At 62.1% G+C, this 54,156-nt stretch carries 60 protein-coding genes (2 of these 60 running past the window's edge); 33 read left to right on the forward strand and 27 right to left on the reverse strand.

Annotation, left to right across the window (positions count from 1 at the left end):
* Window positions 1-95, reverse strand: the start of a protein-coding gene (gene ilvD / locus J7I86_RS04655) for a dihydroxy-acid dehydratase (RefSeq protein WP_214816122.1). The gene continues 1,768 nt to the left of window position 1, outside the view; the window shows 95 of its 1,863 coding nt (coding positions 1-95); its start codon is at window positions 93-95; the stop codon falls past the left edge of the window.
* An 86-nt stretch (window positions 96-181) separates the two neighbouring features.
* Between ilvD and J7I86_RS04660 the strand changes: the two genes are divergently transcribed.
* On the forward strand, window positions 182-1,009 hold the full coding sequence (locus J7I86_RS04660) for a helix-turn-helix transcriptional regulator (RefSeq protein WP_214816125.1): 828 nt from the start codon (window positions 182-184) through the stop codon (window positions 1,007-1,009).
* Window positions 1,010-1,021: 12 nt separating this feature from the next.
* Here J7I86_RS04660 and J7I86_RS04665 read toward each other — a convergent pair whose 3' ends face one another.
* On the reverse strand, window positions 1,022-1,972 hold the full coding sequence (locus J7I86_RS04665) for a cation diffusion facilitator family transporter (protein ID WP_214816128.1): 951 nt from the start codon (window positions 1,970-1,972) through the stop codon (window positions 1,022-1,024).
* Between the two features lie 145 nt (window positions 1,973-2,117).
* Here J7I86_RS04665 and J7I86_RS04670 point away from each other — a divergent pair, with 145 nt between their 5' ends.
* The 3 genes from J7I86_RS04670 (at window position 2,118) to mptB (ending at window position 5,415) form a co-directional block, all read left to right on the forward strand.
* Entirely contained in the window at window positions 2,118-2,609 is a 492-nt protein-coding gene (locus J7I86_RS04670) for a PaaI family thioesterase (RefSeq protein ID WP_309476664.1), read from the forward strand.
* 121 nt (window positions 2,610-2,730) lie between these two features.
* On the forward strand, window positions 2,731-3,621 hold the full coding sequence (locus J7I86_RS04675; protein WP_214816132.1) for an SGNH/GDSL hydrolase family protein: 891 nt from the start codon (window positions 2,731-2,733) through the stop codon (window positions 3,619-3,621).
* Between the two features lie 186 nt (window positions 3,622-3,807).
* Window positions 3,808-5,415: a polyprenol phosphomannose-dependent alpha 1,6 mannosyltransferase MptB gene (mptB, locus tag J7I86_RS04680; RefSeq protein ID WP_214816135.1), complete on the forward strand. Its 1,608-nt coding sequence runs from the start codon at window positions 3,808-3,810 to the stop codon at window positions 5,413-5,415.
* A 14-nt stretch (window positions 5,416-5,429) separates the two neighbouring features.
* On the opposite strand, the gene J7I86_RS04685 is transcribed toward mptB, so the two are convergent.
* The 3 genes from J7I86_RS04685 to J7I86_RS04695 all read right to left on the reverse strand — a co-directional run bounded on the left by J7I86_RS04685 (window position 5,430) and on the right by J7I86_RS04695 (window position 9,247).
* Window positions 5,430-6,590 (reverse strand): glycosyltransferase 87 family protein, encoded by a 1,161-nt coding sequence (locus J7I86_RS04685; RefSeq protein WP_309476665.1) that lies wholly within the window; start codon window positions 6,588-6,590, stop codon window positions 5,430-5,432.
* A gap of 136 nt (window positions 6,591-6,726) precedes the next feature.
* On the reverse strand, window positions 6,727-8,031 hold the full coding sequence (locus tag J7I86_RS04690) for a glycosyltransferase family 87 protein (protein WP_214816138.1): 1,305 nt from the start codon (window positions 8,029-8,031) through the stop codon (window positions 6,727-6,729).
* A 115-nt stretch (window positions 8,032-8,146) separates the two neighbouring features.
* A complete protein-coding gene (locus J7I86_RS04695) occupies window positions 8,147-9,247 on the reverse strand; it encodes an EAL domain-containing protein (protein WP_214816141.1) in 1,101 nt (366 codons plus the stop codon).
* Window positions 9,248-9,431: 184 nt separating this feature from the next.
* On the opposite strand from J7I86_RS04695, the gene J7I86_RS04700 reads away from it, so the two are divergent.
* A complete protein-coding gene (locus J7I86_RS04700) occupies window positions 9,432-10,241 on the forward strand; it encodes a CPBP family intramembrane glutamic endopeptidase (RefSeq protein ID WP_214816145.1) in 810 nt (269 codons plus the stop codon).
* 25 nt (window positions 10,242-10,266) lie between these two features.
* On the opposite strand, the gene J7I86_RS04705 is transcribed toward J7I86_RS04700, so the two are convergent.
* Window positions 10,267-10,854, reverse strand: coding sequence for a MarR family winged helix-turn-helix transcriptional regulator (locus tag J7I86_RS04705; protein ID WP_214816147.1), 588 nt, complete (start codon window positions 10,852-10,854; stop codon window positions 10,267-10,269).
* A 102-nt stretch (window positions 10,855-10,956) separates the two neighbouring features.
* Between J7I86_RS04705 and idi the strand changes: the two genes are divergently transcribed.
* The 6 genes from idi to J7I86_RS04735 are packed head-to-tail and all read left to right on the forward strand — an operon-like array spanning window position 10,957 to window position 16,738.
* Window positions 10,957-11,511 (forward strand): isopentenyl-diphosphate Delta-isomerase, encoded by a 555-nt coding sequence (idi, locus tag J7I86_RS04710; protein WP_214816150.1) that lies wholly within the window; start codon window positions 10,957-10,959, stop codon window positions 11,509-11,511.
* Window positions 11,508-12,632, forward strand: a complete 1,125-nt coding sequence (locus J7I86_RS04715) for a polyprenyl synthetase family protein (protein ID WP_214816153.1) — start codon at window positions 11,508-11,510, stop codon at window positions 12,630-12,632. The genes idi and J7I86_RS04715 overlap by 4 nt, the downstream gene beginning before the upstream one ends.
* Complete coding sequence (locus tag J7I86_RS04720; RefSeq protein ID WP_214816156.1) at window positions 12,629-13,534, forward strand: squalene/phytoene synthase family protein; 906 nt, start codon at window positions 12,629-12,631, stop codon at window positions 13,532-13,534. Before J7I86_RS04715 ends, J7I86_RS04720 begins: the two co-directional genes overlap by 4 nt.
* On the forward strand, window positions 13,531-15,183 hold the full coding sequence (gene crtI, locus J7I86_RS04725; protein ID WP_214816159.1) for a phytoene desaturase family protein: 1,653 nt from the start codon (window positions 13,531-13,533) through the stop codon (window positions 15,181-15,183). Before J7I86_RS04720 ends, crtI begins: the two co-directional genes overlap by 4 nt.
* A complete protein-coding gene (locus J7I86_RS04730; RefSeq protein ID WP_214816162.1) occupies window positions 15,183-15,533 on the forward strand; it encodes a lycopene cyclase domain-containing protein in 351 nt (116 codons plus the stop codon). Before crtI ends, J7I86_RS04730 begins: the two co-directional genes overlap by 1 nt.
* Complete coding sequence (locus tag J7I86_RS04735) at window positions 15,530-16,738, forward strand: prenyltransferase (RefSeq protein ID WP_214816164.1); 1,209 nt, start codon at window positions 15,530-15,532, stop codon at window positions 16,736-16,738. The genes J7I86_RS04730 and J7I86_RS04735 overlap by 4 nt, the downstream gene beginning before the upstream one ends.
* On the opposite strand, the gene J7I86_RS04740 is transcribed toward J7I86_RS04735, so the two are convergent.
* Window positions 16,733-17,290 (reverse strand): MarR family winged helix-turn-helix transcriptional regulator, encoded by a 558-nt coding sequence (locus J7I86_RS04740; protein WP_214816167.1) that lies wholly within the window; start codon window positions 17,288-17,290, stop codon window positions 16,733-16,735. The two genes, J7I86_RS04735 and J7I86_RS04740, sit on opposite strands and share 6 nt — an antisense overlap.
* 134 nt (window positions 17,291-17,424) lie before the next feature.
* On the opposite strand from J7I86_RS04740, the gene J7I86_RS22625 reads away from it, so the two are divergent.
* From J7I86_RS22625 to J7I86_RS04750, 3 genes are all read left to right on the forward strand, one after another.
* Window positions 17,425-17,586, forward strand: coding sequence for a hypothetical protein (locus J7I86_RS22625; RefSeq protein WP_286179294.1), 162 nt, complete (start codon window positions 17,425-17,427; stop codon window positions 17,584-17,586).
* Window positions 17,587-17,592: 6 nt separating this feature from the next.
* Entirely contained in the window at window positions 17,593-18,192 is a 600-nt protein-coding gene (locus tag J7I86_RS04745; RefSeq protein WP_286179295.1) for a tryptophan-rich sensory protein, read from the forward strand.
* 274 nt (window positions 18,193-18,466) lie between these two features.
* On the forward strand, window positions 18,467-20,026 hold the full coding sequence (locus J7I86_RS04750; protein WP_214816170.1) for an HNH endonuclease: 1,560 nt from the start codon (window positions 18,467-18,469) through the stop codon (window positions 20,024-20,026).
* A gap of 142 nt (window positions 20,027-20,168) precedes the next feature.
* On the opposite strand, the gene J7I86_RS04755 is transcribed toward J7I86_RS04750, so the two are convergent.
* The 5 genes from J7I86_RS04755 to J7I86_RS04775 all read right to left on the reverse strand — a co-directional run bounded on the left by J7I86_RS04755 (window position 20,169) and on the right by J7I86_RS04775 (window position 24,373).
* Window positions 20,169-20,633, reverse strand: a complete 465-nt coding sequence (locus tag J7I86_RS04755; RefSeq protein WP_214816173.1) for a DUF4383 domain-containing protein — start codon at window positions 20,631-20,633, stop codon at window positions 20,169-20,171.
* A 190-nt stretch (window positions 20,634-20,823) separates the two neighbouring features.
* A complete protein-coding gene (locus tag J7I86_RS04760) occupies window positions 20,824-21,159 on the reverse strand; it encodes a hypothetical protein (RefSeq protein WP_214816176.1) in 336 nt (111 codons plus the stop codon).
* Window positions 21,160-21,226: 67 nt separating this feature from the next.
* Window positions 21,227-22,360: a hypothetical protein gene (locus J7I86_RS04765; RefSeq protein WP_214816179.1), complete on the reverse strand. Its 1,134-nt coding sequence runs from the start codon at window positions 22,358-22,360 to the stop codon at window positions 21,227-21,229.
* Window positions 22,361-22,553: 193 nt separating this feature from the next.
* Window positions 22,554-23,555, reverse strand: a complete 1,002-nt coding sequence (locus tag J7I86_RS04770; RefSeq protein WP_214816182.1) for a LysM peptidoglycan-binding domain-containing protein — start codon at window positions 23,553-23,555, stop codon at window positions 22,554-22,556.
* Window positions 23,556-23,617: 62 nt separating this feature from the next.
* A complete protein-coding gene (locus tag J7I86_RS04775; protein ID WP_214816185.1) occupies window positions 23,618-24,373 on the reverse strand; it encodes a class I SAM-dependent methyltransferase in 756 nt (251 codons plus the stop codon).
* A 62-nt stretch (window positions 24,374-24,435) separates the two neighbouring features.
* Here J7I86_RS04775 and J7I86_RS04780 point away from each other — a divergent pair, with 62 nt between their 5' ends.
* From J7I86_RS04780 to J7I86_RS04795, 4 genes are all read left to right on the forward strand, one after another.
* Window positions 24,436-24,906: a MarR family winged helix-turn-helix transcriptional regulator gene (locus J7I86_RS04780; RefSeq protein ID WP_214816188.1), complete on the forward strand. Its 471-nt coding sequence runs from the start codon at window positions 24,436-24,438 to the stop codon at window positions 24,904-24,906.
* A gap of 88 nt (window positions 24,907-24,994) precedes the next feature.
* Window positions 24,995-26,473 carry an MFS transporter gene (locus tag J7I86_RS04785; protein ID WP_214816191.1) on the forward strand — a complete coding sequence of 493 codons (1,479 nt, stop codon included), beginning with the start codon at window positions 24,995-24,997 and terminating at the stop codon, window positions 26,471-26,473.
* Window positions 26,474-26,653: 180 nt separating this feature from the next.
* The gene (locus tag J7I86_RS04790; RefSeq protein ID WP_214816194.1) at window positions 26,654-27,040 is read left to right on the forward strand and encodes a hypothetical protein; all 387 of its coding nucleotides are present in this window, start codon (window positions 26,654-26,656) and stop codon (window positions 27,038-27,040) included.
* Window positions 27,041-27,232: a hypothetical protein gene (locus tag J7I86_RS04795; RefSeq protein WP_214816198.1), complete on the forward strand. Its 192-nt coding sequence runs from the start codon at window positions 27,041-27,043 to the stop codon at window positions 27,230-27,232. It abuts the gene before it with no gap.
* A gap of 28 nt (window positions 27,233-27,260) precedes the next feature.
* Here the strand turns inward: J7I86_RS04795 and J7I86_RS04800 are convergent, their stop codons facing one another.
* Genes J7I86_RS04800 through J7I86_RS04810 form a run of 3 tightly spaced genes read right to left on the reverse strand, consistent with a single transcriptional unit; the run spans window position 27,261 to window position 28,985 of the window.
* Window positions 27,261-27,980 carry a transporter substrate-binding domain-containing protein gene (locus J7I86_RS04800; protein ID WP_286179297.1) on the reverse strand — a complete coding sequence of 240 codons (720 nt, stop codon included), beginning with the start codon at window positions 27,978-27,980 and terminating at the stop codon, window positions 27,261-27,263.
* 10 nt (window positions 27,981-27,990) lie between these two features.
* Complete coding sequence (locus J7I86_RS04805; RefSeq protein ID WP_214816201.1) at window positions 27,991-28,521, reverse strand: alpha-hydroxy acid oxidase; 531 nt, start codon at window positions 28,519-28,521, stop codon at window positions 27,991-27,993.
* Window positions 28,431-28,985 carry a hypothetical protein gene (locus tag J7I86_RS04810; RefSeq protein ID WP_214816204.1) on the reverse strand — a complete coding sequence of 185 codons (555 nt, stop codon included), beginning with the start codon at window positions 28,983-28,985 and terminating at the stop codon, window positions 28,431-28,433. The genes J7I86_RS04805 and J7I86_RS04810 overlap by 91 nt, the downstream gene beginning before the upstream one ends.
* On the opposite strand from J7I86_RS04810, the gene J7I86_RS04815 reads away from it, so the two are divergent.
* Window positions 28,960-29,964, forward strand: a complete 1,005-nt coding sequence (locus J7I86_RS04815) for a helix-turn-helix domain-containing protein (protein WP_214816207.1) — start codon at window positions 28,960-28,962, stop codon at window positions 29,962-29,964. The two genes, J7I86_RS04810 and J7I86_RS04815, sit on opposite strands and share 26 nt — an antisense overlap.
* A 28-nt stretch (window positions 29,965-29,992) precedes the next feature.
* On the opposite strand, the gene J7I86_RS04820 is transcribed toward J7I86_RS04815, so the two are convergent.
* The 3 genes from J7I86_RS04820 to J7I86_RS04830 form a co-directional block, all read right to left on the reverse strand.
* Window positions 29,993-32,347: a glycoside hydrolase family 65 protein gene (locus tag J7I86_RS04820; protein WP_214816210.1), complete on the reverse strand. Its 2,355-nt coding sequence runs from the start codon at window positions 32,345-32,347 to the stop codon at window positions 29,993-29,995.
* A 30-nt stretch (window positions 32,348-32,377) separates the two neighbouring features.
* Entirely contained in the window at window positions 32,378-33,109 is a 732-nt protein-coding gene (locus J7I86_RS04825; protein WP_214816211.1) for an HAD family phosphatase, read from the reverse strand.
* 549 nt (window positions 33,110-33,658) lie between these two features.
* The gene (locus tag J7I86_RS04830; protein ID WP_214816214.1) at window positions 33,659-34,282 is read right to left on the reverse strand and encodes an alpha/beta hydrolase; all 624 of its coding nucleotides are present in this window, start codon (window positions 34,280-34,282) and stop codon (window positions 33,659-33,661) included.
* Between the two features lie 45 nt (window positions 34,283-34,327).
* Between J7I86_RS04830 and J7I86_RS04835 the strand changes: the two genes are divergently transcribed.
* Both J7I86_RS04835 and J7I86_RS04840 read left to right on the forward strand, forming a co-directional pair.
* Window positions 34,328-34,789: a helix-turn-helix transcriptional regulator gene (locus J7I86_RS04835; protein ID WP_214816217.1), complete on the forward strand. Its 462-nt coding sequence runs from the start codon at window positions 34,328-34,330 to the stop codon at window positions 34,787-34,789.
* Window positions 34,790-34,808: 19 nt separating this feature from the next.
* Window positions 34,809-35,210 (forward strand): VOC family protein, encoded by a 402-nt coding sequence (locus J7I86_RS04840; protein WP_214816221.1) that lies wholly within the window; start codon window positions 34,809-34,811, stop codon window positions 35,208-35,210.
* A gap of 99 nt (window positions 35,211-35,309) precedes the next feature.
* Here J7I86_RS04840 and J7I86_RS04845 read toward each other — a convergent pair whose 3' ends face one another.
* The 3 genes from J7I86_RS04845 to J7I86_RS04855 form a co-directional block, all read right to left on the reverse strand.
* The gene (locus J7I86_RS04845) at window positions 35,310-36,455 is read right to left on the reverse strand and encodes a glutamate--cysteine ligase (protein WP_214816224.1); all 1,146 of its coding nucleotides are present in this window, start codon (window positions 36,453-36,455) and stop codon (window positions 35,310-35,312) included.
* Window positions 36,456-36,508: 53 nt separating this feature from the next.
* Complete coding sequence (locus J7I86_RS04850) at window positions 36,509-36,967, reverse strand: hypothetical protein (RefSeq protein WP_214816227.1); 459 nt, start codon at window positions 36,965-36,967, stop codon at window positions 36,509-36,511.
* Window positions 36,968-37,187: 220 nt separating this feature from the next.
* A complete protein-coding gene (locus J7I86_RS04855; protein ID WP_214816229.1) occupies window positions 37,188-37,961 on the reverse strand; it encodes a GAF and ANTAR domain-containing protein in 774 nt (257 codons plus the stop codon).
* Between the two features lie 323 nt (window positions 37,962-38,284).
* Between J7I86_RS04855 and J7I86_RS04860 the strand changes: the two genes are divergently transcribed.
* From J7I86_RS04860 to J7I86_RS04880, 5 genes are all read left to right on the forward strand, one after another.
* A complete protein-coding gene (locus tag J7I86_RS04860; RefSeq protein ID WP_286179301.1) occupies window positions 38,285-38,569 on the forward strand; it encodes a hypothetical protein in 285 nt (94 codons plus the stop codon).
* Window positions 38,570-39,269: 700 nt separating this feature from the next.
* Window positions 39,270-40,061: a DeoR/GlpR family DNA-binding transcription regulator gene (locus J7I86_RS04865; protein WP_214816235.1), complete on the forward strand. Its 792-nt coding sequence runs from the start codon at window positions 39,270-39,272 to the stop codon at window positions 40,059-40,061.
* Complete coding sequence (locus J7I86_RS04870) at window positions 40,058-41,050, forward strand: 1-phosphofructokinase family hexose kinase (RefSeq protein WP_214816238.1); 993 nt, start codon at window positions 40,058-40,060, stop codon at window positions 41,048-41,050. Before J7I86_RS04865 ends, J7I86_RS04870 begins: the two co-directional genes overlap by 4 nt.
* Complete coding sequence (locus J7I86_RS04875) at window positions 41,047-43,080, forward strand: fructose-specific PTS transporter subunit EIIC (protein WP_214816241.1); 2,034 nt, start codon at window positions 41,047-41,049, stop codon at window positions 43,078-43,080. The genes J7I86_RS04870 and J7I86_RS04875 overlap by 4 nt, the downstream gene beginning before the upstream one ends.
* 68 nt (window positions 43,081-43,148) lie before the next feature.
* Window positions 43,149-43,424 (forward strand): HPr family phosphocarrier protein, encoded by a 276-nt coding sequence (locus J7I86_RS04880; RefSeq protein ID WP_214816244.1) that lies wholly within the window; start codon window positions 43,149-43,151, stop codon window positions 43,422-43,424.
* Between the two features lie 110 nt (window positions 43,425-43,534).
* Here J7I86_RS04880 and J7I86_RS04885 read toward each other — a convergent pair whose 3' ends face one another.
* Window positions 43,535-44,491: a DNA topoisomerase IB gene (locus J7I86_RS04885; protein ID WP_214816247.1), complete on the reverse strand. Its 957-nt coding sequence runs from the start codon at window positions 44,489-44,491 to the stop codon at window positions 43,535-43,537.
* Between the two features lie 44 nt (window positions 44,492-44,535).
* Window positions 44,536-45,015 carry a Dps family protein gene (locus tag J7I86_RS04890; RefSeq protein WP_214816250.1) on the reverse strand — a complete coding sequence of 160 codons (480 nt, stop codon included), beginning with the start codon at window positions 45,013-45,015 and terminating at the stop codon, window positions 44,536-44,538.
* Between the two features lie 309 nt (window positions 45,016-45,324).
* Here J7I86_RS04890 and J7I86_RS04895 point away from each other — a divergent pair, with 309 nt between their 5' ends.
* Entirely contained in the window at window positions 45,325-45,495 is a 171-nt protein-coding gene (locus J7I86_RS04895) for a DUF4175 domain-containing protein (RefSeq protein ID WP_143711595.1), read from the forward strand.
* 111 nt (window positions 45,496-45,606) lie between these two features.
* Here the strand turns inward: J7I86_RS04895 and J7I86_RS04900 are convergent, their stop codons facing one another.
* On the reverse strand, window positions 45,607-45,828 hold the full coding sequence (locus J7I86_RS04900) for a hypothetical protein (RefSeq protein ID WP_214816253.1): 222 nt from the start codon (window positions 45,826-45,828) through the stop codon (window positions 45,607-45,609).
* A gap of 130 nt (window positions 45,829-45,958) precedes the next feature.
* On the opposite strand from J7I86_RS04900, the gene J7I86_RS04905 reads away from it, so the two are divergent.
* The 3 genes from J7I86_RS04905 to J7I86_RS04915 are packed head-to-tail and all read left to right on the forward strand — an operon-like array spanning window position 45,959 to window position 47,481.
* Window positions 45,959-46,483, forward strand: coding sequence for a DUF6328 family protein (locus J7I86_RS04905; protein WP_214816256.1), 525 nt, complete (start codon window positions 45,959-45,961; stop codon window positions 46,481-46,483).
* Between the two features lie 5 nt (window positions 46,484-46,488).
* Window positions 46,489-47,196, forward strand: coding sequence for a DUF6766 family protein (locus J7I86_RS04910; protein WP_214816259.1), 708 nt, complete (start codon window positions 46,489-46,491; stop codon window positions 47,194-47,196).
* Window positions 47,197-47,214: 18 nt separating this feature from the next.
* On the forward strand, window positions 47,215-47,481 hold the full coding sequence (locus tag J7I86_RS04915) for a Rho termination factor (RefSeq protein WP_214816262.1): 267 nt from the start codon (window positions 47,215-47,217) through the stop codon (window positions 47,479-47,481).
* An 83-nt stretch (window positions 47,482-47,564) separates the two neighbouring features.
* Here the strand turns inward: J7I86_RS04915 and J7I86_RS04920 are convergent, their stop codons facing one another.
* On the reverse strand, window positions 47,565-48,431 hold the full coding sequence (locus tag J7I86_RS04920; protein WP_214816267.1) for a Ku protein: 867 nt from the start codon (window positions 48,429-48,431) through the stop codon (window positions 47,565-47,567).
* A gap of 38 nt (window positions 48,432-48,469) precedes the next feature.
* Between J7I86_RS04920 and J7I86_RS04925 the strand changes: the two genes are divergently transcribed.
* Window positions 48,470-51,013, forward strand: coding sequence for an ATP-dependent DNA ligase (locus tag J7I86_RS04925; RefSeq protein WP_214816270.1), 2,544 nt, complete (start codon window positions 48,470-48,472; stop codon window positions 51,011-51,013).
* A gap of 107 nt (window positions 51,014-51,120) precedes the next feature.
* Here the strand turns inward: J7I86_RS04925 and J7I86_RS04930 are convergent, their stop codons facing one another.
* Entirely contained in the window at window positions 51,121-51,381 is a 261-nt protein-coding gene (locus tag J7I86_RS04930; protein WP_214816273.1) for a hypothetical protein, read from the reverse strand.
* 67 nt (window positions 51,382-51,448) lie between these two features.
* Window positions 51,449-51,649, reverse strand: coding sequence for a hypothetical protein (locus J7I86_RS04935; protein WP_062071080.1), 201 nt, complete (start codon window positions 51,647-51,649; stop codon window positions 51,449-51,451).
* 183 nt (window positions 51,650-51,832) lie between these two features.
* Here J7I86_RS04935 and J7I86_RS04940 point away from each other — a divergent pair, with 183 nt between their 5' ends.
* Together J7I86_RS04940 and J7I86_RS04945 are read left to right on the forward strand one after the other, a co-directional pair.
* A complete protein-coding gene (locus J7I86_RS04940; protein WP_214816276.1) occupies window positions 51,833-52,750 on the forward strand; it encodes a putative protein N(5)-glutamine methyltransferase in 918 nt (305 codons plus the stop codon).
* Window positions 52,751-53,013: 263 nt separating this feature from the next.
* A protein-coding gene (locus J7I86_RS04945) for an MFS transporter (protein ID WP_214816279.1) crosses the window boundary here: on the forward strand, window positions 53,014-54,156 show its 5' portion. Its footprint extends 492 nt past the window's final position; only the first 1,143 of its 1,635 coding nucleotides appear in the window; its start codon is at window positions 53,014-53,016; the stop codon falls past the right edge of the window.

The raw sequence follows: 54,156 nt of genomic DNA on the forward strand, positions 1-54,156 counted from the left end.
ATGTCAGTGTTGGCAACACCGGAGGCACGCAGCAGTGCGCGGGCTCCGGCCATGTTGCGGCCGTGGGTAACTGTTCTGGAGCGAAGTGCAGGCATGAATACCATCCTGCTGTTGTTCTACGCCCGGCGGAAGACGGCGCTGCTACTAGTAGTGAAAGTACCAGAGTAATAGTGTTGAGTCCGTGAAAGATGAGAGACGCAAGGAACTGGGACTCTTCCTCAGGACCCGCCGAAACCAAGCCCTTCGCTCCGACTACGGCCTGCCGCCAGTGGGACGTTCCCGCGAGCGCGGCCTTCGGCGGGAAGAGATCGCGTTCCTCTCAGGGGTCAGCGTTACGTGGTACACGTGGCTTGAGCAGGGCCGGGACATCAGTCCGTCCCGGCAAGTGCTTGAGGCCGTGGCCCGCACGCTGCATCTTTCGGACACTGGGCTGAGTTACGTGCTTTCTCTGGGCGGCTATTCATCTGCCTTACCCAAAGGGCCCGTCGCGGCCGATGCTCCCGCTCATGTGCAGCGGCTTTTGGACGCTCTGGACCCCAACCCCTCCTACGCTTTGTCCCCGGATTGGGGCATTGCCGGGTGGAACCGCGCCTATGAGGCGCTATATCCGAACATCGGAACGTTCGACGCCGCCGACAGGAACCTTTTGTGGCTGGTCTTCACGGACCCCTTCATCCGCGACCTTCTCCCTGACTGGGACGTCACCAGCAAACGCTTCCTGGCCGAGTTCAGGGCCGAAACGGGGCAGCGCTTGGGCGACCCCGATGTGGAGTACCAAGTGGAGCGGCTCAAGGAGGCGAGCCCCGAATTCCAGGAAAGCTGGGACAGGTACGACATCCTTGGCTTTGAGTCCCGCGAGCGCCAGTTCCACCACCCCGCAGTTGGCGTGCTGCAGATGGAACACCACCAGGTCTCGCCCTCGGACAGGCCGGACCTGCACCTTGTGGTCTACACCCCGGCGCCGGGGAGTGACGCCGGGGAACAGATGCAACGGTTGATGGGAGCCTAGGGCGGGTTCCGGCTATGGAGACAAGGCGGTTTCGTCCGCAGTGGCCAGTGTCAGCACGGCCTCTTCCACGGTCTGGTGGTCTTCGAGTTCGCGCTCGATCCTGCGCAAAGCCACGGCGACTTCGTGTTCCGGGTGATCGCCCTGCAGGTCCACTGCCGCCACAAGGTACAGCTTGCGGGGACCCACAAATTCCAGATGGAGATAGGTCAGCCGGGCGATGTCCCGATGTTCCAGGAGCCGCCGCGCCATGGACCGTTCAATGTCCGGCGTGACACCTTGACCCACAAGGAACCGGCGGTTGCGGTCGATCAGCACCACGGCAACTATCGCCAACAAAACACCAACGATGATTGAGCCCACGGCATCCGGCAGTGGTGATCCGGTGACCTGATGCAGGAACACGCCCAGGAAGGCCACCACCAGGCCAATCAATGCGGCAGCATCCTCGGCAAAGACGGCGCGCAGGGTGGGGTCGGAGCCCACCAAGACCTGCTCCAAGGTCCGGCGTTCCAGCTCCCGGGCCGCTTTACGGGTCTGACGGAAGGCCTGGATGAAGGAGAAGCCCTCCAAGACAAAAGCCAGCGACAGCACTACATACGCGATGGCGAAGTCCGATGCTGGCTCCGGTTCAATAATCTCCTGGATGCCGTGCATGATGGACACCACTGCCCCTGCGGTGAAGAGTCCGAACGCGGCGAACATCGACCATACATATGCTTCGCGGCCGTACCCCATGGGATGGTTCTTGTCCCGGGGGCGTTGCGAGCGACGCTCCGCAATGAAGAGGAACACCTGGTTGCCGGTGTCAGCCCAAGAGTGCGCCGCTTCTGCGGTCATCGAGGCGGAACCTGTCAAGGCGGCTGCCACCGACTTGGCCGCGGCCACCAGTGCGTTCGCCACGAACGCGATGATGACAGTCAGCAGGGTGGAGCCGGAATCTGTTCGCTTCTGGGATGCTGCCATAGGGAAACCGTACCCAACCGTTGCCGGCAAGTGTCCCGGCGTCGGGTATTTACGTGGTGACTACGCCGCAATCCCAGCCAACTACACTCTGATGCAGGGCATCGGCTCCATCGGTCACGCAACCCACCTATCGAAGGGTGTACCAGTGACAGAGCGTCAACGAGTCATCACCTGGCAGGATCCGGCAGATGGCGTGGCTGCCATGCCCGGCATGAGCGGGCTGGAATACCTGCGGTCCATGATGGGCAATACCCTGCCTCCGCCGCTCATGAATGAGCTGTTGAACATGACGCTGGTGGAGGTGGACCAGGGAACAGCAACGTTCACCTGTCAACCGGATGAATCCCACTACAACCCCTTGGGGACTGTGCACGGCGGCCTCGTATGCACGCTGCTCGACTCAGCTTTGGGTTGCGCCGTCCAGACCACGCTCCCGCAGGGCGTTGGCTACACGTCGATTGAAATCAAAGTGAACTACCTTCGTCCCGTCCACGCAGGCTCCGGTCCGCTGAAGTGCGTAGGGGTCGTAACGAAACCCGGCAATCGCGTCGCCTTTGCGGAAGGCACTGTGACGGATGCGAGTGGAAAGGTGGTAGCGACCGCCAGCGGTTCGTTGCTGGTCCTTCCTATCGTCTAGTCCTCCAAAGCACGGTACGTGAAGTTCAGTGCCATGCTCGCCGCCCGTGGGGTTGTTGCGCTGAGTTGTTTCGGCGAGGCCGCCCATGGCGCAGCAGGCCTCATAAGCGCACTATGGGGAGATGAACGCCCACTACTATGCGGATGGCTCGGCCGGGGGCGGTTCCGGTAGCTTCAAGACTGGACTGCACCCGTGGAGCCGTTATGTGGCGTTGGGCGATTCTTTCACGGAAGGTTTGGGTGATCCTGAACCGCGGAGCCCCGGCGGCCTCCGTGGTTGGGCGGACCGGGTCGCGGAGGAGCTGAGCGCCGGTCACGATGATTTCGCCTACGCCAATCTGGCGATCAGTGGCAGGCTTCTTCACCAAATACTCGACGAGCAGGTGGGTCCGGCTGTTGAGCTGCAACCTGATCTGATCACCCTCAACGCGGGCGGTAACGACCTGCTCTTCCACAGGAGCGATCCGGACAAACTTGCCCTCGAGTTGGATACAGGGGTGGAAAAACTCGCGGCAACCGGTGCAACCATCCTGCTTTTTACGGGGCCGGACTTCGGTGCCACCCCTGTGCTGAGCCTGGCCCGCGGCAAGGTGGCCATCTTCAACGAGGACATGCGCGTCATTGCCGCCAGGCATGATGCGCTGATCGCCGATCTCTGGGCACTGCGCCAGCTCACGGACCACCGCATGTGGAATGCAGACCGGCTGCACTTTTCCCCGCTGGGTCAGCACACTATTGCCATCATGGTGCTCGATGCCCTCAGTGTGCCACATACCCTGGAACCATTGGCCCCAAAAGCCCTGCCCGAGCGCAACTGGCGTGAGGCACGGGCGGACGACATGGTCTGGGCCCGGGAGCATTTGTTCCCGTGGGTGGTTCGTCGCCTTACCCAGCGAAACGCGGACGACGGCCGGCACCCCAAACGGCCGGAGCCCGGTCCGGTGTTCGGAGCCGGTATGCCTCCAGGGGCATATATAGCTCCCGGCCTTGGGAGTGGCCCGTATCAGTCATGAAACCCGAGGAATATCACGCGGCATGGCCCTCCATGATTATGGAGTCCGTCACCCTTTGCCGCGCCTGTGGTGGTGTTGGCTGGATCGACGCTAAAATTTCACTTGCCGCAAGTACAAGCTCTTCGGCTTCAATCCGCGTTTCATTTCTTCGGAGCGCCATACCGTGAGTGGGGGGACCGAGCAGTCATGACGGCAGGCAGTACCCCCAGTCCACTTCCAGAGATTTCAACCGGAGCCAGCCAGCTTTCCTCTACTGCCACCAAGGCCCCGAAACCAGCAACACCGGCAACAAAACCCGTAACCTATCCCGCCATTTTGCAGGGGTTCCTCGGTTCCCTGTTCATGTTTGCAGGGTCCATTGGCATCGGCTGGATCGCCAACGGATCCCCCATGATCCGCCACCCCATAGTCATTGCCCTGCGCACTGAGGGCTGGGGCGTTACGGTCTCCGCCGTCCTGCTGACGGTAGGTGCCATGGTGCTGGTTCGCTCCTGGCTGCGGCTTGGCCAACGGATGGGGAGTTGGGACGGGAGCTCCCTCAAGCCAATCGTGACTGCGATCGCGGTCTGGTCCCTTCCCTTGCTGTTCGCCGTGCCCGTGTATTCGCGTGATGTCTACGCATATATAGGCCAAGGCCGGCTGATGATGGAAGGCCAGGACCCTTACGACGTCGGCATCTCGGCTTTAAACAACTGGTTCGCCTTGGGCGCGGACCCGGCGTGGGCGGAAGCCCGAACTCCGTACGGGCCGTACTTCCTGTGGATGGCCCACGCCGTAGTTGCCATCACGGGTGCCCAGCCGGACGTATCAGTCCTGCTGTTCCGGCTGCTCGCCGCAGGCGGGGTTCTGTTGTGCGTTATTTACGTACCCAAGCTCGCGGAGCTTCACGGCATCAACGGTGCCCGGGCGCTCTGGATTGCGGTTGCTAATCCACTCTTCCTCATCAGCTTCGTGGCCAGCGCCCACAACGACGCCATCATGGTGGGCTTCGCCGTGGCAGGAACTTACTTCGCCGCCACCAAGCGGCCGCTGCTGGGCATCCTGCTGGTCACACTTTCCATCGGGATCAAACCGGCCACCATTTTGTTGCTGCCCTTCATCGGCCTCATGTGGGCAGGTGCCGGCGCTTCCTGGCCGCGTAAGTTCGGAATCTGGGCAGCAACGGCAAGCATTAGCTTCGCTGTCCTGGTGATCAGCGGCATCCCTTACGGCTTGGGCCTGGGCTGGGCGTGGGCTATCACGGACCCCACCCCCGGTTTCACGGGCTACTCCCCGTCGGGTTTCATTGGCCAGCAGATCGAGTTCCTCGGCAACGCCTTGGGGCTTCCCGGCAACGCGATGGCGGACATTCTGCGAGCCGCCATGAAGTGGGGCGCAGTGGCCTTGGTCCTGGTGCTGATGTTCCGCGGAGACCATTCTCGCGTGGTGCGCAGGATGGCACTTGCTTTCGCGGCGATCGTGCTGCTCTCCCCCATCATTCAGCCTTGGTACATCCTGTGGTTCGTGCCCTTCCTGGCCGTCACGGGGATAAGGGACGACTGGCAGATGAGGTGCCTTTACGTGGGCGTGACCTTCTTCGTGGTGTTCGGAGCGCAGGACCAGCTCTCAGTGTGGTCCTTCGTGGAGGTCTCCGTGGATCTGTCCTCGTTGGCCTTCGCCATAGCGCTGCTGTTCGCGTTCTACCTGGTGTTCCTGGACATTCACACCCGCAGGCTGCTGGTTCAAGGCAAGCTATCGCGCTGGGTGGGGCAGACTGACCGTCGCCTGCTCCACCGCCCTCCGACGATCCGCTAGAGCGGCTTGGGACGCTAGAGCGCCTTCGGGACCACCGGGGCGTCGTCGCGGTTTACGCGTCGACCCAGTTCGACGGTCCGCTGCACCGACCACCACAGCAGTACCACCAGCAGGACATTCCGGGTGGTAAGCACCGCGGCCATGACCGGATGGGCGTGGATGAGCGGGGTGTAGAACAGTGGATAAATCACGAACGTGGTCATGGCGATGGCCATCAGCAAGGCGGCCGGGACCTTCCAACGGTTCCAGTCGTGCGTCAGGCCGGCAATGATCACAGGGGCCAGCCAGATGATGAACTGCGGCGAGCCCACCTTGTTGAACACGATGAAGGCCGTAGTCATCATCAATGCGCCCTCGAGGAACAGTTCCTCGCGCTCCGCTCCACGCCTGAGTGCACGGATCAGGAGGATGGCTGCCGCGATCGCGGCGACTATCAGCAGCGGCTGCATCAGGAACGCGGCAACCTCGGCGCCGGGTCCGTAAACCTCTGTGGAGTTGATGGCCGTGTTGTCCGCCATTCTGGAGCCGGCAATGTTGAAGACACTGAGCCAAACCCAAGGCGTGGAGAACGTGGCTTCAAGTTGCATGCCACGCTCACCCTGGTTGATCAGGAAGTCCAGGATGTGGCTGAAGCCACCAGCCAGATACGTTCCAAGGCCAACGACGGCGGTGACGCCCGCCCCGGCTGCGACCATCTGCAGCCTGTTCTTCGAAGCGATGATCATGGGTGCCAGCACAGCTGCCGGCCACACTTTGATCCACGTCGCGATGCTCAACAGAACTGAGGCAACAACGGGCCTTTGGGCCGCGCAGATCAACGCGATCAACACGATGGGGGCTGTGATGCCCTCAACGCGGGCAAAGCTGAGATATCCCATGAACACCGTGAAGAACAGCCACCACCATGCGGGCGCAATCCCGGTGACCCGCCGGGGGCCGCGCGTCAGGTACCAGAGGCCCAGCGCATTGAGGGCGGTGATCCCCAGGGTCCACATCAGCAGGTAGAGATCCGGGCCGGCGATCCCTGCCAGGAAAATGGGAATCTGGGCCAGCACGGGATAAACCCAGGGACTGATTTTTCCGCTGAGGTTCTCCGGGTTGTAACCCTCCATGGCCCACTGACGGTACTGCTCGGTGTCGCTGAAGGTGTTGCCGCTGAGGAAGAAGGACGCCATCCAGCACAGGAAGTAGAAGTGGACCGCGGCGAATCCCCACCACACGCTGGAGGGGCGCGCAAACCACGCTACGACGGCAGAGGGCAGGACCCGGCTGCGGATACGGACCAGCCGGTCAAAGAACGTCGCGGAAATCTTAGTGCTCCTTGCCCGCAGGTGCAGTGACCACGGATGGCTTACGGCCCAGCGAGTACAAGCGGCGCGCTGACCAGAAGAAGAGGACCACCAGCAATACGTTACGGATAGTCAGGACCAGGGCCATCCAAGGATTGTTGTGGCTCAACGCATCGTAGAAGAGCGGATAGATGAAGTAGGTGGCAACCGCGATCACTATCAGCATGGTGGCCGGAACGCGCCACTCTTTCCAATTGTGCGCAAGCCCCACAGCCACGGCAGGAGCGAGCCACACCATGAACTGCGGTGAACCCACCTTGTTGAAGACGATGAAGGCGGTAACCAGGGTGAGTGCTCCCGAAAGGAGAAGTTCAGTGCAGTCCACACCTCCGTTGAGCTTCCCTTGGTGCAGTGCCCAGAAGGCCAAACCGGCGACGGCGGCCGCGGCCAGCAGCAACAGAGGCTGCATCAGCACGGACATGACTGCCGTACCGGGTCCATCAACCTGCATGGAATTGATGTCGGTGTTCATGTACATGCGGGAATCCCCTACGCCGAGGACCGACAACCACAGCCATGGCGTGGTGAAGGTCGCTTCGAGCTGCATGCCACGGTCTCCCTGTTGTGTCAGGAAGTTCAGCAACTTGGGTACGGCACCGACTGCCGCGGCCAGCCCAACTACAACCGCCGTCGTCGCAATTCCTGCCGCCACAACATGCAGGCGTTTCCTGACCACCGCGAACAGGGCCAGCAGGACGGCTGCGGGCCAGACCTTCACCCAGGTGGCGACGCTCAGGAGGATCGATGCCACAAAGGGCCGCGTGGCGCCGTAGACAAGGGCCACAAGGACAATGGGGGCAGTCAGCCCGTCAACGCGGGCGAACCCCAACCAGCCCATGAGGAAGACGAAGACCAGCCACCACCAGGCAGCCGGAATTGCTTCCTGCCGGCGGCCGCGGTCAGTAAGTTTGAGCACCGCCCAACCGTTCAGCAGCGTAGTGAGCAGGACCCACAGGAAGAAGAAAGGGCCGGGGCCGGCAACTGCTGCCAAGCCCATGGGAATCAGCGCCAGGATGGGGTACACCCAGGGGCTGGGTCCACCGCTTAGGTTGGCGTCGTTGAATCCTGCGAGCGCCCATTCGCGGTAGATGAAGGTGTCGCTGAAGGCCTCCCCGCGCGACGAAAGCACGGCGGCGAAAACCAGGAATACCAGGTGAATCACCACGAAGCCCCACAAAAGGCCTCGCGGAGAGTTGATGCGTGCCGCCAACCTCGCTGGGATTGTTTTATCGCGAATATCCGCGAGCATACTGAAAAAACTGTCCATCAACGAAGAACTTCCTGGCTAGGTGGGTTCCTGCCTCAGCAGTCCCCGATTTTCTTGGGACCGAAAAACCCCCGCATGCTACTTTACGCGAGTCACCCAAATGCCGGGCAGTCGGCTAGCCTGCAGGCTGTGCCTCCGTCTGCGCACGGATACTCCATGCGGACCAATCCAGGGGGCGAACGGAAGGGCGCCCCAAGAGGTACCCCTGGGCCGCCGTAACCTTCAAGGCGGTGACTTCGTTAAGTTCGGCAGCTGTTTCGATGCCTTCAGCGATGATGTCCGCGCCGATTTCCCGCGCGAGCTCCACCATGGCCATGGCTCGGGTCTTTTGCCCGTCGTTGCTTTCAATTCCTTCAATCAAGTGTCTATCCAGCTTGATAATGTCCGGCCGCAGCTGCTCAATCCGTTCCATGGAAACCAAAGCGGCTCCGGAGGCGCTGATGGCCAGGCGCAATCCCAAGGCGCGCAGAGGACCCAGCCCGTCGTTGCCGGTTTGAGCTCCGACGGCGTCCAAGCTGCCGGTGAGTTCAACAATGATTCTGTCCGGGGCGAGCGCCGCCGCAGCCAACAGGTTCCGCACGCGGGGGTCCCTGGACGTTGCGGGAGTGAGGTTCAGCGCAACGGACATCCGTTCCGGAACGTCATTGGCTGCGGTGAGGGCGCAATGCAGCGCGGCAATTTCAAGTTCCGTGCCCAAACCGGCTGCCGCGGCCTCGTTGAACCACACGTCGGCTCCGGCGCCGTCTTCACCCACGAACCTGGTCAACGCCTCCACGCCCACCACCTCGCCGCCGGGCAGCGCATGAACGGGCTGGAAAGCCGTCAGCAGGAGCTTGTCTGCAAGGATGGACTGGATGCCTTCGCGGACTTCGTGGCTGACGGGGACGGATACGGTCCGGGCTATGTCCGAAGACTCCAGATGCAGGCTGGCAGCTTCACGCTGGACCGGGACCTTGACGGTTGAGCCCGGTGTTTTGCGGGTCTCCAGCAAGTGCTCCAACAGAGCACGCTCCGGATCGTCGGGGCGTGCATCAAGCAGCGCGCGAAGGTTGTTCCTGACGCCTTCGCTCCGGGCATCGCTGTCGGCAAGGATGGATTCGATGATGTCCAGCACTTGTTCGCGCATGGTCATGTCTTCGCCGGCCGGTGACTCCGCAGCGTCACCCTTCGGTGAGCTGCCACTTTCCGGTGTAGAAGAGCCCGAGTCTTGAGCCATAGTTATTCCTTTGTGTGTCCCCCACTGGCAAAGCCAGCCATGACGGAGCCGACGCGTAAAACGTGTGGGCCCTGTCACGAATCTTACAGAGGAATCGGCGCAGTTGAGACACTGCGATGACTTTCTCACGAGGGAAAACGTGTTGCCGGACGGTAAGCCCTGACATGCTGGAGGGGTGACACCCATGGCAAGGGAATTACCCCGGACCGTACTGACGTGGAAGCTGCTGCCGGCGGCCCTGCTTTCCCTGTCCGGCGTGCCGCTCTATGCGTTGGGCAACGGGCTGCTCGGCTATGGCCTGCTGGTGGCGAGCGTGGCGACCGCAGCGTTCATCGACCACCGACTAATGCGGCATCTCGCCTTGATCGCAGCAGGCATGACCATCTTCAGCCTGGTACCCCTCAACGCCGACCTCAGCACAGAGCATATGGCGCTCATGGGCGGCGCCTTGGCCTTGGCCGTGCTGGTGCCCTGGCTGGTGTCACGGTTCGCGTACCGCGAAGACATCATCAAGTTCCCGGTGAATACGGGCCGTAAGTGGCCCCTGGCGGCCAAGCTCTATCTCATCGGTGTTGTTGCACTCGGGTACTTCATCCTGCCGGTGTACCTGATCAGGACGGGCGTCTACCAAAACTGGCCGGATGCTTCGGATCCCGAGATCTTCTGGCGGCTCTTCCTGGGCGTCAACGCAGTGGGAATTTGGGACGAACTTTTCTTCATCTGCACCACGTTCACCCTGCTGCGCCAACATTTTCCGGACTGGCTGGCCAACCTCCTGCAGGCGGTGGTCTTCTCCTCGTTCCTATGGGAGATCGGCTACCAGTCGTGGGGTCCGCTGCTGACATTCCCCTTCGCCCTGCTTCAGGGCTACACGTTCAAGCTCACCAAGTCCTTCACGTACGTGGTGTCCGTGCACCTGCTCTTCGACTTCGTGCTGTTCCTCGCGCTGGTTCATGCGCACAACCGGGACTGGCTGCCAATCTTCCTGTACTAGCCCGCGTTCTGCGCTAAACCGACGCCTACGTCCCGGAACCCGCCCATGCTTCATCAGAAACTTCAATTTCCCGCGCCATGTCATCCAGGAAGCGCATGACCGTTTCCCGCTCGGAGGGGGTGAGGCGTGCTGCCGCGAGGAACCGTTTGGCTTGTTGGCGGCCGACGGTCTTCATGGCGGCTGCGTGCGTTTCGGGAGTGATGGCGATGGCGAGCGCGCGGCGATCGGAAGGGTGGGCGTGTCGTGTGACGTGGCCCGCACGTTCCAGCCGGTCGAGCAGCTTGGTGGTTGACGCCGTCGAGATGTGCAGCCGGGAGGCTATTGCCCCCGGGGTGGCAATGACCCCGTGGTTAGCGCAGACAATCAGGTAGTGCAGAGCCCGCATGTCTGATTGGTTGAGCTTCATGTACCTGAGTGAGGCGTCGGAGAGGCGTTCTTCTGCCTCGCGCAGCCTTGCCAGGGCTGCCATGAGCTCGCTTATTTGCTCTACGTCCGCCGCGGTAAGGCCGGAGCGATCCACCAGTTCCTCATGGGGATCGTTGGCGTCCAGATGATAGATGCCGCCAGAAACCGGAGTACCGGCTTCTTCTGGTATCTCTTCAGATCTGGACATGTTTGGTATGTTACACCTAACTTCCTACATGGTAGCCTTTCTTCTAGCCTGTCTAGCAATATTTGGGTTTCGGCAGAATCAAGGTGTGGAGGTAGGCGCAAGATGAACGCGACAGAGATGGTGGTCCTCCTTGATGACGCCGGAACGCCCATTGGGCAAGCCCCCAAAGCGGGAGTGCACACACTGGACACCCCCCTCCACCTCGCATTTTCCTGCTACCTGCTCAACGACGCCGGGGAAGTTCTCCTGACCCGCCGTTCACCCGAGAAAAAGACGTGGCCCGGCGTGTGGACCAACAGCTTCTGCGGCCACCCCGGCCCCGGTGAGGAATTCGAGGATGCCGTCGTACGGCGGGCACAGTTTGAACTGGGGGTCGATGCCATCCGGATCGAACTAGTCCTCCCCCACTTCCGTTACAGGGCGGTAGACCCCACCGGGATCGTAGAAAATGAAGTTTGCCCCGTCTACGTAGCGCGCATCACCGGAGTCTTGAAGCCCAACCCCGCAGAAGTTGCGGACTGGGCCTGGATCTCACCCGCGTTGCTCGCCGAGGCCCTTGAGCACACACCCTCCGCGTTCAGCCCATGGCTTGGGCTGCAATTCCCGGAGCTACGTGACGCGGGCGCTTTGCCGCTCCAAGCCGGGGCGGAAGCATGACCATCACCTCAAGCACCGTCCGCAGCCGGACAGATCTCTGCACCGCGATCGAAGACGAGCTCAGCGGGCTGATCGGCAAGAGGGCCAGTGCAGCGACCACCTATGGCCCGGACTTCGCCAGGCTCTGGGCGCTCGCCGGGCAAAACGTCCTCGGCGGCAAGTTCGTTCGGCCCCTCCTGCTCATGGAAACATACGACGCCCTGCAGCAGACCCACGAGGATCAGCAGGCCCATCAGGCTCACCATGGGAACAGCTCCACGGAAACACGCCAACGCGAAACCGCCATCAGCATCGCCGCTGCGATCGAGCTCCTGCACTACGCCTTCCTCCTGCATGATGACGTGATCGACGGCGACCTCGTCCGCCGCCGGCACCCCAACCTGATCGGTTCCCTCCTCGCGGAAGCGGGCGAAAACTCCCGCGCCGGGAGCGGCCTTCACTGGGCCCAGACCGGGGGAATACTGATGGGCGACATGCTCCTCGCGGCCACACACCAGTCCTTTGCCCGGGCAGATCTCCCCCACGAGCTTCGCCTGCGGCTGCTGGACCTCTTGGAACACACCATCAACGAGACCGTAGCGGGCGAGCAACTGGATGTTGGCCTGGGCGATGGCGTCATTGCCCCGGATCTCCAAACCATCCTGGTGATGTGTGGCTACAAGACGGCCACGTACACCTTTGAACTCCCCCTGCGCGCCGCCGCTACGCTGGCAGGCGCCGACTTCGCCGTCGAGAATGCGCTCGCAACAGCCGGCAGGCATCTTGGCCTCGCTTTTCAACTCCAGGACGACCTCCTGTCCACCTTCGGGGATCCTCGCCGCCACGGCAAGGATCCCTTTTCCGACCTCCGCGAGGGCAAGGAAACGGCCATCATCGCCCATGCACGGACCACCATCGCATGGCCGGACATCGAGCCCTTCTTCGGCAAGCCTGAGCTGAGCGTCGGAGACGGCGAGCATGTCCGCCGGTACCTCACCGACTGCGGGGCGGAGGCATTTGTCCAAGGCCTCATCGAGGAACAACTGCAGGCAGTCAACAATCAACTGACCGGCACCATCCCGGCAAGCGTGCGCAACGTGATGCTCGATTTCGCGGGACAGCTGGAGGGACGGCAGTCATGAGCGTCGCCACGGATACCTCGTTTACGCATTTCACGCGCACGGCCGAGCGTGCCGCCAACCAGGTCATTTCCGCGTACTCCACCTCGTTCGGCCTGGCCTGCCGGTTGCTGGGTTCCCGGCACCGCCAGCACGTCCGCAACATCTATGCCCTGGTGCGGGTGGCCGACGAACTCGTTGACGGCGTGACGGCGGAAGCCGGCCTGAGCTACCAGGAGCAGTGCAACGCCCTGACCCACTTCATTGACGAGACACACCGGGCCGTGCAACTCGGCTACAGCAGCGACCTCATCATCCACGCCTTCGCTCAGACAGCCCGCACCGCAAGGATCGATCACTCGCTCATTGATCCGTTCTTTGACTCCATGCGCATGGACCTGGGCGAGCACAGCGCAGCTCCGGCAGCTCCGCTGCGCTTCGACGCGGACGCCCACGAAGGTTACGTCCATGGTTCCGCTGAGGTGGTGGGGCTGATGTGCCTGCGGGTCTTTATGCGGGACGAGAAGATGGACGACGTCGACACCACGGCTTTGGAGTACGGCGCCGGCAGGTTGGGCGCTGCTTTCCAGAACATCAACTTCCTGAGGGACCTGGCCGATGACACCACCCGCCTGGGCCGCAGCTACCTGGGCACCTCGGACCATCTTGAGGATCAGGACCGCATGGAGTGGGTCGGCACCATCCGTGCGCAACTGGACGATGCCAACGCCGTCATTCCCCTGCTGCCGCCCGACGCCCGCGCTGCCGTCCGGAGCGCCTCGGCACTGTTCCAGGCACTGACGGACAGGATTGAACAGACCACGGTGGACGAGCTCTACCGCTCCCGTGTCCGTGTTCCGGATGCGGTAAAAGCCGGACTCGCGGCCCGCGCTGTCGCCTCAACCTGGATGGAGCTGCACCGATGACCCGGACAGTAGTGATCGGCGGTGGCATCGCTGGGCTTGCCACCGCCGCACTCCTCGCACACGAAGGGCACGAGGTCCAACTCCTCGAACAGCGGGATCAAGTGGGTGGCCGCGCCGGCAGCCTCGAACGGGGCGGCTTCCGATGGGACACCGGCCCCTCCTGGTACCTGATGCCCGGCGTGTTCGATCACTTCTTTGAGCTGCTCGGCACCAGCACCGCTGAACAGCTGGATCTACGCACGCTCAGTCCTGCGTACCGCCTCTTCAGCGAACCAAACCACGACGGCGTACGGCCGGACCCGCTGACAATCCCCCTTGGCAGTAACCATGTTTTGGATACCTTCGAACGAGTTGAGCCCGGCAGCGCCAAGGAACTCCAGTCCTACCTGGCCTCGGCACAGCACACTACGGAGATGGCTGAACGGTTCTTCCTCTACAACCCGTTCACCAAACTGCAGGCGCTGCTCCAACCGGAGGTTATGCGCAGCCTGCCCAAGCTCGCCCAGCTGCTCCTGACGCCACTGGACAAGTACGTTTCCCAGCGGTTTCAGCATCCAGTGCTTCGACAAGTGCTGAGCTATCCGGCGGTCTTTCTGGGGACCAGCCCCTCTGCTGCTCCGGCGATGTACCACCTGATGAGTGCTTTGGATCTGGGCGATGGCGTGCAATACCCGATGGGCGGTTTTTGGGCACTCGTTGAACGCCTGGAAGCCTTGGCCCTCGACGCCGGAGTCAGGATCCACACTGGGGCCGAAGCCCTCAAGATCACCACCCGTGAAGCGGCGCACCCCAAGAAACCGGGGCGCTTTGACGGCCTGAACCTCACCGCCCGGTTTACCGGCAAAGACAGCCGGGAAGTCACCGGCGTCAAGTGGCGCGACAACTCCGGGGCTGAGCACTACAGCGTTGCCGATCAGGTGGTCTCCGGCGCCGACCTGCATCACACGGAAACTCAACTACTCGGCGTCCGGGACCGGAGCTACAACAAGAAGTACTGGCAGAGCCGTACCAGTGGGCCCGGCGCAGTCCTGGTGATGTTGGGAGTGAAGGGTTCGCTACCGGACCTTCCCCACCACTCCTTGTTCTTCACCCGCGATTGGGAGGACAACTTCGCCTCGATCTTCGGTGACGATCCAAGCATCCCGGATCCTGCCTCCATCTACGTCTGCAAACCCAGCGCCACCGACCCTGGCGTCGCACCCCAGGGCCATGAAAATCTCTTTGTCCTGGTCCCCATCCCCGCCGATCCCGCGCTGGGAGCAGGTGGACCCGACGGCAGCGGCGATGCCCTGATCGAACGGACGGCCGACGCCGCCATTGACCAGATCGCCCAGTGGGCCAGCATCCCGGATCTCCGCGAACGCGTGGTGGCCCGGCACACCATCGGTCCGGCCGACTTCGCGCGCGACTACAACTCGTGGCGCGGCGGCATGCTGGGACCGGCACACACCCTGAAGCAAAGCGCCATGTTCCGGGCCCAAAATGCTTCCAAGCGGGTTCGCGGCCTGTACTACGCAGGCGCCACCACAGCTCCCGGCGTTGGCGTGCCCATGTGCCTCATCAGCGCCGAACTGGTCCTGAAGCGGATCCGCGGCGATCACAGTACCGGCCCTACCACTGCGAGGCCTGTAACTAGCAGGATTGGCTAATGGGTGTTCTCTACTTGGCCTCGCTGCTCCTGGGCATCAGCTGCATGCTCCTGCTCGATCACCGTTTTCGCCTGTTCTTCTGGCGGGACGCCAAAGCGGCGGCAATCGTGACCGCCGTCGGGGTTTTGTTCCTGCTCGGGTGGGACCTGGCCGGAATCGGGCTGGGGATCTTCCTGCGCGGCGAAGGAACCATCGCCACGGGGCTGCTGCTCGCACCCGAACTGCCCCTTGAGGAACCCGTGTTCCTGCTCTTCCTGGTGCTCTGCACCATGGTCCTCTACACGGGCGCGCGGCGGATGCTTGACCTCGTCCCGGCCAAACGCAGCGAAAAAGAGCGTGAGACCGTATGACCTACCTGTGGCTCGCGCTCGCCTTCATCGCCGCGGCAGTGGTCGCGGGCGTCATCTTTGCCCGCCAAGGCGCCCGTCCCGGCGAAGCCCGCAAACACTGGAAAGCCGTTGGTCTCGCTTTCGCCGCCCTGGCTGTCCTTACGGCTGTGTTCGACTCCGTGATGATCGGCATGGAGCTGTTCCACTACGACGCCTCACACATTCTTGGCCTCAAAATTGCCCTGGCACCTATCGAGGACTTCGCTTACCCGCTGGCAGGCGCCGTGGCACTGCCCGGACTGTGGATGTGGTTGACGCGCAAGCCTAACGGTTCCAGTTCCCGCTCCCGCCCGAACCTCAAAGGGCTCGTCCCCCAGGCTTTGCTCGCCTCGCGACCGGTCAGCTGGGTCAATACCGCCTACCCGTTTGCAGCGGCCATGCTCCTCACCACCCGGGACATCGACTGGGTATTGATCTTATGCACCTTCTACTTTCTGATCCCTTACAACCTGGCCATGTACGGCATCAATGATGTCTTTGACTATGAGTCGGACCTCAAGAATCCGCGCAAGGGCGGCATTGAAGGCGCGCTGCTTCAGCCACGTCTCCACCGGCCCATGCTGTGGCTCGCGGCGATCACCAACATTCCGTTCCTCCTGGTGTTGGCGTTCGCGGGAGGGCCGGCTGCATGGATCAGCCTGGCCGTGAGCGCCTTCGCCGTGGTGGCATACTCCGTCGCAGGACTCCGCTTCAAGGAACGCCCGGTCTTGGACTCGCTGACGTCCAGTACGCACTTCGTCAGTCCCGCCGTCGTGGGCTTGGCGCTGGCCGGCGCCAACGTGACGTCCGGGCTGCTGATCCTCCTGGCCTCATTCTTCCTGTGGGGCATGGCCGCGCACGCCTTCGGCGCCGTCCAGGACATCGAACCCGACCGTCAGGCCGGCATCGGCTCCATAGCAACTGTCATCGGTGCCCGCCGCACGGTGAGGCTCGCCGTCGGACTCTGGCTTGTTGCGGGCCTTGCGATGCTGGCCGCACCGTGGCCCGGGCCGCTCGCGGCGATCATCGCCGTCCCGTACATCGTCAATTGTGCCCCGTACTGGAACGTGGCGGATACGACGGCGGCGCGCACCAACGTGGCATGGCGGCTGTTCATCTGGCTCAACTACGGTTCGGGATTTTTGGTGACGCTCATTTTCATCCTGCAGTGGAGCCTCACGTCATGAGGCTGCGGGATCCCGAGGGTCTTCAGACTTTGCCGGGTTTGCAGGGGCTTCAGACTCTTCATCGATGGTGTCCAGTGCTTCGCGCATGTGCTGCAGGAATTCCACCACCACGCGGGAATCTTCGGGGCTCAATGCGCAGGCCGCGTCCAGCATCCGGCGGTGCATCCCGCCCAAAGTGTGCCGGACTTCCTGGTCCGAGCCCGGTGTTGCCTTCAGAATCAATGCCCGGCGATCAGTGGGGTGGGGTTCGCGCCGAATATGGCCGGACTCAACCAACCGGTCGATCAGGGTTGTCATGGACGCTGAGGTTATACCGAGTTTGTCGCCCAGATCCTTCGGCTTCATCACTTTGCCGTCGGCCTCGGCTTCGAACAAATAGCGCAGCGCCAGAAGGTCCTTTTCGCCCATGCCCATGGACGAACGCGTCCTCCGCCGCATCGCCTGCTCGGAGGCGCGGTAATCCCGCAAAGCGTTCAGCACGTCAATGGCTATGGCCTTCTGACCAGGGTCTTTGCCGTACCAATAACCCTGTGCGTGGCCTTGCGCGTCCATCCGGCATTCCTTCGATAAGCGTAAAGCTCGTTTCACTAGCAATTTGATAGTAAGTCACGTACACCCTGAATGCATGACCCCGCACATCCCACAAGGAAAGAGGCTCAGCAGATGAAAACCCAAAGCCCGGATCTATGCGGCAGATCGCAGTCACCGTGAGCTTGGTGGTCTGCATTGTCGGTTCGATGATCGGCGTCGGAGTCTTTGGCGGGACGCCCATCGCGCAGGCTGCCGGCGGCGCCTTGGCCGCAGACTCAACCCTTCTGGCGCCAGCCACACCAGCCTTCTCCATATAATCGGTGGTGTACACCGGGCTCGCCGCTTTCACGGTGTGGCAGTGGCTGCCGTCCCAGCGGACCAATCCGCGGCAGCGGTCGCTCGGCTGGATCGTTGCCGTGTCCATGATCCTCAATGCGGCGTGGATCCTTTCCGTGCAGGCGGGCTTTCTTCTTGTCAGTGTGGTGGTGATCCTTGCTCTGCTGGTGACGCTTGTGCTGGCGTTCCTCCGCTACAGCCAGAGCCGCGCAGGTTCCTGGGTGGAGGCTGTTGTTGTTGATGGGACTTTAGGGTTGTACCTGGGCTGGACCAGCGTGGCAGTGTGCGCCAACATCGCAGCCGCGTTGAAGGCTGCAGGTTTTGAGGGCTTCGGCTTGCGACCCGAAATTTGGTCAGTGGGCGTCCTGGTAGTGGTAGCCGTTGTGGGCATTGCCTTGGCCATCAAGGGTCACGGCCGGCTCGCCCTCGCAGCCGCCATCGCATGGGGCCTTGCGTGGATCACCGTCGGGCGCAGCGCCGACGCATCTGAGTCATTCCCGACGGCGATCGCAGCGGCTGTTGCTGCAGCCTTGGTCCTCGGTGCCGCGATCACAGTACGGACAAGGACAGTGCTGGAGCGGCGCTAGCGTTTGTCCCGCCTATCCTTCCCGCACTTGTTCGCTTCCCGCCCCGCCCTTCCCGCACTCGTTCGCTTCCCGCCCCGCCCTTCCCGCACTCGTTCGCTTCCCGCCCCGCCCTTCCCGCACTCGTACGATTCCCACCCCGCCCAACGGTGTGTCACCCGAACGAGGGCGGGAATGACGGGCATCTTGGCTGCGTGCTGCATTCAGCTTTGGATGCTTTTCCACATAAGCCGGTTGCCGCCTTATGGTGTGCCCTGCTCGCTGGAAGAGTGGGGGTATGGAGCAAATTCGGGCGGGCGAAGCGATTGATACGATCGCGCTCCTTCCCGCGTCACGAGGGCAGTTATTGGACTCCGCGACCCGGGTTTCGGATCTCATCTCTCTCGCGAGCGCGGTCCGTCTGGGCACTGAAAGCGGTGAGTTGATTGATCAAATCCGTGGTCTGGAAGACCTGAAGTCGGCCATATCCGCTTTGCACGCCCGCGCTGCGGTGGCTTTTGATCTTGCCCAGCGTGCCGAGCAAGCCGAGGCTGGTGTTCCTGCGTCCGAGCGTGGCCAGGGGGTGGGTGCGCAGGTGGCGTTGGCGCGGCGGGAATCCCCGAACCGTGGGTCCCGGCTCCTTGGTTTGGCGAAGGCCCTGGTGATGGAGATGCCACGGACTTTGGCTGCGTTACAGTCCGGGCAGTTGAATGAATGGCGGGCCACGTTGCTGGTGAAGGAGACCGCGTGCCTGTCTGTTGAGGACCGGTGTGCGGTGGATGAGGAGCTCGCCCCCGATACTGGGACCTTCGACGGGAAGGGCGATAAGGCGATCGTTGCGGCGGCGAAAGCTGCCGCGTACCGTCGTGATCCGCGGTCGGTGGCCGGGCGTGCCAGCCGCGCCGCCGCGGAACGGACAGTGAGCCTGCGTCCGGCACCGGATACCATGACGTACCTGACCGCGCTGTTGCCGGTCGCCCAGGGGGTGGCGGTGTATGCCGCGCTGACGCGGGCGGCTGATTCGGCCCGTTCCAGCGGTGACGCCGGTTCGGGCAGTGCTTCCGATTCGGGTAGTGCTGTCCCGACTCGCGGCCAGATCATGGCCGACACCCTCGTCGAACGTGTCACCGGCACCCCGGGCGGGATCTCGGGGATTAACCTAAACCTGGTCATGACCGACCGCACCCTCTTCCAAGGCGACAGCGAACCAGCCCGGCTCCAAGGCTACGGAATCGTCCCCGCCGAATGGGCCAGAGCACTGCTGACCGAGGAGGATGGGAATCCTAAGGAGCAGCGGGGCCAGGACAAGCCATTGGCCGAGCGCAACGAGTTCCAAGTCTGGCTTCGCCGTCTCTACACCGCGCCAACCAGCGCTGAGCTCCTGGGAACGGACTCAAAAGCGAGGTTCTTTCCCCGACGGCTCCGTCGCTTCGTTGAGACCCGAGACCACACCTGCCGAACGCCCTACTGCGACGCGCCCATACGGCACATCGATCACATTGTTCCGTGGCAGGGAGGCGGAGAAACAAGCCTGGCCAACGCGGCGGGCCTCTGCGAAGCCTGCAACCACACCAAAGAAAATCCTGGGTGGACCGCCAAAGTCACCTCGGGCAATGGGACGTCCGAAAGGTCGAACGCTGGTAACGACACTGCGGCGGGCACCATGACCGGGGAAGTGCACACCTTTGAAGTCCGCACTCCACCCGGCCATCGTTTTCTGTCCAGGCCCCCACCACTCCCCGGCCATCAGGCCAAACAGTCAGGGGCGGAACGCACAGAAGGCAAACCGTTAGGAGCCGAACCCACAAGAGCCAAGCTGACAGGAGCCGAACCCGCAGGAGCCGGTCCAACGCGATAGTCGACCGCAATCTTGCCCCAAAACAACGCACCCTCGGCACCTCTGAGGCGCTGCAAGAACTGCACAGGCAAACGGGCGGACTGCCCAGCTGTCCGCCCGTTTGCTTGGGGCTCCCTAACGACCGCTGGGGCCCGGGACCCTGTTACCTTCCAGTGACGGTTCCCGTGCGAGTGGTGGTCCGCCGGCTAAGTGCCAGGCCGAGGGCCAGCATGCCCAGTCCCAAGATGAGGTGCAGCCAGTTGTCGGCGTTGTTGACCGGGACGAAGTTCGCACTTGATTCCTGATCGATCAGAAGACCATAGATCCAAAGCACCAAGTACACGGCTCCACCACCGATGAGGTAATTGCGGGCCTGGCCGGGAGTACGGGCCATCAAAATGCCTGCCACACCAAAGAGCAGGTGCACGATGTTATGCAGGATGGAAACTTGAAAGATTCCCAGCAGGAGTGCGTCTGAATCATGTCCTGCGAAAGACAACGACTCGTAATTCGAAGTGACTCCAGGGATAAATCCCAGCACTCCAACGAGGAGGAATACCGCTCCTACAATTTGTGCTGCTCGTTGGATGGTTGTTCGTGTTCCGGCGGGGCTGTTGGTGGATGTCATGAGTTCTCCTCTGTCGGCAAACGGCTCAAGATCCTGATAGTTGAGACCGGAACCGTCTGCTCAATTCCAGTCAACCCGAAAGTATCATAAGGCTACTTACTAAGAAAGGAGTTTAAGCTATTACGGGTGGGGAACTTTGCACTGACCTCCGACACCCGGACCGCCTGTTTAACCCGTTGATGAACTACTACTACGGCGCGCAGGCGTCCTTGAGAGCTTGAACCGACTCTGCCGGGACTTCGTCTCCGGCCTCCGCGATCTGGTTCAACGGCGTCGTAATTTCTGCCGGGACGCCGGCAGTACTGGCAGCTGAGACCAAGCCAGCCAGCAACTGCTTGTCCTGAACGCTGACCAAGCCGTCCTGGACTACAGCGCAGACTTGTTTGGTTACTTCATCGGCAGCGGCCGTGGCCACCTTTGAAGCGGCGTCGCTGGCGGCGCTTGTGGCAGCTTCCTCCACGGCGCCGCAGCCCACGAGCAGCAACAGCAGGGGGACGGCGGAGAGGGCTGCAAGGCGACGGGTCATGAGCCCAGCCTAGCAATCGAACCGCACTGGCCCATCTGCCGCGATCCCGGGTGCCACAAGTTGAGGATCACAAGTTGCACTTCGCTGTTGCGATGAGCTCCTTGACCGGACCTTCGTGCAGAGCCAGATAGACATCGTCCCGGACCTGGTTGGCTTCCGCATCGGTCATCGTTCTGTCGAGAGGACGCAAGACCAGCCGTATCAGGGCGTTAGCCTGCCCGGCTCGGATTCGAAGCCGATCCCGTGCTGCCGCCGGGAGCTGATCGGACGTAGTCAGGGCCAGCAGTTCAACGCTTTCCAGGTCCTCAGCCCGACCCGCCAACGCTGAACGAACCCTGTCACCAAGCAGTTCAGCGTCCATGACCTTCCCCACCACAATGGACAGATCCCTGCGAATGGATGGCATTGGGGACACGGGTTTCCACGGAGACAGGTCCAGCATCTGCTCTTCAATCCGCGCATCGGCAGACCGGAGCAACCTGATGTCCGGCACGCCCTTGCGAAGCATCAGTGCACGGTCCAAGCCCATCCCAAGTGCCAACCCGGACCAGGTTCCAGGATCCAAGCCGGCATCAAGGAAAAGCCGGGGCGTCACGAGCCCGCATTCAGCAAGCTCAAGCCACTCACCGTTCATCAGGACATCAAGCTGCACGCCCTCTCGCGTATAGGGATGGATGGCAGGAACAACGCGCCATTCGGCGCCGGGAAGGACAGCGTTCACCAAGGTGTTGGTCATCTCCCGCAGGTGGGCTGAGTCCAACGTCTGAGTGGAGCACACGCGCCAGAGGTCCACCTGATGCGGAGTTCCTACGTGGGTGCGGTCAATGGAATCGCGCCGGTAGACCAACCCTGGTACGACCCACAGCTCGTCCAGCAGCTCCTCCGGATCCAGCGAGCGCAACAGGGACGGGATGGAAGCAGAGGTGTGGCTGCGCAGCATGACGGTGGGGCTGATGTAGCGGGAGTATCTTTGGTCACGAGTGACGTCGGCGGCGCTGAATCCCAGCCGATCGTAATTATCGGCCACACTGACCAGCGGGCTATGGCGCACCATACGTTCGGCCACGTTCCACTGCCGGCGCAGATCGTGCACCACGTCACCCAGGAGCGATTGCATTGCATGCGGACCATGGTCGGGGTTCGAGAGATCCCTGATATTCAGAACATCGTGAAGTTCTGAGGGGGTGAGATAAGTGTGCATTGCGGGTCCTTATTTCGGAATGAATGGGGGCTTCCTCCCCCGACTCACTCCGGTGCCAGGACTTAGGCGCGCGCCAAACAGCCCTCGCGACCGGAGACCGGTCGGGGGCAAGTAAATCGACGCATTGAGAGCATGGGCCGACTATACCGCTGTCCAGCGCGCCTGGACAGCGATGGGACGCTCCCAACCAGGACTACTTATTGATCGGCTTGTTCAGAGCAATGCTGATGGTCTGGCCGGGTACCAACTCCCCGGAGGGCGCATCCGTTAGGTCGTACCAGGATCCGGCGCCGCCGGTGAGTGGCCGGTTTGCTGACCGAATGTCCACAACACTGAAGCGGAACGAGACCTGTCCCTCGGTGTCTCCCGCCGCCGTCGTGTACGTCAGGGGGATTCCGTCCGCGTCTGCGGTAAAGGTTCCCCGGGCGCCATCGATCGGCATCTCTCCCGGCATCAACCGCATCCTGGTGCCGGCAGGGATGGGTTTTCCAGCCGAAAGGGCAGGGTTGTACATCAGCAACTGCTCGGTGGTGGACCGGAATTTGTAGCCGAGGCTGTCGAACGAATCACCGTCGACGGTTGTGTACAAGATCGGCTGGCCGAAGGAGTTGTTGACCGTTGCGCCGGTGCCGGATCTGCTGTCCACAGGGTTTTTCTGCAACTGGATCAGATGCCCGGTGCGGATGAAGTAGGTGTTGCCCTGTTCGTGCACGTAGGGGACTTTGTTCGCTTCCGCCAACTGCTTCGCCGTGATTCCAAAGCGGTAGGTGATGCCGGCCAGAGTGTCGTCCTCCACAATCCGGTAGCTCACGGGAATGCCGTGCGCATCTTCGGTGACCTCGCCCCTGGCACCGGTGGCTGGGCCCGGCGCCGGAATCAGGCGAAGCTTGGTCCCCGGCACCAAAGCCGCTCCGACCGGCAGTCCATTGAACTGCGCGAGCTTCGCTGTGGAGAGTTCAAAGGCATCTGCCACTCCCGCCAACGTGTCCCCGTCCGCAGTGGTGTAGAAGTCCACATTTCCGAAAGAATCAGCGACCTTGGCACCCGTGAGGGACGCTTTTTCGACGGCGGCAGGAACGGTGGACACCGGAGGCGCCGGTGAGGGTGACACTTCCGTTGAAGGCTGAGGCGTACAGGCAACCAAGCCTGAAGCGAGCACTACCATGAGCAGGACGGACGCAACCGAAACCTTCATTCTTTCCCCCAAAAGCCCCGCGTCACCGCGGGTGTAAAACCACACAGACATTCGTAAAGACCCTAGCGCGTGTTGAGCCTGTACACCGAGACGTGACTCCGCGACTCCGCTGTGAACTCGCTGCGGTCCCAATCAGCCCATCTGGATTCCAGCTGGAATCCGGCCACTCGTGCCATGAGATCGAGCTCGCTCGGCCAGATGTAACGGTGCGGCGTCCGCCCGATCTTCGCCTCCCGCCCATCCGAAAGCTCAGGGCTGAAGTGCACGTGGTGCGAAATGACATGTTGGCGCAGCACATCGTAGGTATCTACCAGCAGGTACCCGGGTTGGCTCACTTCCACCGTTCCGCCGTGCCCGGGCGGTAGCAAACGCAATTGTGGCACCCAGAGCTCAATAACGAACCGGCCGCCAGGTGCCAGATGACGGGCGGCATTCTCGAAGCACCGGATCTGTTCGTCCTGCGTTAAGAGATTGGCGATCGTGTTGAACACCAGGAAAGCCAGCGAGAACTCTCCATCAACCCGCGCTTGGGACATATCGCCCTGAACCACGGGGATGCGGTCCTCGCCTACCTTTTCCCGCAAACGGGAGATCATGGCGTGGGACAGTTCAATCCCGCTGACGGGGACTCCCGCTTCAGAGAGGGGAATGGCCACCCGCCCGGTACCGATCGCAAATTCGACGGCGGGACCTCCCGCGGCGAGCCCGGACAGGACCTCGACTGTGGGGACAAGGACCTCGGGAGAGAACATCCCCTCCCCGGGAGTGTCGTACTGACCGGCGGCTTCCTCATCCCAGAGCTGTTGCTGGTTGATCATCCTCCAACTATTGCAGCTGGGCACCGGCGGCTTGGCGAGGCGCCCCCACCTATGCTTGACGGATGGGAGAAAAGCCAGTAGATCATGTGGCGTTGGCCGTCTGCATGATTGATATTTCGTCTGATATCCGGCGTAAGTCGCTCAACGAAACAGGCCTTCGCCCCATTTCGAACGGTGTACTGGAGATCCTCAGGGTCATTGAAAGCCACCCCGGAGTCACGGTTGCCGAAGTGGCCGCCCGTTTGGGCCGGCAACTGAGCAATGTAAGTGTGCAGTTGCGCGAGCTCGTGGCGGCCGGCCTTGTGACCCGGGTCAAGGATGCAGCGGACAAGCGATACGTCTCCCTCCACCCCACGGACGAGTCCAAACGCATCAAGTCGCTCCTCGAAGGTGCATGGGCCGAGGCTTTAACGAAAGCCAGCGAACGGCTGCTCCCCGAAGAGCGGGATCAGATCGCGGCCAGCCTTCCCGCGTTGGAGCGGCTGGCCTCGTTCCTTGCCGAACCGGAGAAGGCAGCGGAACAACACCCTTAGGACGAACGTCACGCCCTCACGACTTACACGAGTCACTAAAAGTAGTTATGCTTTCATAAGTATTACTACTGACAAGAATGGGTGACGCGTGGCATCACAATTACTCGAGACGTCTGGCTCCTTGGGCCACAGCGGCAAGGGAGAAAACAACAAAAAGGGCATCGGCTGGCGGGCTCTACCCTTCCTTGCCCTCGCCCAGTTCATGGTTGTCCTGGACGGCACCATCGTGAACCTGGCACTCCCCCGCCTCCAGATGGAGATGGGCATCAGCGACTCCACGCGAGCATGGGTGGTCACCGCCTACGCCCTCGTCTTCGGTGCTTTCTTGCTGTTGGGCGGCCGAATCTCGGATTTCTGGGGACGGAAACGTACCTTCATCACAGCCTCGGCCGGCTTCGCGGCGGCCTCCCTGATAGGTGGTCTCGCGCAGCAGCCGTGGGAACTGATCGGCGCACGAGCACTCCAGGGCATCTTTGCCGCACTGCTCGCCCCGGCAGCGCTTGCACTCCTGACGGTCGCTTTTCCGGGCGGAAAGGATCGCGGAACCGCGTTCGCCATCTTCGGCTCCATCAGCGGGGTGGGAGCGGCCGCCGGCGTCCTGCTTGGCGGCTTCCTCACCGAGTTCGTTTCGTGGCGCTGGTGCTTTTTCGTCAACGTCCCCATCGCCGTCATCGCCCTTGTTGGCGTCTGGACTTTGGTGAGTGAAAGCAAAGCGGGCGGTTCCACCAAATACGACTGGCCCGGCGTCGTTTTTGCCGCGCTGGGCCTGGGCTCCCTGGTCTACGGCTTCGCCAACGCCGAGCACGGATGGGCTGCCATCGATTCGTGGGGCTTCATCGCCGCAGGCGTGGCACTTCTGATACTGTTCGTCGTCGTCGAGCGCCGGGTCAAGAATCCGCTACTGCCGTTGCGCGTCGCTACGGAACGCAACCGCGCGGCAGCCTTCCTGGCATCGTTCCTGGCCGGCGCAGTCCTCATTGGCGGCATCCTGTTCATCAACTTCTACCTCCAGATTGTTCTGGGCTTCGCTCCGTTTGCTGCCGGAATTGCATCCCTGCCCATGACCGTGGTGCTGATCATCACCGCCGGCCTGGTCGCCAAGAACCTGCCCAAGCTGGGGGCGAGGATCCCCAGCGCGCTGGGACCGGTCTTCATGGCAGCGGCGATGCTGTGGCTCACTCAAATCACGCCGGATGGCACGTACACGGTCAGCATGCTCCCCGCGCTGATCCTGATGGGCGTCGGCCTGGGAATGGTCTTCGTCCCCATGCAGAATCTGGCCCTGTTCGGCGTGGACAAGGACGATGCCGGCGTCGCGAGCGCGTTGGTCAACGCCTCCCAGCAGATCGGCGGCTCGCTGGGCATCGCACTCTTCAGTACCATCGCGGCCGCAGCCACAGCCGCAGTCGGTGGAGGGACATTGGCTGCGCTGACCTCAGGCTACTCGCTGGTGTTCCTGTGGGCCGCGGGCGTGGCCGTACTGATCGCCCCGATCGCGTTGCTCCTGATCAGGATCGACCGCAAGACCTTCAGCGGAACGAGCGATACCCCACACGTTCACCTCTGATAGACGCAGAAGTGCCGCCACCCCATCCGGGGTCGGCGGCACTTCCGTTTTGAAGCGGCCAAAGATAAATCACGACGGCGGTTAGGCTGCGTAATGATTGACATGACATAACTCACATTCGGTAAGCTAATTTCATAGTCACGCAGCCGGCTTCCTTCGCACTTATCAGGGAGGTCCGCCTTGGCCCCCAATTCCCTCAAGTCAGAACTTCTCCTGGCCCATGGGGTCGCGACTTCCGCGGCCAGCGTTGCTCGACGAAGAGCAGCCGCAAACCACGGAAGCCACGGAGTATCCAACAAACCCGATGCCCTCCTTGGAGCCATAGCCGTCAGGCAGTTGTTCCACCGCTGGCCGTTGGTGCCGTCCCGTGAACTGGAACGGATCCGCCACGTGCTCATCCACTGCGATCAGCTCGGGTCACCGGACACACATCACTTATCCGAACCGGCCCAAGCGCTGCTGGACCTGATCAACTGCGAACTCGAACGGCGTCGAAACGCTGCCGGTCCGCAACCGACCCCTGGCGAAAAGATGCCCGCAGACGGTCCGGAACGGGGCGCCGCTTAGATGGCCGGGCACTTTGAACTGTTCGAAGAATCCGGAGGTGATTGCCGGGTCCGCCTCGTCGACGGCGACGGGACGGAACTCGCTCTCTCCATCTGCTTCCAGGACAAGGACTCCGCAGCCAAGGCCATCTACTCGCTGCGGGAGATCGCGGCGAGTGGCCTGGTTGAGGACCATACATCGCGGGCATCCTGAAAGGCCTGGACGCGGAGGTTGAGCGTGCCTAGGGAATAACCGCTACGATGTCAATCTCCACCCGGAAGTCGCCCAGGAACGAGCCCACTGTGGTGCGCGCCGGGTAAGGGGCTACTACGTACTTTTCGTAGATGGCATTGAAGCCGTCAAAGTCACGCCCCGGGTGGTGCAGGTGCACGGTGGCCTTCACTACGTGGGAGAAGTCCAGACCGTGAGCGCCCAGGACCTCGCCCAGGTTCTTCATGGCCTGAATGGTCTGTTCCTCGATGCTGATCTGCATGTAGTCAACAAAATCCAGGACTTCCATGCGCTTCTCCGTAGGGGTCATGGAGGAAACAGTCATGTCGTAACGGTTGGCTGCCAGGCCGGGAATGATGGAGTCGAAGTTGGCCACCTGGATGTCTACTTTGACACCCAATGCCTCGCCGATGAGACGGGCCACGTCCGGGTTGGTTCCGGTCATTTCCTGCGTACCTTCGCGGTAGAACTGCGTCGGCGGTTCGTTAGTGGGGATGGCCACCCGCAGTACCTTGGAAGCCTTGACGGACTCCGGAAGAAGGTCGACGGCGGCTTGGTTGACTTCCAGCGCGGGGACGCCGGTGTTCGCTGCGGCAGCGTCGCCGGACGGGTTCGACGTCGACGCGTTGCCGCTGGGGCTGCATGCCGTCACCGCCAGCATGAGCGCTGCCGTCACGACGATCGCGGGTAAGGCACGTTTGGTTTGTTGGGGGGCAGAGAGATTCTTCATCAGGGGGTCCTCATTTGTGCAAGTCCGATGGGTGCGGCCTTGGGGATATGGGTGGGTTGGGTGCGGGTGAACGCTCCCGGCCTTCGGCACGCAGTTCTTCGATGGTGGACACTCCAAGGAGCATCATGGTGCGGGTCATTTCTGCCCGGAACATTTTCAGGACGTGGGCCACTCCGGCCTCGCTGGCCGCAGCCAGTCCGTAAAGATAGTGGCGCCCGATGGAGCAGGCATCAGTGCCCAACACCAGGGCCTTGGCCACGTCCGAGCCCCGGCGGATACCGCCGTCGACGATGATTTCCATCCGGCCGGCAGTCCTCTCAACGATGTCCGCAAGGACATCCAGCGGAGCAGCCATGTGATCCAACTGCCGTCCGCCGTGGTTACTGACCTGAATGGCGTCGATTCCGATTTCGGCTGCCAGTGCGGCGTCGTTCGGGTTGGCCACTCCCTTCAGGACGGTCGGACCGTTCCAACGCTCCCGCAGATCGCGGAAATCGTCCCAGTCAGTGGGTTCGTGGATCCGGCGAGCAGCGTCCGCCACATATCCGGCGAGCTGGCCAGGGGTCCTTCGGGGACCTCCGCGTCCAGGTTGGGGAAAGCGATCGCGTCATTGGCCAGGAACCCCAGCGCCCACGCGGGGTGCAGCATTCCCTCCACAACCGTCTTCGGCTTGATGGACGGCGGGGCGGTGAACCCCTTGCGGTAGTCGCGCTCGCGGTGTCCGTGATGGGTGCCGCGGCCGATTCGGTGTCCGGCGTACGCCTTGGAGACCTCTACGCATTCGCCAATGCCGTTGCCTCCATCACCAACGGCGCGGCGAGCATTGTGGACCCGCTGGGCCGAATCCTTGGCTATTCCACGCTCCCCGGCCAGCCCATTGATGAGCTCCGCCGCATCACCACGCTCACCCTGCAGGAAACCACCCAGCCGGCCTTCGATCAGGACTTCAAGATCGTCTATGCCGCCCCCCGGAGCGGTCGTGGTTCCGGCGCTCGACGACGGCATGGCCCGCCTTGCGCTGGCCGTCCGTGCAGGCGGTGAGCTACTGGGGTCCATCTGGATCATCGACCCCGGCGAGGAGAAACGCGCCACGGCACTGCATGCGTTGGACCGGATGGCACCTTTGGCCGGGTTGCACATGCTCCACGCCCGCTCGGCCTCCGACTTTGGTGAACGACGCAATGCCGACCTCATCCGGACCCTCATGGACGACACTCCGCATGCGTCGTTCGCGGCCGCGCACTTGGGATTGGATACAGCCAACGGCCTGGCCGTGGCAGCTTTTTCGATTGTTCGCCCGGAGACAGGGAGCCTGGAATCCGTGCGTGACATCCACCGACTGCTGCACTTGGTGACCACTCTGTGCAACGTGCAGTTCGGGAACAGCCACAGCGCCCTGATCGGCTCAGTGGTCTATGCGCTGCTGCCCTGCAACGGGACCTCGCCGCGTGGCCCGCACGGCCGCATCATCCAGGAAATTGAGGCATATTCGCACACCATCAGTTCGTTCCCCGTCATCGCGACGGTGGGTGGCATTGCCGAAGGCATCGAGGACCTCCCCCGGTCCCGGTCCGAGGCCATCCAAACCCTGTATTACCTGCTGAACGTGCAGGCACGGGAGGGGAAATCCTCCGGGACGGGAAAAGTGCAGAGCGTGGCACTCTACGAGGACTTCCAGGCCCCCTTGAACCTCCTGAAAATCGGGGAGTTCATTGAGGACAACGGGCTGGGCGGAGCGGACGAGATCGCCCGGATCCAAGCCCGCGATGCCGAGCAGCAAACGGACTACCTGGACACCCTCCGCGCCTACCTTGCCTCCAACGGGAACATTTCCGCCATGGCCACCCAGCTTCATGTGCACAACAACACGGTTCGGTACCGGGTGACCCGCCTGGCCGAGGATTTCAACCTGGACCTGGCGGATCCGCAGAAACGGCTGTGGTTGTGGCTGCGCTTGACCACCATGGACCTCGCGTCCACGTAGCCGGCACCCTTCCGGCTGTAGTGGTGACTTACCTGATGATCGGAAGTCCCGCCGTCGGGAAGACGCTGGGGAAGATCGACGGCGGCGGGACGGATACGGTGTCCAACGGCACCGCGACGGTGCTCGTCCCAACGGTGACGTCCTGTCCCCGCACGTCGATAGGGAGCGGTTCTTCGCTGTAGTCCTGGCCGGATACGAGCGTCAGCGCAATGGAACCCTGTGCGAGATCCACGGCCAACAAGCGCCCCTGCACCTTGAGCCTGAAGGACAGCCCCTCCCATTCAACCGGGAGCCGGGGATCGAAGCGCAGCACTTCGCCTTGGTCCCGCATGCCGGCGAAACCGCACACCAAGGAGCTCCAGATACCGCCGGTGGAGGCGATGTGGACGCCGTCAATGGTGTTGCCGTGCGAGTTGTCCAGGTCAATGAAAAGTGCCTCGGTGAAGTGCTGCAACGCGACGTCGCCGTATCCAACCTCGGCCGCCATGATGCCCTGCACGCACGCGGACAGGGTGGAATCGCCGGTGGTGATGGGATCGTAGAAGTCGAAGGCGCGCTGCTTTTCCTCGGCCGTGAAGTCCTGCCACTGAAGGAACATGGCCAGCACGGTATCGGCCTGCTTGAGGACCTGGTGCCGGTAGATCACCAAAGGGTGGAAGTTCAGCAACAAGGGGTACTTGGACTTGGGCGTGGTCCAGTCCCAAGGCTCCAACGTCATGAAGTCGTTGTCCTGGCTGAAGACCTCAAGGTGGGAATCGTAAGGAAGCGACATCCGCTCGGCTGCCTGCCGCCACACCATACGCTCGGTGTCGGCTATCCCCTCATGCTCCAGCGCGGCCGCGGCACGCAGATTAAACCGCGCCATGACATTGGTGTAGAGGTTGTCATTGACCACGGCCGTGTATTCATCCGGGCCGGTGACCCCGTGGATGTGGAACATTCCGTCCTTGCCGAAGAAGCCCAACGAGGCCCACATGCGTGCTGTCTCAATGAGCAGATCGGCACCCAGCTCGCCGTTGAAGCTGTCATCGCCGCTGGCCCACTGGTAACGGTTGGCTGCGAACGCGATGGCCGCGGCAATGTGGAACTGGGCGGTGCCGGCAGCATAGTAGGCACTGGCTTCCAGGCCGTTAATGGTCCGCCATGGGAACAGTGCACCGTCCACGCTGAGTTCCTTGGCGCGGACGCGCGCATCCGGCAGCATCGCGTGCCGCGATTCCAGCACCTTCCTGGCACCGCACGGGTTGGTGTAGGTCAGGTAGGGCAGGAGGTAAACCTCCTGGTCCCAGAAGTAGTGGCCCTCATAGCCCGAACCACTCACGCCCTTGGCCGGGATACCTGCCACACCGGCGCGGGCAGTAGCCTGAGCCAACTGGAACAGACCCCACCGAACGGCCTGCTGCATCTCCGGTTGACCGCCGATGCCGATGTCCGCCGTGGTCCAGTATTCGTCGTAGTGCGCCTTGCTCTGGGCCAGGATTTCGGTGAAGGGCACCAGGTTCGCTTCGGCTTCCGATGCGAGGCTCTCTCCGCGGTCTTCGGCGTCTGAGGAGCCGGCCACCACGTAGCTGACCGACTTCTCCAAACGGAAAGTGTCGCCGTCGTGAATGGCCAATACGTAACGGACAGAAGACTCGTCCTCCGCCACCAAGGTCTCAAATGGTTGGCCTTCCGCGGAGATCCAGTGATCCACGGCCATGGCGACGCGCTGGCGGGACTCGGCCGTCTCCCAGGCGAGGCGAAGCGAGCCGTCCGAACCTTGGAGGTGCAGCGGGAGCAGGACCCGGCCCGCGTGCCGGCCGGAGCGGCGCGGGTCATGGACCGAGTGGTCCTCCACAGGCTGGTCCTGGCGGTTCACGACGCCGGAGGTGATGTCCGCGGACACGTCCCGGTCAGCTGTCAACGACAGTTCCAGGCCAAGACATCCGCGGGAATCGAAGCCCACCGCGCGGCGCTCCACCGTGGTGACGGTAGCGCCCGAGCGACAGGCCCAGGTGATGCTTTCTTCGTAGACGCCTGTGGAAAAGTCCACGCTGCGGTGGTAGTCCAACACAGTGGATTCAGCCAGGCTCAGGGCCTCGCCATCGATGGAAACAGTGAAGTTGTTCGCATCCGGCACATAAACGATCCGCTGGCCGGTGCGGGCGAAACCATAGGCATTTTCGGCGTGCTTGATGTCCCAAATCTCATGGAAGCCATTGACGAACGTGCCTGGGAGCTCGCCGTCCCCTGCCGTTGAATGCGAGCCACGAATGCCAAGGTGGCCGTTGCCGAGGGCGAACAGCGTTTCCAGCGTTCCCTCGTCACCGGGGACGTGGATGTTCTCCACGAGCTTCCAGGGTTCGCAGGGGAAGCGAAGCCGATCGGAGCTGATGAGTGCCATGGGCTGTTGAAGTCCTTCGAAAAAGTAGGGTCAGAGAAGATCGTTGAGGTCGTCCACCACAAGCGTGGCGCCGGCGTTGAGCAGGGTTTGCCTGCCTGCTCCCCGGTCCACGCCGATCACGGCATAAAAATCTGCACCGGCGCCCGCCTGGACGCCGGACACTGCGTCTTCCACCACAATGCATTCCTCCACAGGCACGCCCAGCAGGCCTGCTCCGTAGACATAGGTGGCCGGGTCCGGCTTACCGGGTAGTCCGACGCCGGCAGCAACCTGGCCGTCCACCACCACCTCAAAGTGGTGGTCCAGGCCCGCGGCCTTCAGTACTGCGGGCGCGTTGCGCGAGGAGGACACGACCGCCACTTTCAGGCCCAGCTCCAGTGCGGCGTTGATGAACTTGACCGAGCCTTCATAAGGCTCAACGCCGCGGGAGTTCACGATCTCGTTGAAAATGGCGTTCTTCCGGTTGCCCAGGCCCTGCACGGTTTCGTTGTCCGGGTGGTCATGCACCGGACCTTCAGGCAGCGTAATCCCACGGGAGGTCAGGAAATCACGGACGCCGTCGAAGCGCGGCTTGCCATCGATATGATCGAAGTAGTCGCTTTCCTGGTACCCCTGTGGGTGGCCCGCGGCGGCCAGGTAGCCATCGAATAGTTCCTGCCACGCCTGCTCATGCACCACGGCAGTGGGTGTCAGCACGCCGTCGAGATCGAACAACAGCGCCGAAGCGCCAGTCCAGGCATTACGAAGATCAGTCATGTGCATTGTTCCGTTCAGCGTTTGTGGCGCGTGGTTTTGCGTTCGATGAGCTTGGTATGGAGAAGGTGGTTGGACGGATTCAGTACTCAGGCCCCCAACTCGGCCTCGTCACAGGTGGCAGCGATGTGCTGCGGCGGTGAAGCGATGTTCAGTGAGGTGATGTTTATTTAGCGCACGCCCAAAGCCGCGGAACCGTGGAGTCTCAGTCACAACGGAGTGTTCATTGCTCGAGAGAACGGCCAAGTCCCAGTGGCCCAGCCCCGGCAGGTGTTGGGAGCCCGCCAGGCTGCGTGTTCGTCATCGATACCTATATTGTCCCACGGAACATTTCGCATGCCCACGCTGGCTGCCCTGGTACACCGGCTCAACCCTCCATCCTCTCTCCTGACGCCTCGGCCTGATTGCCGTGTTGGGGCCATTCGCCAAAAGTGTAAGCGCTTACAATTCTGTCATTCAATAGAGTGCGCTCGGATGCGAAATTGTGACGCGAATCTCACGGAAAGCTTGATTCCCAGGACTGGATGCCGTCTAATCCCATACGTTTGGGCTAGCTGCTCAAGGGACGTTCAGGACGTAGTACTTCAGGAACGCGCTGACATCCACCAATTCGGGCGGCTCGATTCTGTGGCCCATTCCCGGATAGGTGCGGGCCGTCAAAGCTACGTTGGCGTTCAACCACTCCTCTGTGTGGGCTATGGCGTCCTCGTTGATCACCGGATCGGCTTTGTCCCGCCCCCAGAAGAACGGGGGCGGGGTGTCAAAAGACTCACTCAGGGCCAGGAGATCGTTGTCCAGGACGAAGCCGGACAGGCCCACCGTTGCCCTAAACGCAGTGGGACGCAGGCGAAGGAGCGTGCTGGCCATGGCCATGCCCTGCGAATAGCCCAGCAGGCTGACGCTGCTGTGATTTTCCTTGACGGAATTTATCCAGTTGAACACCGAGTTGGTGGACGCTATGACATCCGAGAAATCGTTGGTGAGGAAGTAGTCCAGCAGGAACCATCCGTAATCGTCGCCTATGACTTTGGGGCCTCGCAGGGCGGCGCAGCTGAACTCGCCGGGCAGGTGCGGGAAGAGGTTCACCATGCGCTGTTCGCTGGTCCCGTAACCGTGCATCATCACCAGCAAAGGCGTGCCCTTGCGCTGATTTTCGGGCTTCGACCACACCACTGATTCCATGGGCACGAGCCTAGTAGACTGCGCCCCACCTAGTAGACTGTGCCCATGACTCCGCAGGAACTGGCCAACCTGGCCCATCTGCGGCGCGCACGCGACTTCATCGATCGCGAATATGCGCGTCCCCTGGATGTGCCCACCATGGCCACCGGCGCCCTGATGTCCCCCGCGCATTTCTCCCGTCAGTTCAAGGCCGCCTACGGCGAATCGCCCTACAACTACCTCATGACCAGACGGATTGAACGCGCCATGGCCCTGCTCCGGGCGGGAACATCCGTCACCGACGCCTGCATGGAAGTCGGTTGTACCTCGCTAGGCTCGTTCAGCACGCGCTTCACGGAAATTGTAGGCATCAACCCCAGCGAATACCGTGCCCGGGAGCACCACGCGGTAAAGGCCATGCCCACCTGCATCGCCAAGCAGCACACGCGTCCTGAAAGAACCGGGAACAGCCAGCAAGGCAAGTCCGCCAAGAACCTGAGCAGGATTGAAGAAGCGCCCGCGTCGTAGCTGCAATAGCGTGTGATTCATGAACATTTCATTGAAGTACGCACACGTAACCGTCAACGATGTTGATGAGTCGCTCGCCTTCTACCGGGACGCCCTGGGGTTTGAAGTCCGGAACGACGTGGGCTCGGACGGCCAGCGCTGGGTCACCATCGGCGGCGATGCCCAGCCGGATCTTGAACTGGTCCTGTCCCCTCCGCACGCAGGACGCTCACAGGCCGACGGCGACGCCATCCAGGAACTGCTCACCAAGGGCGTCATGCCCATGCTGGTTTTCACCACGGATGATCTCGACGCCACCTTCGAAAAGCTCCGGGCATCCGGCGCCGAGGTACTCCAGGAACCGATCGACCAGCCTTGGGGCCCGCGCGACTGCGCCTTCCGCGATCCCTCCGGCAACATGATCCGCATCAACCAGGGGTGATCAAGCACGACGACGGGAGGTCACCGCGGCGCGGCGGTTTCCAGCGCTCGAGGCGACCTCCGTCGTCGTACTTCTTTTCTCAGCGACGCCTCAAGCTGGTCAGCGACTCAAGAGGCCGGCGTCGGACCGCTCGCCGTAATGGTGGGTAGAGGCAATGGCGGCTGAGACGACGTCGGACAATCGCCGCCGCTGGCCGTACGCCTGCCGCTGCAGCCGCTCCCCGGTCCCGCGCCGGAGGATATTCGCCACTCCGCTCCGCGCGAGCGCAAGGTCCCCTGATGCGGTCAGAGCACCGCGGATGTGCCGGAGCAGGGCACCGGCGACGTCGGCGGCAGCAAAAGGCGCCTGCTCCAGGGGGTGCAAAAGTTGGTTATTGACGCCGAAACGGCTGGCTTTCCAGTTGGCCATGCGGATCACCGGAGTCAACATGCTCGACGGCGGTTCCCCCTTGCGCCATTTGCTCGCCGCCGTTTCTACAAGGGCTCGCGCGAGGACGGCAAGGGTCAGGGCGTCTTCGGCGTAAAGGCAGACATCAGCAATCCGGAGTTCCACGGTTGGATGCCCCTTGGACAGGCGCGCGTCGAAGTAGATCATGCCTTCATCCAGGGGCACACCGGTGGACAGTAGTTCAGACAACACCGCCCCGTATCCCTCAGCGGAACCGAAAACATCCATGGGTCCCGCCGTGGGCCACCTGTTCCAGATTTGGGTCCGGTAGCTGGCGAACCCCGTGTCAAAACCCATCCAGAACGGGGAGTTCGCGCTCAACGCCAGGAGGACCGGCAGCCAGTGGCGTATCCGGTCCAGCACTGCGACGCCCTCGTCCGGCGACTCGATGGAGACGTGGACGTGGAAGCCGCAGGTGAGTTGCTCGCGGGAAATCAAGCCGAATTCCTGGCCCATGGTGGCATAGCGCTGGTTGCCTGTGGTGGGCGTGGCATGAAAGACAGGGGGTGTGGCCAAAGCGGCAACGCGCGCGCCTACTGCCCGGGCCGCCGAGTCTGCCAACTCCCGTCCGGCACGGATCTCTGCCCGCAGCTCTTTAGCGGTCCGGCAGGGGCGCGAGTTGACCTCAATCTGTTCCTGCTTGAACTCCGATTTCAGCGCCGGCCCACCCCCGGCGCCAATCTCGCCTTCAGAAGGGCCAGCCGCATCCAAAAGTCCGGATGCCAGCGCCAAGGGCAATCCATCCCCCGGATCCGCGATCAGCAATTCTTCTTCGACACCGAACGTGCGCACAGCCACCCCTCCCCACCTTCAGTTATTCAGAGACGGCTTCGGTTGTTTAGGGACGTCGGCTATCCAACGTGGCGCGGAACCTCCATCTGGAAGCCGCAGCGGCAATGGAGCACTTGGGTCTGCAGGTACACCTCAAGGAGGTTTGGACTCTCCGGATCGTCGGTGGTCCGGGGCGCCTCAATGACGCGTTCTGTAGGGCGTCCCAAGGTCATGGGATCACCACAATGGGTGCAACTGAACCAGAGCCCGGCTGCGGACGTCGAAAGAAATTCACTCTGGATCGCGGGTACCAAGGCATCCAGACGGACTGCATGGGCGTAAAACGTATCGCATTCGCTACAGGTGTAGCTGACTTCGACGATCTCCGACTGATTCGGTGTTGCTTCCACAACCGTCTCTACAAAAATGTAGGAATCAGTATGACAAACGGTGCACCAAGGGCGTGCACTGGTATCGACAGCTGCGGGTGCCCGCCGGCTTGCAGGCTTCGGGGCGGGAATCGGGGATCCAAGCGTCATTGCCATTCTCCTTTTGCTCCTTCAAGGAACCTGCATGGAGGCACGCTGCGAGCCGGCCGAAAAGGGCCACGGCTAAAAAGGTGCAGTTCTTGGACCATCCTGGATGGCTCCAACTCATGAGGCTCCAAGGGCTATCTGCTTAACCCATGTATGAATGTAGTTCACTAGTGGCAGCCGTCACAAGTGATGAGGCGGGCGAGAATCCGCTTGCCCGGGCGGCTTAGGCTTCGAAATGGGCTACGGGAGCTTGCTTGGCCACACTCTTGACCAGGGATTCCGCGACGTCCCGCAGTTTCAGATTGCGGGTGCTGGACGCCTTCTTGAGGATTTGGAACGCTTCTTGCTGCGTGCAGCGGTTTTGGCCCATGATGATTCCGCTGGCCAGATCGATCACAGTACGCGTCTGCATGGCTTCCTGCAGATCGTCAGCATGCTGCTGCTTCACGCCGATGCGTACAGCCAACCGCAACGACCGCTCGGCCTGGCTTGCATAGAGTTCGCAATTACGAATGGTGGCGTCGTCAAACGCTTGGGCTTGCGGGGCGAAGAAGTTCAGGGCCGCTGTGGCTCCTTCATCCAATTCCAGGGGCACGCAAAGCGCCGAAAGATGCCCCCGCTCGGCAATGACCGTGCAGTACTCGGACCAGCGGTCTTCGATGGACGTGTCAGGAACATGCTGGGTCCCATGGCTGCGCATGGCCTCCAAGCACGGACCATCCCCGTACGCCTGCTGAACCTCATCGATCAGCCTGGCTTCGTGGGTGCTCCCGGCCACCGTCGCAGTGCGCCGGCGACGACTCAGAGTGATGCCGCAGAGCACATCCATGCCAACGGCTTGTGACACCGCGGAAGCCGAGAATACGGCGAGCTCATGCAGGAAACCGCCCACATCGTCGCTGTCTATCACGAGGTCTTGCAGTTGCCCAGGCACCGAAGCATCGTCAGGCGCAGAGACAGCATCAGGCGCCGCAAGATCAACGTTCATTTCGTCCATGCCTCATTTTACGGTGGCGCGGAGCCAAATCGTCACCGTTTTGGCGACGGAAACAGAATCCTTGCATCTCAGGTGCACCTATGTGCACAATCAACCTATAGTCCCCACCACAGGACCCAGGCTTTCCAGCTCATGCAGACGGGCGTCCCGCATTTTTTATGCAGAGGCACAGACCCATGCCGGCTCAGCCAGCGTCCAGAGTCCCGGACGAAGCACATCAACCACCCGACGAGCCGTTGTGGTGCTCACGGTGCAATACGGACCAGCACCTTCTGGTGAATTCGATTCAATCGCACTATCCACCCGCGCCCAACATGGTGAACGTGGCATACGAATGCCATGCCTGCAAGTACTCCTATGAGCACGTCGCCTCCGTTCGGCGCGTGGCAGCGGTGCTGAACCGCCCGGGTGTTCCTCAGGGCGTGCTGCAGTTCGGCGGGCAATACCTGCACTGCGGGGAACCGATGAAGACCAAGAGCTGCGAGTTGCGCAGGATCCAGGCTTCCCTGGTGCTCACTCCGGGAGCGCAGCTGCGGATGTACGAGGTACTTATCAACACACGGATTCTCGGATGTCATTGCGGCTTCCGCATGGAAATCCCTGATTGAGGTGGGCGGCACCATGAGCAACGACGCAATGAGAAGGCAAACCACGGGGAGCTACACCAACAGTCTTGAACCTATCGGGAGGGAAAGCATGCACACAGAATCACAACGAAAAGAGCCTTTGACCACGGGGGGCGGGAAGCCCGGGACAGCCGGCAAGCGCAGCCTTCCCGATCCCCCGGACCCGGACAATCTGCCCATCGATTATCCGGGCTCAGGTTGGGATTCCGGGAGGTACCCCTCCGCTGTTCCCGGAAGCCTCCGGCCGCAGCACTCCGCTCACTGGCGAAGCGCCTGACCATGAGCGGCTTCCCTCCGGACCCCTCGCATCCCGACCCCACCCGGGAGCCCGGTCCCACTCCCGAGCCGGTTCCGTTGCCGGAGCCGGGGCCACCACCCGTACCAGAGCCCACGCCGGGACCTCCAACACCGGGAGAACCGCCGGGACCTTTGACGTAGTTCCCACAGACCGGGTCCCGCAAATCCCCCAGTCAGGATCCGAACGAGGGCATGTCGCGCTACAGGGAGCGCGGCATGCCCTTTTCGTGCGCTTGCGACCGCTTCTTCGGTTTGAATCTGTGTTTGTGTTGGTTTCTATTGACTAACCAACATAAACAAAGATAGAGTCAAGCAATTCCACATCGTTGTGACAGCAGTCACTGATGTGGCTGCACTGCTAAGCAGCTTGACCAATGGAGGGTAAGTGTTCGCCGAAGAGCGCCAGCAACTGATCTCCGCACTCGTCGCAGAGCGCGGAAGGGTGAGCGTCACAGACCTCGCCGACCGTTTCAGCATCACCACTGAAACAATCCGCCGCGACCTCGCGGCCCTTGAAGTCTCCGGCAATCTGAGGCGCGTACACGGCGGCGCCGTCCCTTCGGACCGCCTAAGCACCCGCGAAGAGAGCATCTTGGAGCGCGCCGTCCAGCGTCAGGTGGAAAAACTCCGCATCGCCAACGCAGCACTCGCACTGATCCCCCAACTCACCACGGGGAGCATTCTCTTGGACGCCGGTTCCACTACGGAAACCCTCGCAGACCTCTTGGCGCAACAGACGCCATCGGCCAACGGAAACGATGAACTCGTGGTCATCACGCATGCCATTCCCATCGCCGCCAAACTTTCCACCACGCCAGGCATAGCTCTCCAAATCCTTGGCGGACGTGTCCGTGGACTGACCCAGGCCGCCGTCGGGCAGTCCACCGTGGAGGCGGCGTACAAACTTCGCCCGGACATCGCATTCGTCGGAGCCAACGGCATCCACGCGACGTTCGGGCTCAGCACCCCTGATCCCGATGAAGCCGCGGTCAAAGCCGCCTTCGTCACCTCAGCCCGCCGCGTGGTGGCACTTGCCGACTCTTCCAAACTGGACGCCGAAACCCTGGTCCAGTTCGCCAACCTGAAGGATGTTGACACCTTGATTACAGACGGCGAACCGTCCGCGGAACTCGCAGCAGCCCTGGCAGAGGCCGGCGTCGACGTGGTGATCGCATGATCGTCACGTTGACCGCCAACCCCAGCCTGGACCGCACTGTTGAGCTTCCCTCTGCCTTGGCCCGCGGTGAAGTGCAGCGTGCGGTAGCCGTCCACCAGGAATCCGGCGGAAAGGGCGTCAATGTTTCCCGGGCACTCGTGGCCTCCGGCCTCGAGACCCTGGCAGTTCTTCCGGGCGCCGACTCGGACCCGGTCCTTTCAGGGCTTCACGACGGCGGTGTACCGTTCGCGGCACTGCCCATCGGTCAGGCGTTGCGCAGCAATGTCACACTCACCGAACCCGATGGCGTCACCACCAAGATCAACGAACCCGGCCCGGAGCTGAGCGATGAACAGCAGGAAGCCCTGATCGGGCTGCTGCTGGAACGCTCCCGTGGCGCCAGCTGGGTGGTACTCGCAGGATCGCTCCCACCAGGAGTGCCCGCGGATTTCTACGCCACCATCGCTCGTCGACTCCGATCGAGTGCGGACGGAACGGCCTCCCCAAACATCGCCATTGACTCCTCCGGAGCGCCCCTCGCGGCCGCTTTGGTGGGCGATGCCGGAGGGAAGCCGGACCTCCTCAAACCCAACGCGGAAGAGCTCGCAGAGCTTGCTGCCGCCGCCGGATTCACCAACGTCTCCACTGCTGACGAACTGGAAGCGGATCCGGCCAAAGCCGCTGAAGCCGCAGCCGCCGTCGTCGCCAGCGGTGTAGGTGCCGTTCTAGCAACACTCGGGTCCAAGGGAGCAGTCCTGGTGACGGCGGACGGAGCATGGTTCGCCACGCATCCGCCCATCAAAGCCGTTAGCACGGTGGGTGCCGGGGACTCTTCACTTGCCGGCTACTTGCTGGCTGCAACCCAAGGCGGCTCTGCGCAGGACTGCCTTCGTCAAGCCGTGGCACATGGTGCCGCTGCTGCTTCGCTGCCGGGCTCCACTGTCCCGGCAGTCCACCAGACAACCCCCAATGCCGTAACCATCACGGCCCTCCAGAAGGACTCACAGTGACCCAGCTGATCACAACCCAATTGGTCACCCTCGACCAAAACCTGGGCGACTCCCCCGCCGACGTCATCCGCGTCCTGGCCGGCAAAGTTGCCGCCAGCGGCCGTGCTTCCGAGGTTGAAGGGCTCTTTACCGACGCCTTCGCCCGTGAGCAGAAGACCGCAACCGGCGTCCCCGGCGGCATCGCCATTCCGCACTGCCGCTCCGCTGCAGTTCAAGAGCCTGCCTTGGCCATGGCCCGGCTGTCCCACAAGGTGGACTTCGGCGCCAAGGACGGTCCCGCTGACCTCATCTTCTTCATCGCAGCCCCGGACGGCGCGGACCAGGAGCACCTCAAGCTGCTCTCAAAATTGGCCCGCTCGCTGATCAAAAAGGACTTCACCGCAGCACTGCGCGCGGCTTCCACCGAGCAGGACATTGTGGACCTCGTGGACGGCGCTCTGGCCGATAAGCCTGCTGCTGCACCTGCAGAGGCTGCTGCATCTAGCACTGCTGCCGGCGAAGCTTCGAACACTTCAGCACCCAAGCGCATCGTGGCCGTGACAGCTTGCCCTACAGGCATCGCGCATACGTACATGGCGGCTGACTCGCTGGTTGCCGCTGCCAAGGAAATGGGCGTCGACCTTCAAGTCGAGACCCAGGGCTCCTCCGGTGCCAAGCCGCTGGACCCGGCAGTGATCGCAGCGGCTGACGCCGTGATCTTCGCGGTGGACGTCGATGTTCGCGGCAAGGAGCGTTTCGCGGGAAAGCCGGTCATCAACGCACCGGTCAAGCGAGGCATCGATGAGCCCACGCAGATGGTCCAGGAAGCACTAGCAGCTGCCGAGGACCCCCGGGCCCGCCGTGTTCCGCATTTCGGTGCAGAAGAGCAGGCTGAGCGCGCGGAGGAGGAGAAGGGCGAGCACATCGGCCAGAAGCTGAAGCGCGCGCTCCTCACGGGCGTCTCCTACATGATTCCGTTCGTGGCCGGTGGTGGTCTGCTGATTGCCCTGGGCTTCCTGCTGGGCGGCTACGAAATCACTGAGGTTGCGGACAAGGTGGTGCTGGAAAACAACTTCGGCAACCTCCCTGAAGGCGGGCTCACCATTTATCTTGGTGCGGTCCTGTTCAAGATCGGCGCCCTGTCCATGGGCTTCCTGGTCCCGGCGCTGGCTGGTTACATCGCCTACGCCATCGCTGACCGGCCGGGCATTGCCCCGGGTTTTGTTGCCGGTGCCGTATCAGGTTTTATGGGTGCCGGGTTCCTTGGCGGCATCGTGGGCGGTCTTCTGGCCGGCTACATCGCGCATCTGATCGGGACGTGGCAGGTACCCCGCTGGCTCCGCGGCTTGATGCCTGTGGTCATTATCCCGCTGCTGGCCTCCATCGTCGCTTCGGGCCTGATGTTCCTGGTCCTCGGCGGTCCCATCGCCGGCCTTACCGTAGCTCTTAATAACTGGCTCACGGGTATGAGCGGCGCCTCTGCCGTAGTCCTCGGCATCATTCTCGGCCTCATGATGTGCTTCGACCTCGGCGGTCCGGTCAACAAGGTTGCCTACGCCTTCGCAGTAGCTGGCCTGAGTGCCGGCAGCGCTGACAATCAGGCACCGTGGCTCATCATGGGCACCGTCATGGCAGCGGGCATGGTTCCGCCGCTGGCCATGGCCCTGGCAACAGTCCTGAACAAGAAGCTCTTCAGCCTCGCAGAGCGCGAAAACGGCAAGGCCGCTTGGTTACTGGGTGCCTCCTTCATCTCTGAAGGTGCCATCCCCTTCGCCGCAGCCGACCCTCTGCGCGTCATCCCGGCCAGCATGGTGGGCGGCGCACTGACAGGAGCGCTCTGCATGGCCACCGGGGTCACCTCCCAGGCTCCCCACGGCGGACTCTTCGTCTTCTTCGCCATTGGCAACCTGCCAATGTTCATCATCGCCATCGTGGCCGGAATGGTGGTCAGCGCTCTGGCAGTCATCGCTCTCAAGCGCTTTGCCGTCAAGAAGCCGGTACAAGCAGAGACCACCCCGGCCACGGCTGCTACCAGCACAGCCAACGTCTAGGCCACTCACCGTCTAGACTTCCCACAAAGCCACCCCTCATAACCGCCACCCTTCACAAAGGAGCATCAATGCCAGAACGTACAGCCACCATCGCCAGCCGCGTCGGCCTTCACGCCCGCCCGGCTGCAATCTTTGCCGAGGCAGCAGGAGACCTGGATATCGACGTCACCATCGCACGTCAGGGCGAACCCGCCGACGACGCCATGGATGCCGCCAGCATCCTGTCCCTCATGAGCCTGGGCGCTTCCCATGGCGACGTCGTAGTGCTGCGAGCTGAAGGTGACGGCGCAGACGCCGCACTGGACAGCCTGGTAAAGATCCTCGAAACGGACCACGACGCCTAAGCGCTCAACAACTACGCCGAGCAACACTGAAAGAGCCTGGCGACACCCGGATATCGGTGTCGTCAGGCTCTCTCAGTGTCCAAGCTCGATCTATGGTCCCCCGGCTGCAGCTAGGACTTCTCGCCGTTCAGGAATGCCGCAACGGAAGCCTCAGTCGGTTTTACTTCCTTCAGTGCTCCCGAGAGGTACGCCTCAATGATCCTCGGATCAACGTAGGAGGACCGGGCAACGGACGGGGTGTTGCCCAGCAGCTCCGAGGCTTCCTTGATGGCCCGCACTATGGCTTGGCGCGGCGTCCCCTTGTGGCCTGACTTGATGAGGCAAAGCGCAGCGGCCGCAGTGCCCTTCCACGTCCGGAAATCCTTGGAGGTGTAAGCCTCACCGGCTATACCGCGCAGGTATTCATTGATCATGGGCCCGTCCACGGAAACCCATGTCCCACTGCTCTGGTAAGCCAGCAACCGTTCTTTGCCGGGCCGCTGAGCCAGGGGCTCCAGAAAAGCCGCAAGTCCGGGGTCGTGGATGGAGGTGTCCCACAGCTGGCCGCTCTTACCAGGGAATTTCAGGAAGACGTCCTGCCCCACAACCCGTGCATGGCGGCACCTTAGCGTGGTGAGCCCGTAGGAGCCGTTCTGCTTCATGTAGACCTCTGAGCCAACACGGAGTGCGCCAAGGTCCATTAGCCGGACGGCGGCGGCGAGGGTTTGTTGGCGGGGATCATCGGTGTTCTGCAGGTGCACAGTGACATTGCGGCGAATGGCAGGCAGGACCAAGCCCAGCTTGGCGGCCCGGAGGAACTTCTCGGTGTCCTTCCGCTCACGCCACCGCGGATGGTAGATGTACTGGCTGCGCCCGGCGCCGTCCACACCGGTGGCCAGAATATGGCCGTGTTCGTACGGGCTGATCCACACATCGGTCCACGCAGGCGGGATCGCCAGCGCGTTGATGCGCTGGCGATCCTCTTTGCTGACCAGGCTCCCATCCGGGTGCCTGTAGCTGAACCCTTTTCCTACTTTGCGGCGGACGATGCCGGGCTTGGACAGGTCACTGCGCTTAAGCCTGGGCACTGTCTATCCGGCCTGTTCGCGATCAGCCTGATCCGGGGTTCCGGCTAGGCCTCGTCCGGATCCGTTACGGCAGCGCCGGCATTCATGATTTCGGCGTTGATCATCCATACCAGCTGCTCAAGGCGGGCGATGAATGCATGCAGAAGGTCCGCCGTCGTGGGGTCTTCCTCATCCACTTCGTCATGGACGTCGCGCATGGTCTGGACAGTGCGCTCCACGCGATCAGTCACCAGCTTGACGGCGTTCTTGGTGTTGACCAGGCCGGCCGGGAATTCTTCCAGGCGCGTGCCCTTGGCGATGGTCGCGCTGCGGCCGTCGGGCAGGGCGTGGAGGGCACGCATGCGCTCGGCAGTGTCGTCGGCGAACTGGCGGGTGCCGAGGACAAGCTCGTCCAACTGGAGGTGAAGGTCGCGGAAGTTCGGTCCCACGATGTTCCAGTGCGCCTGCTTTCCCTGGAGCTGTAGCTCAATAAGGTCTGTCAGGACGATCTGAAGGTTGTCTGCAAGCTGCTGTGACGCTTTCATGTGTTCCTCTCATGGACGTTCATGTGAGCCAAAAACGCGCCGCAAGGTTTCTGCGGCAACTGCCCAATCATCAAGTGACGACTGCAATAAGCCTTTCATAAGGATGCTTAGTAGTACAATGAGGAGTGTTACTGTTCACGACTGGCGAACTTCTCCTCACGGCGAAGGCCGGTATGTGATACGTGAAAAGGCACTTTGAGGCCGTGGAACGCCTCCAAGTACCGGCATAACTAAATCGAAGTAACTCGGAATGCATACTCGGGAATTGGCGAGTCATCAAAGATTCCCTTGGAAAGGAATGTGCTGACCATGAATACGCTTCTGATCATTGCTGGTGTAGTAGCAATTGTTCTTCTTCTTGTGGGCGGCTTCTCTCAGGCCCTCAACTGGTTGCTGTGGGTAGGCGTTATCCTCCTCGTCATCGCAGCCATTGGCTGGTTGCTGAGCTTCATGTCAGGTCGCAGGGGCCACACGGTATAAATCAGCCGAACCCGCTCCACCCGGACTAATCCGGGCGCGCCAAAAGCACTTACGGACCGCGAGGGCTGCTCCCACCGCTGCAAGTGCGGCGGGAGCAGCCCTCCGGCATCATCACCCTCCGTCCGAGCCGTTGCCGGTGGCCGAGGGTGGTGGGGCCGCATCCGGATCCAGGGGCGTGGGGAACTCGTCACCCGGGGCGTCAGGGACACCTTGGGCCGGCCGTTCCGGAGTCTCCCGGTCATTACCCTGGCCAGGCATTTCCTGCTCAGGGGTGGGAGTGCCGTAGCCGCCGGGTTCGCTCTCCGGGTCCACGCGGTGTTCGTCCTGGCTCATTGCTTCCTCCTTGGAAATTGCCATGAGGCCCCGATGAAAAGATCGAGGGATGCTGACAGTTAGACCGTAGTCCCGTGTATGGTCGTCGTCTACCAAAACGTCTGCCAAAACCCGCCATGGAGGTGCACAGATGATAGAGCCGGAGCAAGCTCCCAGGATCGGCAGGAACGAGTCCACCGAGGAGCGCATGGACCGCAACTGGATGGAGCTGATCCAGGAATTGAGGGTGCTCCAGACCGGTGTCCAGATCCTGGGCGGCTTCCTGCTGACGCTACCCTTCCAGGAACGGTTCGAAGAGTTGGATGACTGGCAACGGAGCCTGTACCTCTTCAACGTGATGGTGGCAGCCCTGACCACCGTGCTCATCGTGCTCCCCGTCAGCGTTCATCGGCGCTTGTTCCGCAGGGGCCTTAAGGCAACACTCGTGTCCAGTGCGGACGTCGTCACCAAGTGGGCGTTGGGCGGGGTAGCACTCCTGATCGTAGGCTCCGCCACTTTGGTGTTCGACTTCACGGCCGGCCGGACCGCAGGGCTGGTTGCGGGCGGCTTCATCATCCTGGTGCTCCTGCTCTTGGTGGTGGGAACACCGCTATGGCTCCACCGCCGCGCCGTCCGGAACGGCAACGGCAACGGCGGAGATGCAAGGGAGGTGTGAACAACATGCTGCGACCCGCTCATCATCACCAGAAGACCGGTGAGGACAAAAAACGCCATTGGGTGAAGGACCATGGGTTGTTGCTGGTCAACGCGGGCCTTTTTGCGGTCTTCTTCGGCGGAATGATCCTTTCGGGAGCCGCCACGTATAGCGAAGAACAGCAAGCGCACGGCCAACAAGCCACAGGGCTCACGGATTTCCTGGCCTCAGGCAGTTTCTGGGAAGCCGTGTTTGAGAACTGGGAGTCGGAGTTCCTTCAGATGGCCATGTACGTGGTCCTGACGGTTTTCCTGTTCCAGAGGGGCTCATCCGAGTCGAAGCCCGTGGATAAGGACGCTCCACAGGACGAGGACCCACGCGACGCCAAGATGACAACAAAGACCCCCTGGCCGGTCAGGCGTGGCGGGTGGGTGCTGAAGGTTTACGAACACTCGCTATCGGGGCTTCTGGCACTTTTGTTCCTGGTCTCCTTCTCCATGCACGCCGTAGGCGGGGCGGCCGCTTACAACGAGGAGCAGCTCAGCCATGGCCTTCCGGAGGTCTCCACGTGGGAATACATGGGTTCAAGCCAGTTCTGGTTCGAATCCTTCCAGAACTGGCAGAGCGAGTTCCTTGCCGTGGCCGTTCTGGTAGGCGCCTCCGTGTACCTCCGGGAACGTGGTTCGCCCGAGTCCAAACCCGTGGCGGAACCGCACTACGAAACAGGCGCTTAAAGAGAAAGGAAACACATCATGCCGGGAAAAAAGAATTCCAGTTTGAAGGACCCAAAGCTCTATGAAGACCTTCGCGAGGATGGCGCTTCCAAGGAGAAGGCAGCACGCGTCTCCAATGCCGCCGCAGCCAAAGGCCGCAAGGAAGTGGGCAGCACGGGCGGAAAGTCCGGTGACTACGACGACTGGACTGTGGACAAATTGAAGTCACGCGCTAAAGAACTGGGCCTCACAGATTATTCGGACAAGAAGAAATCCGAGCTTATTTCCATGCTGCGTAAGCACTAGCACTCAGGAAAGAAGGAAAGCAGCGGCCGCCCTGACGGCGCCCGCTGCTTTCTTGATTTTCATCGATAGATTACGACGCCGGTTCACGCCTTTTTCTTGGCCCGCGCCTTTGGCTTGCTGGCAGTTTTGCTGGCGGCAGCGGCGTCGTCGTCCGCTTTTTCCTTGCCGCGCTTCTTGTCCAGGCTCCGTTTGAGGGCTTCCATGAGGTCGATGACGTCGCCGCCTTCCCCCTCGCCTTCCGTGGCACCGAAAGTCGCCTCGGTATCCAGTGCCTCGCCCTTTTCCAGTTTGGCCTCGATCAATGTTCGGAGCTGCGCTTGATAATCATCGGTGTATTCATCGGGGTCAAAGTCGTGCGCCATGGATTCCACCAGGGCGGAGGACATTTCCAGTTCCTTGTCCGAGATCTTGATGTCTGTCTCCAGCGACGGGAACTTGGCCTCGCGGACCTCATCACCCCACAGGAGCGCCTGCAGCAACAGCACATCCCCACGCACCCGCAGCGCACCCAAACGGGTCTTCTGCCGCAGCGCGTACTGGACAATGGCGATCCTGTCCGTGTCCTCCAACGTCTGCCTCAGCAACATATAGGCCTTGGGCGATTTGGAGTCCGGCTCCAGGAAATAGCTGCGCTCGTACATGATGGGGTCCAGCTGCTCCGCGGGGATAAACTCCACCACTTCAATTTCGCGGCTGTTCTCCTCCGGCAAAGACTTCAGTTCCGCAGACGTCAGGACAACGGTGCGGCCTTCTTCTTCGTAGGCCTTATCAATATCATCGTACGCCACAACGTCACCGCAAATTTCGCATTTCCGTTGGTATCTAATGCGCCCGCCGTCCTTATTGTGGACTTGGTGCAGGCCAATATCGTGATCCTCCGTGGCACTGTAGAGCTTCACTGGTACGTTGACCAGACCGAACGCGATAGATCCCTTCCATATGGCCCTCATGCACCCAGTCAACAGCACAACACAGCAGAGGAGAAGAGGTGGCAGGCAAGCAACAGGAGCGGGTGAACGTGGAAGGCCACGAACTCACCCTCACCAATCTGGGCAAAATCATCTACCCGGACACCGGCACTACCAAGGCCGAAGTTCTGGAGTACTACGCCGCGGTGGCACCGTTCCTGATCCCCGCCGCTGCGAATCGGCCCGTCACCCGCAAGCGCTGGGTCAACGGAGTGGGCACCGCCGAAAACCCCGGGCAAGTCTTCTTCCAGAAAAACCTTGAGGACTCCGCACCCAAGTGGATTCCCCGTGCCGCCATTCAGCATTCGGACCACACCAACGTCTATCCCATGGTCAACAACCTGGCCACTCTCACGTGGATGGCCCAAATCGCGTCTTTGGAAATCCACGTTCCGCAGTGGCAAGTGGACCCTTCGGGGAAGCCGCTCCGTCCCGACCGCTTCGTCCTGGACCTCGACCCCGGGCCTGGCGCCGGTCTGCCCGAGTGTGTTGAAGTGGCCAAACTGGCCCGCTCCATCCTGCAGGACATGGGCATGGACCCCGTCCCTGTCACCAGCGGCAGCAAAGGCATCCACCTCTACACCGGTCTGGACGGGACGTTAAAGTCCGATCAAGTGTCCGCCTTCGCCAAAGAGCTCGCCCGCGCCTTGGAATCGGACCACCCAGAACTGGTGGTCAGCGACATGAAGAAGTCCCTCCGCCATGGCAAGGTACTGGTGGACTGGAGCCAGAACAGCGGGAATAAGACCACCATCGTCCCCTATTCACTTCGCGGAAAAGCACGGCCTACCGTGGCGGCGCCGCGTACGTGGCGGGAGCTCGCCTCCGCCTCGCTGGAGCACCTGGACTACCTGGCCGTCATGAAGCGGGTCAAGACAGGCAAGGATCATTTCGCACCGATTTCCGAAAGGCATCTGCCGCCTCACGGGGAGGATGAGAAGGACGACGGCGGCGCCCCCCGTGAGCGGGTGGTGACGGTGGAGAACCGTCTCGCCAAGTACGTTGGGATGCGCGATCCGGACAAAACCCCGGAGCCGTTCCCGTCGTCGTCGTCGGCTGTTTCCAGCGGGACGTCCGGGCGTTCGTCTTCAGACCAGCCAAAGCCGGGCGACCCTCCGCCACCGGGCGGCATCTTTGTCATCCAGGAGCACCACGCCCGCCGTTATCACTTGGACCTGCGCCTGGAGCACAACGGCGTCCTGGCGTCGTGGGCGTTGCCGCGTGGTGTTCCGGAAACCCCCGACCGCAACAACCTTGCTGTCCATACCGAAGACCACCCCATGGAGTACGCGAGCTTCGCGGGAATCATTCCCAAGGGCGAGTACGGAGCAGGGACCATGACCATCTGGGATCGGGGCGAATACACCTGCGAGAAATGGCGTGACGGCAAGGAAGTGATCGCCACCCTCACCGGCGAACCCGGTGGTGGCCTCGGCGGCACCAAACGGTTCGCGCTCATCAATACTGGTCAGAACTGGCTGATCCACCTGATGAAGGAGCAACCGGGAGGGCGGCATGGAGGTCCGTCTGCGGGCAAAGCCGTGGCACCCAAACCCGAGCCGGCGCAGCCCTCTCCGTCCGAGCCGGTTGTTCCCCAGCCCATGCCAAATTACACCCCCATGCTCGCCACCTCAGGCACCACCGCCGATCTCCGCGGCGATGATTGGCTGTATGAGCTGAAATGGGACGGGATCCGGGCGATCATTACTGGCACGGAGGGCAAGATCCGGCTCATGAGCCGCAACGGGAACGATCTCACAGCCACCTACCCGGAATTGACTGACCGCGCGTGCTGGCCTGATGGAGACTTCGTGGCGGACGGCGAGATTGTGGCACTCGGAAAGGGGTCCAGGCCGGATTTTGGGCGGTTGCAGCTCCGGATGAACCTGGTCAAGACTGCTGACATTGAGCGGGCAAGGGCATCAGTTCCGGTGCAGCTCATGCTGTTCGACCTTCTATACGACGACGGCGCGGACCTGAGCGGGCTGCCGTTCCGCGAACGTCGCGAGAAGCTTTCCGGGTTTGCGGAGCGTCTGCGCAAGGGTTGTCCAATGCATCTATCGGCGGTTCTGGACCACGACGTCGAGGACCTCATGACCAGCGCCGGCGAACTTGGCCTGGAAGGTGTCATGGCCAAGAAGGCTGATGCACGCTACGTCATCGGACGCCGCAGCAGGTCCTGGATCAAACTGAAGCTGGAGCAAAGCCAGGAAGTGGTGGTAGGCGGTTGGCGGCCCGGCGCAGGGGCTCGGGGCGGAACTTTCGGGGCGCTGCTGCTGGGCATCCCCGACGGCGACAAACTGCACTACGTGGGCCGCGTGGGCACTGGCTTCAAGGACTGGCAACTCCGGGATGTCATGGAGCATCTTGAACCGCGGGTGGTGGGAGAGTCCCCGTTCGCGGACATTCCCCGGGAGGATGCGGCGGGTGCCACGTGGGTCACCCCTGAGCTGGTGGCCGAGGTGACTTTCGGTGAATGGACGGGCCCCGGCCGGCTACGTCATCCCGTGTGGCGCGGGTGGCGTCCGGACAAGTCCCCTGACGACGTAAGCCAGCCCAACTAAGTCGCATTTGTGCGCGTTTTGAGGGCTCAAAACGCGCTGTGCTGCGACCTAGTTGGGCTGGCTACGCGGTTGGTTCCGTTAGTGCGGGGTTGGTTCGGGTGAGGCTATTAGGAGGAGTGCGGCATCTGCGGGCGGCTGGTCCTGTGGATCGCCGTCACAGCTGCTCCGTGGCCCATGCGGCCGTGGGCTTGGTCTCGATCCTTCGGGTGCCGGCGTTTACCATTGCCGTCCGGCCACTGCTTGCTCTGGTCGGAGCCCAAAGCAACGGCAATGGTGGTCGGCTCGGGCATCGGGGCCATGTCCATGGACTCCACCAGGTGGCTTGCAACCTCAGGATTGATGCGTTCAGACTCGTGATTCGCAGTCATGGTTCTTCCTTTCCAGTGTGCCTGTATTTTCAGTGTGCCTGCTTGACCAAATGCTTCTCAGCAGTTTTTACCAGCGGACTTTCTTCTCGGTCTTGGCCTGCTTGCCGCTGGCGGAGGTGGGCTTGTGGCCCTTACCGGTGCTTTGCCAGCCGGCCGGAGCACCGCCCCCTGACTTGCTCGCCAGCATGGCCTTCTGGGCGTCGGTCAGCTTGGACTTGATGCCGCCGGCGGCCGGGGTCTTTTTGTTTTCGGAAGGGTTGGCAGTCATATGTGGACTCCTAAAAGTGTGAGTCCTGAAGAGACACGTATCCTATGTCGTCGCGGTTCGGGAAAAGGCGTCGAGAACGGGAACGGCATGGAGGCAGGGCCTCAACAGGCGTGGATTTTTGTCGGGTGAAACTCGGCTGCGCCGCTCAGGGCGAGGCCGGTCTACTCAAAAATCAGTGTTCCCATGTTTCATACCCTAACTAAGACCCGGCAGATTTGTGAACCCCTCACCTGCAGCATCTTTGAACCCGGCTTCCAACCCCACCGGAATTCCTCCTCGGCTAGCATGGCAAACGTGACCCGGAGAGCATCGATTGCCACCGCATTGCGGGCCGCCGGCTGCGTTTTCGCGGAGGACGAAGCCCGGCTCCTCATGGACGCCGCCCGCTATCCGGACGAGCTCCGTCAGATGGTGGACCAGCGCCTCAGCGGACTGCCTTTGGAACACATTGTGGGGTGGGCGGATTTCTGTGGGAGGCGCATGACCGTCAGCCCGGGGGTGTTCGTGCCCCGGCGTCGCACGGAGTTCCTGGTCCGGAAGGCCGCTTCGATCGCCAAGCCCGGCGCCGTCGTCGTGGATCTCTGCTGCGGTTCCGGGGCGATAGGTGCAGCGGTGAGCGATCTCTTGGGGAGCTGCGAGCTGCACGCCGCGGACATCGACCCCGCTGCGGTCCGGTGCGCGCGGCGCAACGTGGAGCCCCGTGGCGGGCTGGTCCATCAGGGCGATCTGTTTGACGCGCTCCCCGGGGAACTATGCGGAAAAGTGGACCTGCTGCTGGCGAACGCGCCGTATGTTCCCACAGGGTCACTCGGAATGATGCCGCCGGAGGCACGCCTTCACGAGCCGAGAATAGCGCTCGACGGCGGCGCTGACGGTTTGGAGGTTCAGCGTCGCGTTGCGCTGGGGGCGGCTCAGTGGCTGGCATCGGGTGGGTTCTTGGTGATGGAAACCTCGGGGCAGCAGGCGCTGGCGACGGCGGGGATTCTGGACGAGGTAGGGCTGCTCGCGGACGTGACGTGGGACGAAGACGTAGCTGCCACCGTAGTGATCGGTTCGAAGGAACCCTGGAGCCAGAAAGCGGCTCGATCCATCAGCTTTTAGGCCCGAAAAGCCCCGATTACGTGGGTGCAGCTAAACAATTTGGTAACAACGTGCTCCGCAGGGCAAAAACGGCGCCGGATCCGCATGGCTGCGGGGCAAGAGCGGGTAATGAGATGCAACACAGCTAGGCAATTTGCACCCTCTTTAGGGCCAAAAATCGGATCTCAACTCGGGTTTTTGGTCCAAAACGCGTAAAATTGAAACCCTGCCCAGAGCGGGGCAGCAGAAGTCGCAAGCAAATGACCTCCCTAGGAGAAGCCCAAATGCCCACAGACCAAAGCAACACCATGTCTCCGGATGGCGCAAGGAACGCCACCGGGACCCAGGTATCGGCAGGCCCCAACCCGGCCGCCACAAACGCAGCAAATGCAGTAAAGAACGCAGCAAAGAAAGCAAAGCTTCTCCCGAGGCGCCGGCTCAAAGAGTCCGACGTCAACGTGGTGAATAAGCCGATGCTGCGCAAAGCACTCGGCGGCACCATCGTCGGCAACACCATGGAATGGTACGACGTCGGTGTCTTCGGCTACCTCATCACTACCATGGGCCCTGTGTTCCTGCCGGAAGCAGACAAGTCCGTCCAGACACTCTTCCTTCTGGGCACCTTCGCCGCAACCTTCATCGCACGCCCCCTCGGCGGCGTCGTGTTCGGTTGGCTCGGCGACAAGGTTGGCCGCCAGAAGGTTCTCGCAGCAACACTGATGATCATGGCGGCAAGTACGTTCGCCGTCGGTCTCCTTCCCGGCTACGCGCAGATCGGCATCTGGGCCGCCGCGTTGCTGGTGATCCTGAAGCTCATCCAGGGCTTCTCCACCGGTGGCGAGTACGCCGGTGCCACAACTTTCGTCAGCGAGTACGCTCCGGACAAGCGCCGCGGCTACTTCGCCAGCTTCCTGGATATGGGCAGCTACATCGGCTTCGCCCTCGGAGCCGCCCTGGTTTCAGTCCTGCAGCTCACGCTCGGACAGGCAGCCATGGAGGAGTGGGGTTGGAGGATTCCGTTCCTGATCGCTGGTCCGCTGGGCCTCATCGCGGTGTACTTCCGTAGCAAGATTGAAGAATCTCCCCAGTTCCAGGCAACCCTGGACGCCCAGGAAGCCTCCGCCAAGGATGCAGCTTCACAGGACGCTGCAGTGGCCAAGGGGCCCGTGGGCATCATCAAGGCCTACTGGCGCCAGATCGTGCTGGCCATGATCCTGGCAGCAGCTGCCAACACTGTTGGTTACGCACTAACCTCCTACATGCCCACGTACCTCACGGATTCCAAGGGTTATGACCCCGTCCACGGCACCTTGCTGACCATCCCGGTTTTGGTGATCATGGCCGTGTGCATACCGCTCACCGGTAAGTTGTCCGACCGCATCGGACGCCGTCCGGTGCTGTGGGTCGGCGCAGGCAGCACCATCGTC

Source organism: Arthrobacter sp. ISL-95 (assembly GCF_018613695.1).
GTDB lineage: Bacteria > Actinomycetota > Actinomycetes > Actinomycetales > Micrococcaceae > Arthrobacter.

What these genes read in the sequence shown, in the direction of transcription:
- J7I86_RS04835 (WP_214816217.1), top strand. Translation starts at nt 34,328, where the DNA reads ATGACTCCGCAGGAACTGGCCAACCTGGCCCATCTGCGGCGCGCACGC.
- J7I86_RS04695 (WP_214816141.1), bottom strand. Translation starts at nt 9,247, where the DNA reads ATGGCTCAAGACTCGGGCTCTTCTACACCGGAAAGTGGCAGCTCACCG.
- J7I86_RS04915 (WP_214816262.1), top strand. Translation starts at nt 47,215, where the DNA reads ATGCCGGGAAAAAAGAATTCCAGTTTGAAGGACCCAAAGCTCTATGAA.
- J7I86_RS04920 (WP_214816267.1), bottom strand. Translation starts at nt 48,431, where the DNA reads ATGAGGGCCATATGGAAGGGATCTATCGCGTTCGGTCTGGTCAACGTA.
- crtI (WP_214816159.1), top strand. Translation starts at nt 13,531, where the DNA reads ATGACCCGGACAGTAGTGATCGGCGGTGGCATCGCTGGGCTTGCCACC.
- J7I86_RS04940 (WP_214816276.1), top strand. Translation starts at nt 51,833, where the DNA reads ATGTTTCATACCCTAACTAAGACCCGGCAGATTTGTGAACCCCTCACC.
- J7I86_RS22625 (WP_286179294.1), top strand. Translation starts at nt 17,425, where the DNA reads ATGCGGCAGATCGCAGTCACCGTGAGCTTGGTGGTCTGCATTGTCGGT.
- J7I86_RS04930 (WP_214816273.1), bottom strand. Translation starts at nt 51,381, where the DNA reads ATGACTGCGAATCACGAGTCTGAACGCATCAATCCTGAGGTTGCAAGC.
- J7I86_RS04720 (WP_214816156.1), top strand. Translation starts at nt 12,629, where the DNA reads ATGAGCGTCGCCACGGATACCTCGTTTACGCATTTCACGCGCACGGCC.
- J7I86_RS04730 (WP_214816162.1), top strand. Translation starts at nt 15,183, where the DNA reads ATGGGTGTTCTCTACTTGGCCTCGCTGCTCCTGGGCATCAGCTGCATG.
- J7I86_RS04825 (WP_214816211.1), bottom strand. Translation starts at nt 33,109, where the DNA reads ATGCACATGACTGATCTTCGTAATGCCTGGACTGGCGCTTCGGCGCTG.
- J7I86_RS04910 (WP_214816259.1), top strand. Translation starts at nt 46,489, where the DNA reads ATGCTGCGACCCGCTCATCATCACCAGAAGACCGGTGAGGACAAAAAA.
- J7I86_RS04905 (WP_214816256.1), top strand. Translation starts at nt 45,959, where the DNA reads ATGATAGAGCCGGAGCAAGCTCCCAGGATCGGCAGGAACGAGTCCACC.
- J7I86_RS04900 (WP_214816253.1), bottom strand. Translation starts at nt 45,828, where the DNA reads ATGAGCCAGGACGAACACCGCGTGGACCCGGAGAGCGAACCCGGCGGC.
- J7I86_RS04795 (WP_214816198.1), top strand. Translation starts at nt 27,041, where the DNA reads ATGGCCGGGCACTTTGAACTGTTCGAAGAATCCGGAGGTGATTGCCGG.
- J7I86_RS04715 (WP_214816153.1), top strand. Translation starts at nt 11,508, where the DNA reads ATGACCATCACCTCAAGCACCGTCCGCAGCCGGACAGATCTCTGCACC.
- J7I86_RS04830 (WP_214816214.1), bottom strand. Translation starts at nt 34,282, where the DNA reads ATGGAATCAGTGGTGTGGTCGAAGCCCGAAAATCAGCGCAAGGGCACG.
- J7I86_RS04770 (WP_214816182.1), bottom strand. Translation starts at nt 23,555, where the DNA reads ATGAAGGTTTCGGTTGCGTCCGTCCTGCTCATGGTAGTGCTCGCTTCA.
- J7I86_RS04705 (WP_214816147.1), bottom strand. Translation starts at nt 10,854, where the DNA reads ATGTCCAGATCTGAAGAGATACCAGAAGAAGCCGGTACTCCGGTTTCT.
- J7I86_RS04800 (WP_286179297.1), bottom strand. Translation starts at nt 27,980, where the DNA reads ATGAAGAATCTCTCTGCCCCCCAACAAACCAAACGTGCCTTACCCGCG.
- mptB (WP_214816135.1), top strand. Translation starts at nt 3,808, where the DNA reads ATGACGGCAGGCAGTACCCCCAGTCCACTTCCAGAGATTTCAACCGGA.
- J7I86_RS04890 (WP_214816250.1), bottom strand. Translation starts at nt 45,015, where the DNA reads ATGAAAGCGTCACAGCAGCTTGCAGACAACCTTCAGATCGTCCTGACA.
- J7I86_RS04820 (WP_214816210.1), bottom strand. Translation starts at nt 32,347, where the DNA reads ATGGCACTCATCAGCTCCGATCGGCTTCGCTTCCCCTGCGAACCCTGG.
- J7I86_RS04760 (WP_214816176.1), bottom strand. Translation starts at nt 21,159, where the DNA reads ATGACCCGTCGCCTTGCAGCCCTCTCCGCCGTCCCCCTGCTGTTGCTG.
- J7I86_RS04750 (WP_214816170.1), top strand. Translation starts at nt 18,467, where the DNA reads ATGGAGCAAATTCGGGCGGGCGAAGCGATTGATACGATCGCGCTCCTT.
- J7I86_RS04850 (WP_214816227.1), bottom strand. Translation starts at nt 36,967, where the DNA reads ATGACGCTTGGATCCCCGATTCCCGCCCCGAAGCCTGCAAGCCGGCGG.
- idi (WP_214816150.1), top strand. Translation starts at nt 10,957, where the DNA reads ATGAACGCGACAGAGATGGTGGTCCTCCTTGATGACGCCGGAACGCCC.
- J7I86_RS04895 (WP_143711595.1), top strand. Translation starts at nt 45,325, where the DNA reads ATGAATACGCTTCTGATCATTGCTGGTGTAGTAGCAATTGTTCTTCTT.
- J7I86_RS04690 (WP_214816138.1), bottom strand. Translation starts at nt 8,031, where the DNA reads ATGGACAGTTTTTTCAGTATGCTCGCGGATATTCGCGATAAAACAATC.
- J7I86_RS04675 (WP_214816132.1), top strand. Translation starts at nt 2,731, where the DNA reads ATGAACGCCCACTACTATGCGGATGGCTCGGCCGGGGGCGGTTCCGGT.
- J7I86_RS04735 (WP_214816164.1), top strand. Translation starts at nt 15,530, where the DNA reads ATGACCTACCTGTGGCTCGCGCTCGCCTTCATCGCCGCGGCAGTGGTC.
- J7I86_RS04870 (WP_214816238.1), top strand. Translation starts at nt 40,058, where the DNA reads ATGATCGTCACGTTGACCGCCAACCCCAGCCTGGACCGCACTGTTGAG.
- J7I86_RS04700 (WP_214816145.1), top strand. Translation starts at nt 9,432, where the DNA reads ATGGCAAGGGAATTACCCCGGACCGTACTGACGTGGAAGCTGCTGCCG.
- J7I86_RS04810 (WP_214816204.1), bottom strand. Translation starts at nt 28,985, where the DNA reads ATGCCGTCGTCGAGCGCCGGAACCACGACCGCTCCGGGGGGCGGCATA.
- J7I86_RS04840 (WP_214816221.1), top strand. Translation starts at nt 34,809, where the DNA reads ATGAACATTTCATTGAAGTACGCACACGTAACCGTCAACGATGTTGAT.
- J7I86_RS04880 (WP_214816244.1), top strand. Translation starts at nt 43,149, where the DNA reads ATGCCAGAACGTACAGCCACCATCGCCAGCCGCGTCGGCCTTCACGCC.
- J7I86_RS04855 (WP_214816229.1), bottom strand. Translation starts at nt 37,961, where the DNA reads ATGGACGAAATGAACGTTGATCTTGCGGCGCCTGATGCTGTCTCTGCG.
- J7I86_RS04780 (WP_214816188.1), top strand. Translation starts at nt 24,436, where the DNA reads ATGGGAGAAAAGCCAGTAGATCATGTGGCGTTGGCCGTCTGCATGATT.
- J7I86_RS04665 (WP_214816128.1), bottom strand. Translation starts at nt 1,972, where the DNA reads ATGGCAGCATCCCAGAAGCGAACAGATTCCGGCTCCACCCTGCTGACT.
- J7I86_RS04685 (WP_309476665.1), bottom strand. Translation starts at nt 6,590, where the DNA reads ATGGCGTCCTTCTTCCTCAGCGGCAACACCTTCAGCGACACCGAGCAG.
- J7I86_RS04775 (WP_214816185.1), bottom strand. Translation starts at nt 24,373, where the DNA reads ATGATCAACCAGCAACAGCTCTGGGATGAGGAAGCCGCCGGTCAGTAC.
- J7I86_RS04740 (WP_214816167.1), bottom strand. Translation starts at nt 17,290, where the DNA reads ATGGACGCGCAAGGCCACGCACAGGGTTATTGGTACGGCAAAGACCCT.
- J7I86_RS04755 (WP_214816173.1), bottom strand. Translation starts at nt 20,633, where the DNA reads ATGACATCCACCAACAGCCCCGCCGGAACACGAACAACCATCCAACGA.
- J7I86_RS04765 (WP_214816179.1), bottom strand. Translation starts at nt 22,360, where the DNA reads ATGCACACTTATCTCACCCCCTCAGAACTTCACGATGTTCTGAATATC.
- J7I86_RS04935 (WP_062071080.1), bottom strand. Translation starts at nt 51,649, where the DNA reads ATGACTGCCAACCCTTCCGAAAACAAAAAGACCCCGGCCGCCGGCGGC.